This window comes from Streptomyces sp. CLV115 (genome assembly GCF_038448545.1).
Classification (GTDB): Bacteria; Actinomycetota; Actinomycetes; order Streptomycetales; family Streptomycetaceae; genus Streptomyces; species Streptomyces sanglieri.
The window spans coordinates 1-56,934 of record NZ_JBCEWQ010000004.1 but is presented as its reverse complement, the minus strand read 5'-3'; the positions used below and the strand labels follow the sequence as shown (position 1 = coordinate 56,934).

Annotated in this window: 49 protein-coding genes and 1 pseudogene (1 of these 50 only partly in view); 20 read left to right on the top strand and 30 right to left on the bottom strand. The window is 71.6% G+C overall.

Annotation, left to right across the window (positions count from 1 at the left end; genetic code table 11):
- Window positions 1-204, top strand: partial view of a Tex family protein gene (locus AADR41_RS02460; protein WP_342279704.1) — the 3' end only. 2,199 nt of this gene lie to the left of the window's left edge; 204 of the gene's 2,403 nt are visible here — the last part of the coding sequence; its start codon lies beyond the left edge, outside the window; the stop codon is at window positions 202-204.
- 694 nt (window positions 205-898) lie between these two features.
- Here the strand turns inward: AADR41_RS02460 and AADR41_RS02455 are convergent.
- The 3 genes from AADR41_RS02455 to AADR41_RS02445 all read right to left on the bottom strand — a co-directional run bounded on the left by AADR41_RS02455 (window position 899) and on the right by AADR41_RS02445 (window position 4,921).
- Window positions 899-2,536: an ABC-F family ATP-binding cassette domain-containing protein gene (locus AADR41_RS02455; protein WP_342279703.1), complete on the bottom strand. Its 1,638-nt coding sequence runs from the start codon at window positions 2,534-2,536 to the stop codon at window positions 899-901.
- Window positions 2,537-2,611: 75 nt separating this feature from the next.
- Window positions 2,612-4,381: a BCCT family transporter gene (locus AADR41_RS02450; protein WP_342279702.1), complete on the bottom strand. Its 1,770-nt coding sequence runs from the start codon at window positions 4,379-4,381 to the stop codon at window positions 2,612-2,614.
- Window positions 4,382-4,489: 108 nt separating this feature from the next.
- Window positions 4,490-4,921 (bottom strand): MarR family winged helix-turn-helix transcriptional regulator, encoded by a 432-nt coding sequence (locus AADR41_RS02445; RefSeq protein ID WP_342279701.1) that lies wholly within the window; start codon window positions 4,919-4,921, stop codon window positions 4,490-4,492.
- Between the two features lie 87 nt (window positions 4,922-5,008).
- On the opposite strand from AADR41_RS02445, the gene AADR41_RS02440 reads away from it, so the two are divergent.
- The gene (locus tag AADR41_RS02440; protein ID WP_342279700.1) at window positions 5,009-6,565 is read left to right on the top strand and encodes an MFS transporter; all 1,557 of its coding nucleotides are present in this window, start codon (window positions 5,009-5,011) and stop codon (window positions 6,563-6,565) included.
- 46 nt (window positions 6,566-6,611) lie between these two features.
- On the opposite strand, the gene AADR41_RS02435 is transcribed toward AADR41_RS02440, so the two are convergent.
- Window positions 6,612-8,606, bottom strand: coding sequence for a Xaa-Pro dipeptidyl-peptidase (locus AADR41_RS02435; RefSeq protein ID WP_342279699.1), 1,995 nt, complete (start codon window positions 8,604-8,606; stop codon window positions 6,612-6,614).
- A gap of 212 nt (window positions 8,607-8,818) precedes the next feature.
- On the opposite strand from AADR41_RS02435, the gene AADR41_RS02430 reads away from it, so the two are divergent.
- Both AADR41_RS02430 and AADR41_RS02425 read left to right on the top strand, forming a co-directional pair.
- Window positions 8,819-10,312 carry a M1 family metallopeptidase gene (locus AADR41_RS02430; protein WP_342279698.1) on the top strand — a complete coding sequence of 498 codons (1,494 nt, stop codon included), beginning with the start codon at window positions 8,819-8,821 and terminating at the stop codon, window positions 10,310-10,312.
- A 164-nt stretch (window positions 10,313-10,476) separates the two neighbouring features.
- Window positions 10,477-11,526, top strand: coding sequence for a LacI family DNA-binding transcriptional regulator (locus tag AADR41_RS02425; RefSeq protein WP_342279697.1), 1,050 nt, complete (start codon window positions 10,477-10,479; stop codon window positions 11,524-11,526).
- Here the strand turns inward: AADR41_RS02425 and AADR41_RS02420 are convergent.
- Window positions 11,489-12,385: an oxygenase MpaB family protein gene (locus AADR41_RS02420; RefSeq protein ID WP_342279696.1), complete on the bottom strand. Its 897-nt coding sequence runs from the start codon at window positions 12,383-12,385 to the stop codon at window positions 11,489-11,491. The two genes, AADR41_RS02425 and AADR41_RS02420, sit on opposite strands and share 38 nt — an antisense overlap.
- Before the next feature lie 293 nt (window positions 12,386-12,678).
- On the opposite strand from AADR41_RS02420, the gene AADR41_RS02415 reads away from it, so the two are divergent.
- The gene (locus AADR41_RS02415; RefSeq protein WP_342279695.1) at window positions 12,679-13,653 is read left to right on the top strand and encodes an oxygenase MpaB family protein; all 975 of its coding nucleotides are present in this window, start codon (window positions 12,679-12,681) and stop codon (window positions 13,651-13,653) included.
- On the opposite strand, the gene AADR41_RS02410 is transcribed toward AADR41_RS02415, so the two are convergent.
- From AADR41_RS02410 to AADR41_RS02395, 4 genes are all read right to left on the bottom strand, one after another.
- Window positions 13,571-14,203, bottom strand: coding sequence for a TetR/AcrR family transcriptional regulator (locus tag AADR41_RS02410; protein ID WP_342279694.1), 633 nt, complete (start codon window positions 14,201-14,203; stop codon window positions 13,571-13,573). The two genes, AADR41_RS02415 and AADR41_RS02410, sit on opposite strands and share 83 nt — an antisense overlap.
- A gap of 176 nt (window positions 14,204-14,379) precedes the next feature.
- Window positions 14,380-17,070 carry a M4 family metallopeptidase gene (locus AADR41_RS02405; RefSeq protein WP_342279693.1) on the bottom strand — a complete coding sequence of 897 codons (2,691 nt, stop codon included), beginning with the start codon at window positions 17,068-17,070 and terminating at the stop codon, window positions 14,380-14,382.
- 129 nt (window positions 17,071-17,199) lie between these two features.
- Window positions 17,200-18,297 carry a helix-turn-helix transcriptional regulator gene (locus tag AADR41_RS02400; protein ID WP_342279692.1) on the bottom strand — a complete coding sequence of 366 codons (1,098 nt, stop codon included), beginning with the start codon at window positions 18,295-18,297 and terminating at the stop codon, window positions 17,200-17,202.
- A 233-nt stretch (window positions 18,298-18,530) separates the two neighbouring features.
- Window positions 18,531-19,007, bottom strand: a complete 477-nt coding sequence (locus tag AADR41_RS02395) for a macro domain-containing protein (RefSeq protein WP_342279691.1) — start codon at window positions 19,005-19,007, stop codon at window positions 18,531-18,533.
- Window positions 19,008-19,135: 128 nt separating this feature from the next.
- On the opposite strand from AADR41_RS02395, the gene AADR41_RS02390 reads away from it, so the two are divergent.
- On the top strand, window positions 19,136-19,867 hold the full coding sequence (locus tag AADR41_RS02390) for a MerR family transcriptional regulator (RefSeq protein ID WP_342279690.1): 732 nt from the start codon (window positions 19,136-19,138) through the stop codon (window positions 19,865-19,867).
- Between the two features lie 34 nt (window positions 19,868-19,901).
- Here the strand turns inward: AADR41_RS02390 and AADR41_RS02385 are convergent, their stop codons facing one another.
- The 4 genes from AADR41_RS02385 to AADR41_RS02370 all read right to left on the bottom strand — a co-directional run bounded on the left by AADR41_RS02385 (window position 19,902) and on the right by AADR41_RS02370 (window position 25,740).
- Window positions 19,902-22,073: a 3-hydroxyacyl-CoA dehydrogenase NAD-binding domain-containing protein gene (locus AADR41_RS02385; RefSeq protein WP_342279689.1), complete on the bottom strand. Its 2,172-nt coding sequence runs from the start codon at window positions 22,071-22,073 to the stop codon at window positions 19,902-19,904.
- A gap of 39 nt (window positions 22,074-22,112) precedes the next feature.
- Window positions 22,113-23,327 carry an acetyl-CoA C-acetyltransferase gene (locus AADR41_RS02380; RefSeq protein WP_342279688.1) on the bottom strand — a complete coding sequence of 405 codons (1,215 nt, stop codon included), beginning with the start codon at window positions 23,325-23,327 and terminating at the stop codon, window positions 22,113-22,115.
- Between the two features lie 35 nt (window positions 23,328-23,362).
- Entirely contained in the window at window positions 23,363-24,505 is a 1,143-nt protein-coding gene (locus AADR41_RS02375) for an acyl-CoA dehydrogenase family protein (RefSeq protein ID WP_342279687.1), read from the bottom strand.
- Window positions 24,506-24,588: 83 nt separating this feature from the next.
- On the bottom strand, window positions 24,589-25,740 hold the full coding sequence (locus AADR41_RS02370) for a CaiB/BaiF CoA transferase family protein (protein WP_342279686.1): 1,152 nt from the start codon (window positions 25,738-25,740) through the stop codon (window positions 24,589-24,591).
- Between the two features lie 202 nt (window positions 25,741-25,942).
- Between AADR41_RS02370 and AADR41_RS02365 the strand changes: the two genes are divergently transcribed.
- Together AADR41_RS02365 and AADR41_RS02360 are read left to right on the top strand one after the other, a co-directional pair.
- Window positions 25,943-27,133: a saccharopine dehydrogenase family protein gene (locus AADR41_RS02365; RefSeq protein WP_342279685.1), complete on the top strand. Its 1,191-nt coding sequence runs from the start codon at window positions 25,943-25,945 to the stop codon at window positions 27,131-27,133.
- A 368-nt stretch (window positions 27,134-27,501) separates the two neighbouring features.
- Window positions 27,502-28,461, top strand: a complete 960-nt coding sequence (locus tag AADR41_RS02360; RefSeq protein WP_342279684.1) for a peptidoglycan-binding protein — start codon at window positions 27,502-27,504, stop codon at window positions 28,459-28,461.
- A 42-nt stretch (window positions 28,462-28,503) separates the two neighbouring features.
- Here the strand turns inward: AADR41_RS02360 and mmpA are convergent, their stop codons facing one another.
- A complete protein-coding gene (mmpA, locus tag AADR41_RS02355; RefSeq protein ID WP_342279683.1) occupies window positions 28,504-28,647 on the bottom strand; it encodes a morphogenic membrane protein MmpA in 144 nt (47 codons plus the stop codon).
- 66 nt (window positions 28,648-28,713) lie between these two features.
- Entirely contained in the window at window positions 28,714-29,391 is a 678-nt protein-coding gene (locus AADR41_RS02350; protein ID WP_342279682.1) for an endonuclease V, read from the bottom strand.
- Between the two features lie 80 nt (window positions 29,392-29,471).
- Here AADR41_RS02350 and AADR41_RS02345 point away from each other — a divergent pair, with 80 nt between their 5' ends.
- Window positions 29,472-29,771, top strand: coding sequence for a YciI family protein (locus tag AADR41_RS02345; RefSeq protein WP_342279681.1), 300 nt, complete (start codon window positions 29,472-29,474; stop codon window positions 29,769-29,771).
- 26 nt (window positions 29,772-29,797) lie between these two features.
- The gene (locus AADR41_RS02340; RefSeq protein ID WP_342279680.1) at window positions 29,798-30,598 is read left to right on the top strand and encodes a phosphotransferase family protein; all 801 of its coding nucleotides are present in this window, start codon (window positions 29,798-29,800) and stop codon (window positions 30,596-30,598) included.
- Between the two features lie 92 nt (window positions 30,599-30,690).
- On the opposite strand, the gene AADR41_RS02335 is transcribed toward AADR41_RS02340, so the two are convergent.
- Complete coding sequence (locus AADR41_RS02335) at window positions 30,691-31,803, bottom strand: WD40/YVTN/BNR-like repeat-containing protein (RefSeq protein ID WP_342279679.1); 1,113 nt, start codon at window positions 31,801-31,803, stop codon at window positions 30,691-30,693.
- A 178-nt stretch (window positions 31,804-31,981) separates the two neighbouring features.
- Here AADR41_RS02335 and AADR41_RS02330 point away from each other — a divergent pair, with 178 nt between their 5' ends.
- The 4 genes from AADR41_RS02330 (at window position 31,982) to AADR41_RS02315 (ending at window position 35,337) form a co-directional block, all read left to right on the top strand.
- Complete coding sequence (locus AADR41_RS02330) at window positions 31,982-32,398, top strand: SsgA family sporulation/cell division regulator (protein ID WP_266909825.1); 417 nt, start codon at window positions 31,982-31,984, stop codon at window positions 32,396-32,398.
- A gap of 606 nt (window positions 32,399-33,004) precedes the next feature.
- A complete protein-coding gene (locus tag AADR41_RS02325) occupies window positions 33,005-33,856 on the top strand; it encodes a Scr1 family TA system antitoxin-like transcriptional regulator (protein WP_342279678.1) in 852 nt (283 codons plus the stop codon).
- Between the two features lie 9 nt (window positions 33,857-33,865).
- Complete coding sequence (locus tag AADR41_RS02320; RefSeq protein ID WP_342279676.1) at window positions 33,866-34,057, top strand: hypothetical protein; 192 nt, start codon at window positions 33,866-33,868, stop codon at window positions 34,055-34,057.
- A 305-nt stretch (window positions 34,058-34,362) separates the two neighbouring features.
- Window positions 34,363-35,337, top strand: a complete 975-nt coding sequence (locus AADR41_RS02315; protein WP_342279675.1) for an acyl-ACP desaturase — start codon at window positions 34,363-34,365, stop codon at window positions 35,335-35,337.
- Window positions 35,338-35,393: 56 nt separating this feature from the next.
- Here the strand turns inward: AADR41_RS02315 and AADR41_RS02310 are convergent, their stop codons facing one another.
- The 3 genes from AADR41_RS02310 to AADR41_RS02300 all read right to left on the bottom strand — a co-directional run bounded on the left by AADR41_RS02310 (window position 35,394) and on the right by AADR41_RS02300 (window position 37,418).
- A complete protein-coding gene (locus AADR41_RS02310) occupies window positions 35,394-35,894 on the bottom strand; it encodes a tetratricopeptide repeat protein (protein ID WP_342279674.1) in 501 nt (166 codons plus the stop codon).
- Between the two features lie 371 nt (window positions 35,895-36,265).
- A complete protein-coding gene (locus AADR41_RS02305) occupies window positions 36,266-36,514 on the bottom strand; it encodes a WhiB family transcriptional regulator (RefSeq protein ID WP_124720677.1) in 249 nt (82 codons plus the stop codon).
- A gap of 106 nt (window positions 36,515-36,620) precedes the next feature.
- Window positions 36,621-37,418: a VOC family protein gene (locus AADR41_RS02300; protein ID WP_342279673.1), complete on the bottom strand. Its 798-nt coding sequence runs from the start codon at window positions 37,416-37,418 to the stop codon at window positions 36,621-36,623.
- Between the two features lie 308 nt (window positions 37,419-37,726).
- On the opposite strand from AADR41_RS02300, the gene AADR41_RS02295 reads away from it, so the two are divergent.
- Window positions 37,727-38,263: a hypothetical protein gene (locus AADR41_RS02295; protein WP_446750972.1), complete on the top strand. Its 537-nt coding sequence runs from the start codon at window positions 37,727-37,729 to the stop codon at window positions 38,261-38,263.
- Here the strand turns inward: AADR41_RS02295 and AADR41_RS02290 are convergent.
- The 7 genes from AADR41_RS02290 to AADR41_RS02260 form a co-directional block, all read right to left on the bottom strand.
- Complete coding sequence (locus tag AADR41_RS02290; RefSeq protein WP_342279672.1) at window positions 38,215-39,288, bottom strand: LLM class flavin-dependent oxidoreductase; 1,074 nt, start codon at window positions 39,286-39,288, stop codon at window positions 38,215-38,217. The genes AADR41_RS02295 and AADR41_RS02290 overlap by 49 nt on opposite strands.
- Before the next feature lie 4 nt (window positions 39,289-39,292).
- Complete coding sequence (locus AADR41_RS02285; protein ID WP_342279671.1) at window positions 39,293-40,198, bottom strand: ABC transporter substrate-binding protein; 906 nt, start codon at window positions 40,196-40,198, stop codon at window positions 39,293-39,295.
- Window positions 40,199-40,954 carry an ABC transporter ATP-binding protein gene (locus tag AADR41_RS02280; RefSeq protein ID WP_342279670.1) on the bottom strand — a complete coding sequence of 252 codons (756 nt, stop codon included), beginning with the start codon at window positions 40,952-40,954 and terminating at the stop codon, window positions 40,199-40,201. It lies immediately after the preceding gene.
- Window positions 40,951-41,781 carry an ABC transporter permease gene (locus AADR41_RS02275; protein WP_342279669.1) on the bottom strand — a complete coding sequence of 277 codons (831 nt, stop codon included), beginning with the start codon at window positions 41,779-41,781 and terminating at the stop codon, window positions 40,951-40,953. Before AADR41_RS02275 ends, AADR41_RS02280 begins: the two co-directional genes overlap by 4 nt.
- On the bottom strand, window positions 41,778-42,791 hold the full coding sequence (locus AADR41_RS02270; RefSeq protein WP_342279668.1) for an NrtA/SsuA/CpmA family ABC transporter substrate-binding protein: 1,014 nt from the start codon (window positions 42,789-42,791) through the stop codon (window positions 41,778-41,780). Before AADR41_RS02270 ends, AADR41_RS02275 begins: the two co-directional genes overlap by 4 nt.
- A 14-nt stretch (window positions 42,792-42,805) precedes the next feature.
- Complete coding sequence (locus AADR41_RS02265) at window positions 42,806-43,822, bottom strand: ABC transporter substrate-binding protein (RefSeq protein ID WP_342279667.1); 1,017 nt, start codon at window positions 43,820-43,822, stop codon at window positions 42,806-42,808.
- 164 nt (window positions 43,823-43,986) lie between these two features.
- The gene (locus tag AADR41_RS02260) at window positions 43,987-44,097 is read right to left on the bottom strand and encodes a putative leader peptide (RefSeq protein ID WP_342279666.1); all 111 of its coding nucleotides are present in this window, start codon (window positions 44,095-44,097) and stop codon (window positions 43,987-43,989) included.
- A gap of 195 nt (window positions 44,098-44,292) precedes the next feature.
- On the opposite strand from AADR41_RS02260, the gene AADR41_RS02255 reads away from it, so the two are divergent.
- The gene (locus tag AADR41_RS02255; protein WP_342279762.1) at window positions 44,293-45,075 is read left to right on the top strand and encodes an IclR family transcriptional regulator; all 783 of its coding nucleotides are present in this window, start codon (window positions 44,293-44,295) and stop codon (window positions 45,073-45,075) included.
- Window positions 45,076-45,171: 96 nt separating this feature from the next.
- Window positions 45,172-47,385, top strand: a complete 2,214-nt coding sequence (locus AADR41_RS02250) for a DEAD/DEAH box helicase (protein WP_342279665.1) — start codon at window positions 45,172-45,174, stop codon at window positions 47,383-47,385.
- A 56-nt stretch (window positions 47,386-47,441) separates the two neighbouring features.
- Here the strand turns inward: AADR41_RS02250 and AADR41_RS02245 are convergent, their stop codons facing one another.
- On the bottom strand, window positions 47,442-48,497 hold the full coding sequence (locus tag AADR41_RS02245; RefSeq protein WP_342279664.1) for a multicopper oxidase domain-containing protein: 1,056 nt from the start codon (window positions 48,495-48,497) through the stop codon (window positions 47,442-47,444).
- 194 nt (window positions 48,498-48,691) lie between these two features.
- Here AADR41_RS02245 and AADR41_RS02240 point away from each other — a divergent pair, with 194 nt between their 5' ends.
- Window positions 48,692-51,184: a ThuA domain-containing protein gene (locus AADR41_RS02240; protein ID WP_342279663.1), complete on the top strand. Its 2,493-nt coding sequence runs from the start codon at window positions 48,692-48,694 to the stop codon at window positions 51,182-51,184.
- Window positions 51,181-53,421, top strand: a complete 2,241-nt coding sequence (locus tag AADR41_RS02235; RefSeq protein WP_342279662.1) for an OmpL47-type beta-barrel domain-containing protein — start codon at window positions 51,181-51,183, stop codon at window positions 53,419-53,421. The genes AADR41_RS02240 and AADR41_RS02235 overlap by 4 nt, the downstream gene beginning before the upstream one ends.
- A gap of 12 nt (window positions 53,422-53,433) precedes the next feature.
- Here AADR41_RS02235 and AADR41_RS02230 read toward each other — a convergent pair whose 3' ends face one another.
- Both AADR41_RS02230 and ligD read right to left on the bottom strand, forming a co-directional pair.
- Entirely contained in the window at window positions 53,434-54,513 is a 1,080-nt protein-coding gene (locus AADR41_RS02230) for an ABC transporter permease (protein WP_342279661.1), read from the bottom strand.
- Window positions 54,510-55,541, bottom strand: coding sequence for a non-homologous end-joining DNA ligase (gene ligD, locus AADR41_RS02225; RefSeq protein WP_342279660.1), 1,032 nt, complete (start codon window positions 55,539-55,541; stop codon window positions 54,510-54,512). The genes AADR41_RS02230 and ligD overlap by 4 nt, the downstream gene beginning before the upstream one ends.
- A gap of 76 nt (window positions 55,542-55,617) precedes the next feature.
- On the opposite strand from ligD, the gene AADR41_RS02220 reads away from it, so the two are divergent.
- Window positions 55,618-56,685, top strand: a complete 1,068-nt coding sequence (locus AADR41_RS02220) for an ATP-dependent DNA ligase (protein ID WP_342279659.1) — start codon at window positions 55,618-55,620, stop codon at window positions 56,683-56,685.
- Here AADR41_RS02220 and AADR41_RS02215 read toward each other — a convergent pair.
- Window positions 56,668-56,934 (bottom strand): annotated as a pseudogene (locus AADR41_RS02215) (hypothetical protein); the annotation flags it as partial. The gene AADR41_RS02220 and the pseudogene AADR41_RS02215 overlap by 18 nt on opposite strands.

Sequence of the window (56,934 nt, the reverse complement as noted above, 5' to 3'; positions counted from 1 at the left end):
GGCCGGCGCCGTGAGCGCGACGGTCAGGGCGGCGGCCAGGGCGGCCGGCCGCCGAGGCAGCGCCAGGGCCAGGGGCAGGGCGGCCAGGACCGGCGGGGCGGCGGCTCCGCCCGTCAGGCGCCCGCGCCGGTGAACAGCGCGATGGCGGACGCATTGCGGCGGGCCGGGCTGACGGACCCGAACCAGGGCGGCAGGAAGCGGTAGCGGTACCGGGGCGGGGAGGGGCGAGCCCGTGACGGCCCCCTCCCCGCCCTTCGCCTTCCCTCCACGAGTCCGGTGCGTACGCCCCGGACCACGGACCGGCGCCCGCTTCTCGGCGCGCCGGCGCGGATTCGCCAGGTCGGTGCCGGAGATCCGGCCGTCGGTCATGACCGGGCGTCCCGCCACGACGGAGTGGGTGGCCTGCCGGGCGGTGCCGTTGAGCAGGAAGGTGCGGACGGGGTCGTCCTGGACGCCGTCGCGGCCGAGGTCCGCGTCGAACTCGACGCCCCGGCTGCCGTCGGGCAGGGTCACATGGACGCCGGAGCGGCAGGCGGGGCCCAGTTAGCCCCGCAGGCCGATCCGCCCGGACGTCCGTGCCACGTCGACGAGTTCGTCGTACGGCTCGGCCCAGGCGCTGTGGACCTCCGAGGCGATGGGCATGCGGGTGGTGATGCCGTGCAGTGCGAGCTGTCGGGGCCGTTCCGGCCGTGCGGTGGCCCTTGGCCGGACCGACACCAGCGCTTGGCATACCAAACTCCGCGACCTCTGGGCGGTTCGGGTGCGTTGCAGGAAATGCCATACCCCGCAAGGGTGCGGGATCGGGAGGTGCAACCCCTTTGGGATACCAGGAAGGAAGGTGATGGATGGTGCGCGTCGCCGGGTACCGGGCCGCCGGTGACGGCGGCCCGGTGGGGGATCAGAGCTCCGTGACCCGTCCCGCCGCCACCTCGACGCGCCGGGTGGTGCGTACCGCTTCCAGCATGCGCCGGTCGTGCGTGACCAGCAGCAGCGTTCCGGTGTACGAGTCGAGCGCCGACTCCAGCTGCTCGATCGCGGGCAGATCGAGGTGGTTCGTGGGCTCGTCGAGCACCAGGAGGTTGACGCCCCGGCCCTGGAGCAGGGCGAGCGCCGCCCGGGTGCGTTCGCCCGGGGAGAGCGTCGTGGCGGGGCGCATCACATGGTCGGCGCGCAGGCCGAACTTGGCGAGCAGGGTGCGCACTTCGGCCGGCTCGGTGTCGGGCACGGCGGCGCAGAACGCCTCCAGCAGCGACTCCGAGCCGTGGAAGAGCCTGCGTGCCTGGTCGACCTCGCCGACCACCACGCCCGAGCCGAGCGTCGCATGGCCGGAGTCCAGCGGCAGGCGGCCGAGCAGCGCGGCGAGCAGGGTGGACTTGCCCGCTCCGTTGGCGCCGGTGATGGCGACCCGGTCCGCCCAGTCGATCTGCAACGACGCCGGGCCGAAGGCGAAGTCCCCGCGTACGGCCTGCGCTTCGCGCAGGGTGGCCACGACCGAACCGGAGCGGGGCGCGGCGGCGATCTCCATCCGCAGTTCCCACTCCTTGCGCGGTTCCTCGACGACATCGAGCCGTTCGATCATGCGCTGGGTCTGCCGGGCCTTCGCGGCCTGCTTCTCGCTCGACTCGCTGCGGAACTTGCGGCCGAGCTTGTCGGAGTCGGTGGCCTTGCGGCGGGCGTTCTTGACGCCCTTGTCCATCCAGGAGCGCTGCATCTGGGCGCGCCCTTCGAGGGCGGAGCGCTTGTCGGCGTACTCCTCGAACTCCTCCCGGGCGTGCCTGCGGGCGCGCTCGCGCTCCTCCAGATAGGCCGCGTAGCCACCGCCGTAGAGATTGATCTGCTGCTGGGCGAGGTCCAGTTCGAGGACCTTGGTGACCGTGCGCATCAGGAATTCGCGGTCGTGGCTGATGACCACGGTGCCCGCGCGGAGCCCGGAGACGTAGCGTTCCAGCCGCTCCAGGCCGTCCAGGTCGAGGTCGTTGGTGGGCTCGTCGAGCAGGAAGACGTCGTAGCGGGAGAGCAGCAGGGAGGCCAGGCCCGCCCGGGCGGCCTGACCGCCGGAGAGCGCGGTCATCGGCAGGTCGAGACCGACGGTCAGCCCCAGCTCGGCGGCGACCTCGTCGGCCCGCTCGTCCAGGTCCGCGCCGCCGAGGGCCAGCCAGCGCTCCAGCGTCTCGGAGTACGCGTCGTCCGCACCCGGCGCCCCGTCGACGAGGCCCTGCGTGGCGGCGTCCATCGCGGCCTGGGCCTCGGCGACGCCGGTGCGGCGGGCCAGGAATTCCCGCACCGTCTCGCCGGTCCGCCGTTCCGGCTCCTGCGGGAGGTGGCCGACGGTGGCGGTGGGCGGGGAGAGCCGCAGCTCGCCCTCCTCCGGCCGGTCGAGCCCGGCGAGCAGCCGGAGCAGGGAAGATTTTCCGGCGCCGTTGACTCCGACGAGACCGATCACGTCACCGGGCGCGACGACGAGGTCGAGTCCGGCGAAGAGTGTGCGGTCGCCGTGTCCGGCGGCGAGGTTCTTGGCGACGAGAGTGGCAGTCATCAGGGTGTCGATCCTAATCGGCGCCGGGGGCCGAGCCGCCCGGCCGGTCGTGCTCCGGCCGGGCGGCGGGCTTCCTCAGCCGTCGCGCGGCGGGTCGGCCGGGCCGGCGGGGTCCCGCTGGGGTCCGTGACCCTGGTGGAGCCCGGTGGTGATCCGGCTGCCGCCCGGACCGATCCGGATCTCGAAGTCACCGGCGTACTTCGCGTGCCCTTCGATGACCGCGGATTCGACGGCTTCCACACCGAATTCGCGCCGGACGATCAGCGGGTCCTGGCGCAGGTCCCGCATCAGCGCCACGCACATGCCGATCATCACGACGGTGAACGGCGCGGCGACCAGGATCGTGAGGTTCTGGAGTCCGGCGAGCGCGTCGCCCTCGCCGTTGCCGATGAGCAGCATGATCGCGGCCACGGCTCCGGTGACCACGCCCCAGAAGACGACGACCCACTTGGCGGGTTCGAGGATGCCCTTCTGGGAGAGCGTGCCCATCACGATGGAGGCGGCGTCGGCGCCCGAGACGAAGAAGATGCCGACCAGGATCATCACCAGCAGGCTCGTCACGGTGGCGATCGGGAACTGCTGGAGCACGCCGAAGAGCTGTGCCTCCTGGGTGACGGCTTTGCCGAGCCTGCCCGCCTCCTGGAGGTTGATCGCCGTACCGCCGAAGATCGCGAACCACACCAGGCTGACGGTGCTGGGCACCAGGATGACGCCGCCGATGAACTGGCGGATCGTCCGGCCGCGGCTGATCCGGGCGATGAACATGCCGACGAACGGCGTCCAGGAGATCCACCACGCCCAGTAGAAGACGGTCCAGTTGCCGAGCCACTCGGCGACGTCGCCCTTGCCGGTCGCCTCGGTGCGTCCGGCGAGCTGGGCCAGATTGCCGAAGTAGGCGGCGATCGAGGTGGGCAGCAGGTCGAGCACGATGATGGTGGGGCCGGCGACGAAGACGAAGACGGCGAGGACCAGGGCGAGCACCATGTTGGTGTTGGAGAGCCACTGGATGCCCTTCTCCACCCCGGAGATCGCGGAGGCCACGAAGGCCACGGTCAGCACGGCGATGATCAGCACCAGCAGTCCGGTGCCGGTCTCCTCCTTCCAGTGCAGTTCGTGGAAGCCGCTGCCGATCTGGAGGGCGCCGAGTCCCAGGGAGGCGGCGGAGCCGAAGAGCGTCGCGAAGATGGCGAGGATGTCGATCAGCCGGCCGAGACCGCCGTGGGCGTGCCGGGCTCCGACGAGCGGCTCGAAGACGGCGCTGATCGTCTGCCTGCGGCGGCGCCGGAAGGTGCTGTACGCGATGGCCAGACCGACCACGGCGTAGATGGCCCAGGGGTGGAGCGTCCAGTGGAAGAGGGTGGTGGCCATCGCCGTCTGCATCGCCTCGGAGGCGTCGGCGGGGTGGGTGCCGGGCGGCGGGTCGGTGAAGTGCGCGAGCGGCTCGCTGACCCCGTAGAACATCAGGCCGATGCCCATGCCGGCGCTGAACATCATGGCGACCCAGGACACGGTCCGGAATTCGGGTTCCTCGCCCTCCTGGCCGAGGACGATCTTGCCGTAGCGGCTGACGGCGAGCCAGAGGGCGAAGACCACGAAGCCGGACGCGGCGAGCATGAAGGCCCAACCACCGTTGTGGATGAGCCCGTTGAGCATGGAACTGGAGATGCCCTCCAGCGAGTCGGTGGCGATGGCTCCCCAGACCACGAAGGCGAGGGTGAGCACGGCGGTGACGCCGAACACCACCCGGTCCGTCGTGGGGCGCCGGTTCCGGGCCGGGTCGCCGGGGAGGTCCGCCGTCACCGGCAGTTCACCCCGGCCGCCCGTTCTCTGTTCGTCCTGCGACACGGATGGCACCTTTCACGGAAGCAATGATTTCGCTCTCCGTAGGCAGTACCACACGCTGCGCTCACCCCCCGGGACCAACAAGCGGTACCGGTCGGCCCGCCGGAAGGCTCAGCGGCAGGCGCCGGACACGCCTTCGAGCCAGTCGCGGGCCGCTTCCCGCTGCTCCGGCGCGAACGCCGCCTCCAGTTCGGCCTCGCGACGGTCCACGGCGACGCGGGCCCGCGCCAGGAGCGTCCGCCCGGACTCGGTGACATGGATGCGGTGACTCCGCCGGTCGTCCGGGTTCGGGAGCCGTTCGATCAGCCCCTCCCGTTCGAGACCGCCGAGCATCTCGTTGGCGGCCTGCCGGGAACTCGCCACCTCCCGGGCCACGTCCGCGACCGACATCCCCGGCTGCGCCTCGGCCATCATCAGCGTGGCGTACTGGGAGGTCGACAGTCCGAACTCCTTGAGCTCGGCCCCGATCGCGGACCGCATGTTCAACCAGACCTTGCGGACCAGGAAGGTAAGGGACCCGACCGCGTCCCGGTGGGAATCCAACGCACAGCCTCCTCGGAGATTGACAGGTTCTTGACGATTACGCACAATCCAATCGTCAGGTTCTTGTCGATTCTATCGAAGGTCCCCATGACGACACCTACGACGCTGCCCGGATCCAGGCAGCGGCTGACCCTCGCCGTACTCCTGTTGTCCTCCCTGCTGATCTGGCTGGACAACACCATCCTCACCACGACCTTCGAGACCCTCGCCGACCCGGTCCGGGGACTGGGTGCCGACCCCGCCCAACTGCAATGGGCCACCGGTTCGTACACCCTGGTCTTCGCCACCCTGATGTTCACCGCGGGCGCGCTGGGCGACCGATTCGGCCACCGGAACGTGCTCGCCACGGGAATGGCGGTCTTCGCGGGTGCCTCGGTATGGGCGGCGTACGCCGGTGACGCCGCCCAACTGATCGGCGCCCGGGCCATGATGGGTGTGGGCAGTTCGCTGATCATGCCCGCCGCCATGGCCGTCCTCATGTGGACCTTCAGCGGCGCCGCGCGGGAAACGGCGATCGGGTTCTCCTCGGCATCCGCGGGGGTCGGGATCGCGGCGGGCCCGCTGCTTGCCGGAGTCCTCCTCGACCACTTCTGGTGGGGTTCGGTCTTTCTCGTCAACATCCCGGTCGCGGTGGTGGCGCTGGCCGGGATCGTGACGCTGGTGCCGAACTTCCGCAGCCCCGCTCCGCGACCACTGGACCCCGCCGGGCTGCTGCTGTCGGTCTGCGGACTCGCGTCCCTGGCCTACGGGCTGATCCGTGCGGGGCAGGAGGCCTCCTGGGGCCCTGCGGATGTCTGGGGACCGATCACCGCCGGCCTGATCCTGCTGACCGCCTTCGTGCTCGTCGAACTGCGGGCCCGGCAGCCCGGCTTCGATCCCCGGCTGCTGGCCCGGCGCGTGTTCGGCGGCGGCAACGCGGCGCTCGGGATGCTGCTCTTCGCCATGACGGCGGCCGGTTTCTACGGCGCCTTCTACCTGCAGGGCGCACGCGGGTTCTCACCGCTGGAGGCCGGCCTGGCGTTCTCCCCGGCGGTGCTCGGCACGATCGCGGGGGCGCCGCTCGGTGTCCGTCTGGTCCGCCGCCGGTCGCTGCGCCCGGTCACCGTCACGGCGCTCACCACGGCCGGTCTGGCCATGGGCACCTCCGCGCTCTTCGGGCTGCACACGCCGCTCGTCCTCAACGGGATCGTGTATCTGGTCCAGGGCCTTTCGATCGGCATGGTGATCGGCCCGGTGACGGCGGCGCTGATGAGCACCCTGCCGCTGGAACGGGCCGGCGCCGGATCGGCCGTCACCAACACCGTGCGGCAGACCGGCAGCCTGCTCGGGATCGCGGTGGGCGGCACGGTCATGTCGATCGTGTACCGACGCACCGTCGAGGCCTCGCTGCACGGTGAGTCCGGCCCGGTGCGGGACCGGGCGCGGATCTCCGCCGAGCAGGCCCGGCATGCCGCCGCGGCGGCCCACCGGCCCGCGCTGGCCCGCGCCGCCGACGACGCGTTCGTCCACGCCATGCACATCACCGCTGTGTGCACGATGGTGATCGCGCTCATCGGGGCGGCCCTGCTGTTCGCGGCCCTGCGACCGGCGCGCGAGCCGACCGGACCGGCGCCGGGGGACGCCCTGGAGCCGGCCGCCCGCTGACCGCGAAGGCCCCTCCCCGGAGGGGCCTTCGCGGCCGGACGGGGCGTTACGCGCCACCGCCGCCCGGGACGCGGGCGGCGGGGCGCGGCGGTGTGACGCCCCGCACGCCGGCGGTCCTGGGGCTGTCCGGCACGGCCGCGGAGCCCGTGGTGGCGCGGACGAAGGCTCCGGTGCCGCCGGCGAACGGCAGCTTCGCGAAGGTGCGGGCCAGGTCGAGGGTGAGGGTGGGGGTGGAGTCCGGCGGGTCGATGAGGTCGCGGTCGGTACCGGCGACGATCAGGGCGAGGCGGTGGCCCGCGGGGACGACATGATCGGTGGCGGCCAGGTCGACGGTGAGGGTGACGGCCCTGCCGGGCACGAGGGGGCGGCCCTTGTGCGCGTCGGCGTAGGTGCCCAGGTCGGCCCAGCCGCGGCTGACCACGGTCCGGTCGACGGTGGTGGTGTCGGCCCTGGTCTCCTTGTAGCAGGAGCTGTCCCCCGTGGTGCTCGCGCCCCAACAACTGCGCTCGGTGAGGGTGGTGATGCCCTCGCCGGACGCGCCGTAGTCACGGATGGTGTCGGGGCCGATGTCGACCAGGACCGCCGAGAGATGGGCGGTCGTCGTGGTCGGGGTGGCGGTGACGGTGACCCGGGAGGAGCCGGAGAGCCGCAGGTCGGTGGTGAGCGGTGCGGTGCGGAAGCCGGCCTTGGCGCCGGTGGTCCGGTCCAGGTCCGCAGCCCAGTCCGTCTCGCTCTGCGCCGGATCGTCGGTGAACGTCTCGGTGGCGCCGGGGCGGGCGGGCCTCAGGGCCAGAGTGCCGACGCCCGGCGCGTTCCCGGTGCCGGGGCGCACGGTGGTGGTGCGGGTGCTGCGGGGCGGCCAGACCCGGTCGGTGGACCACTGGCCGGGGTGGCGTTCGATGTCGGCCATCGGCTCACGGTCGATGCCGTTGTCGTAGCCGAGCAGGTAGTGGTCGAACCAGCGGTGCAGTGTGCCGACCCATTCGGCGCGCCGGTAGTCGAACGGGTCGACGTGCCCGGTCTGGGAGAGCCAGATCTTGCGCTCCACGCCCCGGTCCGCGAGCGCGTCCCACCACTGGCCGAGGTGCTTGGTCCGGACGTTGAGGTCCTGCATGCCGTGTACGGCGAAGACACTGGCGCGAACCTTGCGGGCGTCCTTCACGTAGTCGCGCCCGGCCCAGAGCCCCGTCCAGTCACCGGTGCGCGGGGCGCCGTCGACGAGCCGTTGCTGGACCGCGGCGCAGCGGTCCTGCGCCTCGGGGCTCTCCACGTAGCCGGAGAGCCATTCGGGACCGCTGCCGTAGAGGGGCGCGCCCTGCGCGAAGTAGTAGTCGTACCAGGACGAGATGGCGCCGATCGGCACGATGGTCCGCAGCCCCTCGACGCCGGTCGCCGCGACGCCGTTGGCGACGGTGCCGTCGTAGCTCTTGCCGATCATCCCGGTGCGGCCGTCGGACCAGCCGGCCGAGGCGCGGGCGGAGCCGGTGCGGGTGGTGTAGCCGCGGGCGCGGCCGTTGAGCCAGTCGATGACGGCCTTGGCGGACTGGACGTCGGAGCGGCCCCCGACGTCCACACAGCCGTCGGACCGGTTGGTTCCGGCCAGATCGACGGCGACGAAGGCGTAACCGCGCGGCACGAAGTAGTTGTCGTAGTGGAGCGGGAACTGCACCGGCCGGCCGTCGGCGCCGTAGGTCTTGAGCTGACTCTCGTTGCCGCGCCCGCAGCAGGAGTAGTACGGGCTGGCGTCCATGATCACGGGGATCCTCCGGCCCTGCCGGGCGGGTTCGCTCGGCCGGACGATGTCGGCGGCGACGCGGTCGCTCCGCCCGTCCCCGTCGCCGTCCAGGCCGGTGTCGACCCAGACCGATTCGCGGACGGCGTCCCCGTACGAGTAGACCGGCCTGCTCTCCGGTGGCCGGGCCTTCCCCGGGCTCGCGCCCTGGGCGCCGGCCGGGGAGAGCAGGACGGCCGTCAGGGCGGCGACGGCCGCCACCACCAGCGATCGGTAACTCGAACGGGGGCCTCGCGCACGAATCGGCATGGGCGGAAGGTACCCCGGGGCAACTCCCCGCGACAGAGGGCGATCAGCGAGATGAATTGCATGATCATGGCGCAAATCCGACGGGCCGGCGTGGCGGCCGAATGGCGATCGTGTGACAGCTGTGGCCATGGACACGACTGTTGCGGCAGCCGCTGAATAGTGTCGGCGTGACGGTTCGAAAGATGATTCGCCCCGACGACTTGGAGCATTCCGTGCACCGCAGATTCATCGTCCCGAGCGCAATCGCGGCCTCGCTGCTGCTGGCGATCCCGGCCTCGGCCGCCGAGGGCACCGTGGGCGCCCCGGGCATCGGCGACCCCTACTACCCGGCCAGTGGCAACGGCGGCTACGACGTGTCCCACTACGACCTGCGGCTGAAGTACCGGCCCTCGACCGATCTGCTGGAGGGCACGGCGACCATCCTCGCCACGACCACCCAGGAACTCACCCGATTCAACCTGGACTTCGGCCTGGACGTCTCCGAGGTGCGGGTCGACGGCAAGAAGGCCGGCCATGTGAAGAACGGCGAGCAGGAGCTGGAGATCACCCCGGCGGCCCCGCTGGCGAAGGGCAGATCCGTCACGGTGGTCGTGCGGTACGCCGGGAAGCCCTCCGAGGTGAAGATCAACGGCTGGACGTCCTGGGTCCGCACCCCGGACGGCGCGGTGGCCGCCCAGGAGCCGGAGTCGGCCGCCTGGTGGTACCCGAGCAACGACCACCCGCTGGACAAGGCGACGTACGACATCTCGGTCTCCGTCCCCGACGGCACCCAGGCGATCAGCAACGGCACGCTCCAGTCGCAGAGTTCGAAGCTCGGCTGGACCCGCTTCAACTGGCGCTCCGCCCAGCCGCAGGCGACCTATCTGACGACGCTGGCCGTCGGGAAGTTCGACATCACCACGGACACCACGTCGGACGGGCTGCCGGTCGTCAACGCCTACAGCAAGGACCTGGGTGCCAACGCCGGTGCGGCCCGCGCCAGCATCGAGCGGACCGCCGAGGTCGCCGAGTGGCTGACCGGCGTCTTCGGGCCGTACCCCTTCGACGCACTCGGCGGCTACTCCCCCAATGTGACCAGCGGCTTCGCCCTGGAGACCCAGACCAGGCCGTTCTACAGCCCCAAGCAGTTCGCGAGCGGCTCCAACGTCTCGGTCGTCGTCCATGAACTGGCACACCAGTGGTACGGCGACAGCGTGTCCCTCAAGGGCTGGAAGGACATCTGGATCAACGAGGGCTTCGCCCGCTACAGCCAGTGGCTGTGGTCGGAGAAGGAGGGCGAGGGAACCGCGCAGGAACTGGCGGACTACACCTACGCCCTGCACCCGGCCGGCGACCCCTTCTGGGAGGTGAAGCCGGGCGACCCGGGCCCCGACAACCAGTTCGACGCGGCCGTCTACGACCGGGGCGCGATGGCGCTCCAGGCGCTGCGCGACGAGCTGGGCGACGAGACGTTCTTCGCACTGCTCAAGGGCTGGCCGGCCGAGCACGCGTACGGCAACGCGAGCGTGAGCGACTTCGTGACGTACGCGGAGCGGGTCTCGGGCAAGCCGCTCGCCGCTCTCTTCGACGCCTGGCTGTTCCGCGCGGAGCGGCCCGGAGCCCCGGCGGCGGCCGGCCCGCACGCGCTGCACGCCGCCGGGCAGCCGGCCCGTCCCGCCTCCTGGAAGAAGATCGCGGCAACGAACTCGGTGCACGACCACCGCTGACCGGAACGCGGACCGGGTCCGGACACCGTCGTCCCTCCTCCTCCACATGGGACGACGGTGCCCCCGGCGGTGGGCCGGCGTCGCCGGTTAGGCTGATGGCGTCGGTGCTGTCCGGCCGGCCCCGGCCGTTTCCGGCCCGATTCCGCGTGTACGAGGAGCGTCCCTTGCCCGGTCCGTCCCACGGCCCCGCCGCCGATGCCCGCCCCACCCTGGAGGCGGTGGCGGCCCGCTCCAGGGTCTCCCGGGCGACGGTATCCCGGGTGGTGAACGGCGGGGCCGGGGTGCGCAAACCGCTGGCGGACCGGGTGCGCAAGGCGGTCGAGGAGCTCGGCTACGTACCGAACCACGCGGCCCGGACCCTGGTCACCCGGCGCAACGGCGCGGTCGCCGTGATCATCGACGAGCCGGAGTTCCGGATCTTCTCGGACCCGTTCTTCTCCCAGCAGATCCGTGGCATCAGCCGCGAACTCACCCTGCACGACTCCCAGTTGGTCCTGCTCCTGGTGGAGGGCAGCGGGGACTTCGACCGGGTCGCCCGCTATCTGGCCGGTGGCCATGTGGACGGTGTGCTGGCCTTCTCGCTGCACACCGACGACGAACTCCCCGCGATCATCCGCAGGTTCCGGGTGCCCACCGTGTACGGCGGCCGTCCGGGTCTGCCGGGCGCCGCGTCCGAACTGGCCGTCCCGTACGTCGACTGCGACAACCGCGGCGGCGCGGCCGCGGCCGTACGCCATCTCGTCGCCCTGGGGCGGCGGCGGATCGCGCACATCGCCGGACCGCCCGACCAGACCTCGGCCCTGGACCGGGTGGACGGCTACCGCGACGTGCTGCCCGACCACGATCCGGCGCTGCTCGTGCAGGGCGACTTCACCGTCGAGGGCGGCGCGCGGGCGATGGCGGAACTCCTCGATCGCCACCCTGGTCCGGACGCGGTCTTCGCCGCCAACGACCTGATGGCCTCGGGCGCCCTGCGGGTGCTGCGCGAGCGCGGCCGCGGCGTGCCGGACGAGGTGGCCCTGGTCGGCTTCGACGACATGGTGTCGATAGCCGAGGCCACCGATCCGCCGCTGACGACGGTCCGTCAGGATGTGGAGGGCATGGGTCGGTTGATGGTGCGGATGCTGATGAGCCGGCTCGACGGCGAGGCCGGGGGCGGCGAGCAGGATTCGGTGATCACACCGACCGAGCTGGTGCGCCGGGCCTCCGCGTGATCCCCCGCCGGGCCGCCCGCGCCCTGCGCGCGTACGGGAGATAGCGCAGCCGCTCGGGGAGCACCGGCACCACGCGCCGCACCACCCAGCTGAAGCGCCGCAGTCTGCGCTCCTGCCGGTCCGTCCACTCCAGCCCGATGGCCTCGCGTGCGTCCGGCGGCATCAGCCCGATGGTGACGAAGCGCCGGAACCGGGCCAGCGGAGGGAAGAGCACCGGCCACAGCGCCTTCAGCAGCAGCCTGAGCAGGAGGGGCCCGCGGTCCGGCGGCGGGACGGGGCGGTCGACGGCGACCAGGTCCTCGACGACCGCGGTCGCCTCGATCTCGTCGGCGAGCACCTTCCGGTAGTACGGCCAGAACTCCTCGATCGTCTGGGGCATGTCCCGGTCGCGGATGCCGAGGATCCTGCCGACCTGGAGCCACTCCCGGTACAGGGCGCGCTCCTGTGCCGGGGTGAGCGGCCGGACGAGATAGCGGGCGGCGTGCTGGTAGACCGGGAAGCCCGTGGCGTGCACCCATGCGTAGTTGGCGGGCGACAGTGCGTGGTAGCGGCGCCCCCGGGTGTCGGTGCCCTGGATGGTGCGGTGCAGGGCGCGCAGCCTGCGCCCCTCCTCGGCCGCCGCCCCGCCCCCGTAGACCCAGAGCTGGAGCGAGCGCAGGGACCTCTCGCCGCGCCCCCAGGGGTCCGTGCGGAAGACGGAGTGTTCGTCGACCCCGGCGCCGACCGCCGGGTGTGCCACCTGGAGGGTGAGCGCTGCGGGCAGCATCAGCAGGGCCCGGATGTCGCCGGAGAGGCTCCAGAGCACACCGCCGGGCGGGGGCGGTGCGGGGTCGAAGCCCCTGGCGGGTTCGCTGCTCATCTGTGCTCCCGGCGTTCGGCGGGCGCGCGGCTCGGCGCCCGGCCCCTGCGTGATCCAGTATGCGAGGGCTTCGGCAGTCGTGCGCACCGGCCCCCCGCGGCACACCGCCGCATACCCGGCCGTCGGCAGTGTTGACGGCACTCGTGAAACAAGTCGATAGTATTTGTAACTTTGACTCCCGGGCCGGACGATCCGTCACATCCCTTGTCAATCAGCAGAGTTGACCCTTCGAGCAGCGACAACCCGGGAAGGCGGACCCGCAGGGAGTCGGCACACGGACAGGAGGGCGCACCATGGGCCGCTACAGCCGCCTGCACGAGATACGCCGGATGGATCCGGCGCACGACTACGCCGAGATCCTTCGGCTGATCTCCCAGTACGAGTTCCCCTGGGACTACCGGCAGGGGGTGAGCGTCGCTTTCCTCCGGGACTACGGCGTTCCCCGGATCTCCGTGCTCCTCGACCGGACCCAGGAGTTCGAACGGGCCGGGCAGAAGCGGTTCGACGACACGGTGCTGATCGGGTACGAGATGGCCGCCGACGGCTTCGACTCGGAGCGCGGGCGGGCGGCCGCGCGCCACCTCAACCGGATCCACGGCAAGTACCGGATCCCGAACGACGACTTCCGCTACGTCCTCGCGACCACGGTCGTGGGGCCGAAGCGCTGGATCGACCGGTTCGGCTGGCGGCCGCTGTGCGCCCAGGAGGTCCAGGCGCTGGTGGAGGCCGGCCGGAAGACGGCGGCGATGATGGGGATCGAGGGGGTGCCCGACACGTACGAGGGGTTCGAGCGGCTCCTCGACTCCTACGAGGAGCGGATGTTCGCGTACGACCCGGCGAACCGGCGAGTCGCGAACGCCACGTTCCGTGTGATCGCGAGCTGGTATCCGCGTCCGCTGCGGCCCTTGGTGGCGAAGTTCGCGCTCGGGCTGCTGGACGAGCCGCTGCTGGCGGCGCTGGGCTTCCGGCCGCAGCCGCGGTGGGTGCGGACCTCGGCGTCGGCGGCCCTGCGGCTGCGCGCGCGTTGTGTGCGCCGGCTGCCGGCCCGGCCGCGCAGGTTTCCCGCTCGCCCGCAGCCCCGTTCGTACCCCTTCGGCTGGCGGCTCGACGACCTCGGACCGCACTGGGCCCGCAGCCGGCCCGTGGAACCCCTGCCCGACGAGACGGACGGCCACGCCGGTGGCGCTACCCGGCAGCGAGCAGCGGCACCAGATAGCGGCGGGCGAACTCCCGCACCTGGGTGTCGTCGTCCAGCTCGAAACAACTGACGGGGTTGAGGAGGAAGGAGACGGTGATCCGCACCATCAGTTCGGCGACCGGGGTCGGATCGCTCGCCGGCCGGCCCTCCGCGCGCCGGGCGTCGCGCAGCCGGTCGGCCAGGTACTCGCGGATGGCGAGGAAGGCCGGTTCGCTCTCCAGGGTCAGGAACGGCAGCATCGTCTCGGGCTCCAGCCTCAGCAGGCCGCCGATCAGCGGATGCTCGCGGATGTGCCGGAGAACCGCGGCGAAGCCTTCGACGAGCCGGTCCTCCGTCGTCGGCAGCGCGGCCACCGCGTCGTCCACCTCCACGACGAAGCGGCGGTACTCGCGCAGCAGGCAGGCGGAGACGAGGCTGTCCTTGTTGCCGATCCGCCGGTACACGGTCACCCGCGAGACCCTGGCGCGCTTGGCGACGTCGTCGACGGTGGAGCGGCGCAGCCCGAAGGTCATGAACTGCTCGCGCGCGGCGTCCAGGATCTGCTCGCTCAGCGCGTCGGAGGGCGGCGTCGTGCGGAGCGCCAGGGCCAGCCGTGTCTCGTCGGTGCTCCGTGCCGTCATGGCCCCTCTCCCGTTCCGCCGCGTCCACCCCCACCATAGGAGTCGATACGGAGTGACTCACCCCGTATCCCTGTATCAGCTGCGCGGGCACTCGGCGCGGCCGGGGGGGGCCCCCCGGGCCCGGCGGGCGCCCCCCCGGGGGTCCGGGGGGGGCCCCGACCCGGGTGCGACGGGTACTACTCGCAGGTCCCGGCGAACGTCTCGCGGGTCACCACGTCGGTGGCCGCCGCGGTCGTGTCCAGCCAGGCGACGCGCTGGCCGTCACCGAGCGAAGGGGCCAGCTGGGAGCCGGAGGAGCAGGAGACGCGGGTGTAGTTGTCGAGGCCCGCGAGGACATCGGCGGTCTTCGCGACCTTCACCTTGGTCGGTCCGCTCCAGGAGCCGAGAGCGCCCCAGAGGTCGTACGTGGAGTAGGCGAAGTACTCGTCGTTGACCGAGAACTGGGCGACGTACGTGGACGAGGGGTAGCGCAGCTTCGCGGCCCGGGTCAGGTCGTCGAGCGGTGCCGACATGAAGTTCGTGCTCGGGATCAGGAAGCCGCCGGTCTCACGCCAGAACACCCGGTCCGAGGTGATCTGGATGTCCGAGACGTAGTTGAAGAGGAAGCCGGCGATGCGCTTGATCTGTGTGGTGCCCTTCGCGATGTCGTGGACGTGGACGTAGGTGCCGTCGCCGCCGGCCCAGGCGATCCGGCCGTTCTTCATGGCGAGGCGGGCGGCCTTGGTGCCGGCCTCCGGGGTCAGGTTGACCGTGGTGCCGTCGGCCTTGCGGAGCATGACGTCCTGCTCGCCGTCGGCGGTGGTGCTGATGTAGGCGAGCGTGCCGTTGTCGGTCACCGGCTCGGTCTCGTCCGCGTCGGGGCGGTCGACGAGCTTCTTGATCGCGCCCTGGCCCTTCTCACCGGTCCGGTAGATGCCGATGCCGTCGGCGGTGATCCGGGTGAAGGCGATGCGGTCGTCGTCCAGGGAGGGGTCGAGCAGATAGGCGTCCTTCTGGGCCAGTTCGTGCTTCGGCTTCTTGCCGAAGCGGCCCACGGTGATACCGAAGGCGCCGCTGCCCTGGTCCCAGGCGATGGCGTCGCCGTGGCTGATGGCGTAGACGTCGCCGTTGATCTGGGCGGCCTGCTCGTCGACGCCGCCGTAGACCTCGTAGGCGGGCAGGATGTCGGCGCCGATGGTGGTGCCGTCGTGCGTGCCGCCCTTCTTCTCCCAGCCGGTCTGGATTCCGTGGTCGTCGAACGCCTTGGCGACGACGGCGAGATCGGCCTTCGAGACGTTCAGGGACTTGGCCGCGAGGGTGACCGCGTTGCGCATGTCGGTGAAGCCGGACAGCGGGGTGAGGTAGTTCTGCGCGGACCGGTAGATGATCCGGTCGGCGAGCTTGCTGTCGAGGTTCTTGCGCATGTCCCACAGCGCGCCGCCGACGATGGTGGAGTTGTAGTGCACCCCGCCGTTGTCGATGTCGAGCGTGATGGGCTCGTAGTCCTTCTGCGCGTCGCGTCCGTCGTTCAGGTCGCGCAGGGCGCACTCCTCCAGCGGCTTGGTGCCGTTGCAGAGGTACTCCCCGATGAGGCCGGACGTCGGGTCGCTCATCGCGACGCCCTTGTCGGCGGTCTCCATGGCGTTGCCGAAGTAGTCGGATATCGCCTCGTTGAGGGCGCCCGACTGGTTGAGGTAGACCAGCCCGGCGGAGTGCTCGGTGACCCCGTGCGTCATCTCGTGGCCGACGACGTCCAGGCCGACGGAGAGCGGTACGCCGTCCATGTGGCCGTAGACCATCTTGGAGCCGTCCCAGAAGGCGTTGGCGTAGTCCTTGCCGTTCGCGGCGACGTTGACGACGGAGTGGATCGTGCCGCCCTTGCCGTCGACACCGTCGCGTCCGATCTGGTTCTTGTAGTACTCGTACACCTTCGCCGCGTTCAGGTGTGCGTCGACCGCGCCCGACGAGGTGTTGGCGCCGTCGAAGCGGTCGCTCGCCGATGTGCCGAGCCGGATGTCGTCGGTGACCGGGCCGCCGGCGACGTCCGTGTACTGCTTGCGGTTCGCGTCGTACGTACGGATCTGGCCGCCGGTCCGCGGGTACATGTCGCGCGTCGAGTCGACGAGCGTGTACGAGCCGTCCGCCTCCTTGTTGAGGTCCAGTTCCGCCTCGCTGCCGTCGACGCGTACGCCCGTCCCCTGCGCGGGCGACGCGTCCGCCGCGTCGATGTTGTTGTACGAGAGCGCGATGCCGCCCACCCGCGCGTCGACGTACACCTCCTGGCGCACCGGGCTGCCGTTCGCCCTGCCGCCGGTGACCGTGAAGTGCCAGGCCAGCCTGCCGCCCCGGGTGTCGGGCAGCACGGACAGGCCATGTGCCTCGGTCTTCGCGCCCCGCACGCCGGACAGGCCGCGGTCGAGCGTGAACATCCGCTGCTTCGCGGCGGCTTCGGTCACCTTCGGCGTGGTGGAGACGGTGAGGTCGGTGTAGAGCGTGCCGGTCGCGGACGTGATCTGCTGACCGCCGTCGGCGGCCCGGGTCTGCACCGCGTACTGCGCGCCGAACACCGGGACGCCGTCGTGCTTCTGCTGGAAGCGCACCGAGGACTGCTCGCCGTCCTTGGTGGTCCTCACCGTCTTCAGGTCGGAGACCGGAACCCTGTACGTGTCCTCATGTGCCTTGATGTGGGCCCGGGCGGCCTGGGCCGGGGTGCCCTCGCGTGCGGTCCTGTCCAGGCCCTGCGTCATCGCCGGGGCGACACCCACCGGGTCCGTCGCCGGCGCCGTGGCGGTGTCGTCCGCCCAGGCCGGCGCAGCCAGCAGTGACGCGCCGGTCGCGGCGGCGACCACTCCGGTCGCCAGCATCCGCAGCACGTTCGTTCGTCTCACGGGACCTCCCCATCGCACACCTGCGCCTGAACCACGGGGGCTCGGGCGTTGACGTGCTGATCGTTCGCCATGGGGGTTACGTGAACAAGGGATGGAGCTGGCGCGAAAGTGCCGTGGCGTAATTACGCCTCAGGAGTTGTCCGTGACAGGCGAGTTGTCCGAGGTGTCGGCCAGCCATCCGGCGCGTGCGGCGTACCAGCCGAGCTGGAAGCGGGTCGCCGCGCCCACTTCGTCCATCAGCGCGTGCAGCCGCCGCTGGACGGTGCGGTGCCCCATGCCCAGCTGACGCGCTATCGCCGCGTCGGTCAGGCCGACGTGGAGGAGCGCCACGATCTGCCGGTCGATCGCCGCGACGGGAGCCTCCCGTTCCTCCTCCGTGCCGGAGGCGCTCAGGCGCCAGCCCTTGTCGAAGTGCTCCTCGAAGAGCGATACCAGAGCGGTGAGCAGACCTGTCCGGTGCACGACGAGCGCCACCGGTTCGGCCTCGCGCTCGGGGTGCAGCGGCAGCAGGGCGACGCGGCGGTCCACGATGGCAAGCTTGATCGGCAGCCGGTCCGTGACGGAGATGTGCTGCCCCTGGGCGACGCAGGAGGCCAGTACGGCCGCGGTCGCCGGATGCTCCAGCCATTCACGTTCGACGACGCTGCGCACGTCCACGCCGCGGCGCACCATCTCGGCGTCGACCTCTTCGTGGTTGTCCTCGAAACTCAGCACCGCGGGCACGTGCCTGGCCGGCACCAGCGTGCACACCTCGGTCCTGGCCTGACGCTGCATGCTCAGCAGGCGACGCCGGATCGCCGCGGGACCGGACAGCACCTCCACCGGTGCCCCCGACGCGTGCGACTGTGCGGCGCGGTGGCGTTCGGTGAGGTCTCCCACCAGCGACTCGACCCGGTGCAGCGCGGCCCGGCGGGCTTCGAGGAGCGGCCCGAGCGCGAGGACGGGCGAGGCGGCCCGGTACCGGACGGTGCCGTCGGTGTCCGGCCGCGAGGCGCTGGCGAGCCCGCGATCGACGAGCGAGCCGAGCGCACGCGCCACCGCCGGGCCGGCCAACGGGCTCATGAGAGCGCCGGGCTCGCTGTCGGGGCGGTCCACCAGCAGGCGGTAGACCGCGTCCTCGTCCGTTCCGAGGCCGAGCAGGGTCAGCAGCGACATGTCCACCGGCTCGCGCGGTGCGGCTGCTTCGGGGCGCCCGGACTCCCCGCGCCCCGTCCCGGCACCCGTCACCGACCCCACCCCTTCCCGCCGCCCCTCGACCGGGGTCAGATTATCCGGCGGAACACGGCCGGACAGCTCCTAAGGGCTGTCCCGCAATTCCTGGCGGGCGTGCGACGACAGCTACGGCACCTCGCCGCGTTGTCGGAACGTCCATATACATCCAGTATGTGGACGTCCCTCCGCCTTGCGATGCACCGCATCTGACGCCGCACGCTGTTCCACCAGGAATTGCGGGACAGCCCTTAGTCGAAGTCGTACACCGTCACCGGTATGCCCCGGCCGGTGAGCCGCTGCTCTATCAGGGGCTCGATCCGGGACCACTTCCCGCCCGCGAGCCCGCAGCCGATCCGCGGCATGTGGACCGAGGCCCCCAGCTCGCGGGCCCGGACGGCCACCGCCTCCAGGGCCGTGTCGATCGCCTCGTAGCGCACCGGAGCCCCGTTGCTGCCCGTGCGCATCCCCCGCTGGCCCACCATGTTCGCCACCCAGATGTGCGGACTCACCTGCACGAACTGCACCGCGCCGAGGGCGAAGTCATTGCCCGCGCGCTCCCGGTGCCAGCGGCGGTAGGCCGCCTCGGGCTCGGGCCAGCGGCGCGAGACGGCCAGGACGAACCCCTTGCCCCAGCCGCCGAGGTCGTTGCAGACATGGACGATCAGCTTGGCACCCTTGCCATGGGGCGCGGTCGCGTCCCCCCGTACATACGCGATCTCGGACATGACATCAGGCTACGTCCCGCCACTGACACCGGGCACTTTCACATCAATGGTGAGACAGCAATACTGTTGCACCGGGGCGGGCCACGCGTACAGCCGCTCGCCCTCAGGGTCGGACACGAGGAGCAGACATGGCGACCGGCACCGAGGAGCCGACGCTCACCGTCGACGAGCTGGCGGCGCGCGCCGGTGTCACGGTACGCACCGTGCGTTTCTACAGCACCCGGGGTCTGCTGCCGCCCCCGGTGATCGGACCGCGACGGGTCGGGCACTACGGCCACGAGCACCTGTCCAGGCTGGCGCTCATCGAGGAGCTCCAGCACCAGGGCATGACGCTGGCCGCGATCGAACGCTATCTGGAGCAGCTGCCGCCGGACCTGAGCGCGCACGACCTGGCGATCCACCGCGCGCTGGTGGCCTCCTGGGCACCCGACTCGGCGGAGGACGCGACGCGGGCGGAGCTGGAGCGGCGGGCCGGCCGGGCGCTGACCGACCAGGACATCGCGCGGCTGGCCGCGATGGGTGTGCTGGAGCGCGCGGAGCCGGTCGACGGGAGCTACCGGGTGGATCCGGGGCTGCTGCGGCTCGGCGTGGAGCTGCTCGGTGTGCCGATCGCCCACGAGACGATCCTGGCCGCCCGTACGGTGCTGCTGGAGCACTCCCGGTCCGCCGCGCAGGACCTGACCCGGCTGTTCCGGGACGAGGTCTGGGGTCCGTACCGCGAGCGGGAGGCGGATCCCGAGCACGTGGCGGCGATGAAGTCGCTGTCCGCCCACATGCAGCCGATGGTGCTCCAGGCGCTGGTGACCGCGTTCCAGCGGTCGTTGAAGCAGGAGCTGCGGGCCGCGTTCACGGCGGAGTGAACGCGGCCCGCGGGGTGGCCGCCGGCCGTGCGGCTCAGTCGTGGAAGGTCTCGCCCTTCTCGGCCTTCTCCACGAGCAGCGCGGGCGGCAGGAAGCGGTCGCCGTACCGCTCGGCGAGCTCCCGGGCGCGGGCGACGAAGCCGGGCAGACCGCCCTCGTAGCCGTTGATGTACTGGAGCACGCCGCCGGTCCACGGCGGGAATCCGATGCCCATGATGGAGCCGATGTTGGCGTCGGCGACGGTGATCAGGACGTTCTCCTCCAGGCAGCGGACACTGTCCAGCGCCTCGGAGAACAGCATCCGCTCCTTCATGTCGATGAAGGGGATGTCGGTGTCGGGCTTCGTGAAGTGCTCCCGCAGGCCCGGCCAGAGGCGGGTGCGCCTGCCGCTCTCGTCGTACTCGTAGAAGCCGGCGCCACCGCTGCGTCCCGGCCGGCCGAACTCGTCGACCATCCGGTCGATGACCGCGTCCGACGGGTGTCCGGGCCAGCTGCCGCCCGCCTCCTCGACGGCCCGCCTGGTCTCGTTGCGGATCTTGCGGGGCAGGGTCAGCGTCAGCTCGTCCATCAGCGAGAGCACCTTGGCCGGGTACCCGGACTGTGCGGCGGCCTGCTCGACGGAGGCCGGCTCGACGCCCTCGCCGACCATGGCGACGCCCTCGTTGATGAACTGGCCGATCACGCGCGAGGTGAAGAAGCCGCGCGAGTCGTTGACCACGATCGGGGTCTTCTTGATCCGGCGGACCAGGTCGAAGGCGCGGGCCAGGGCCTCGTCGCCGGTCTGTCCGCCCTTGATGATCTCGACCAGCGGCATCTTGTCGACGGGCGAGAAGAAGTGCAGGCCGATGAAGTCGGCCGGCCGCGAGACGCCTTCGGCGAGGACGGTGATGGGCAGCGTCGAGGTGTTGGAGCAGAGCAGCGCGTCCGGCTCGATGATGTCCTGGATCTCCTGGAACACCTTGTGCTTGAGCGCGGTGTCCTCGAAGACGGCCTCGATGACGGCGTCGCAGCCGGCCAGGTCGGCCGGGTCGCCGGTCGGGGTGATCCGGGCCAGCAGCTCGTCGCGCTTGGCCTCGGTGGTGCGGCCGCGAGAGAGCGCCTTGTCGAGCAGCTTCTCGCTGTACGCCTTGCCCTTGGCGGCGGCCTCGGTGGAGACGTCCTTGAGGACGACCTCGATGCCGGCACGGGCGCAGGAGTACGCGATGCCGGCGCCCATCATCCCGGCGCCGAGCACGGCGACCTTGGTGACCTGGCGCTCCTCGATGCCCTTGGGGCGGCTGGCACCGGAGTTGACGGCCTGGAGGTCGAAGAAGAACGCCTGGATCATGTTCTTCGCGACCTGGCCGGTGACCAGCTCGGTGAAGTACCGGGCCTCGATGGTCAGCGCGGTCTCGAAGTCCACCTGGGAGCCCTCGACCGCGGCGGCCAGGATGTTGCGGGGCGCGGGCATCGGGGCGCCCGCGAGCTGCTTCTTCAGGTTGGACGGGAAGGCCGGCAGGTTGGCGGCGAACTTCGGGTTGGACGGGGTGCCGCCGGGGATCCGGTAGCCCTTGACGTCCCAGGGCTGCTGGGACTCGGGGTGGGCGTCGATGAAGGCGCGGGCCTTTTCGAGCATCTCCTCGCGGGTGGCGGCGACCTCGTGGACCAGGCCGTTCTCCAGGGCGCGCGACGGGGTGTACTGGGTGCCCTGGAGGAGGACCTTCAGCAGTGCGTCGGCGATGCCCATCAGGCGTACGGTTCGGGTGACTCCACCACCGGCGGGCAGCAGGCCGAGGGTGACCTCGGGCAGACCGATCCGGGAGCCGGGGGCGTCGAGCGCGACGCGGTGGTGGGCGGCGAGCGCGATCTCGTAACCGCCGCCGAGCGCGGCGCCGTTGATGGCGGCGACGACGGGGACGCCGAGGGTCTCGATGCGGCGCAGCGAGTTCTTGATGGCGGTGCCGGTGTCGAAGGCGAGCTGGGCGTTCGAAGGACCGATCCTGATCATGTCCTTGAGGTCGCCGCCCGCGAAGAAGGTCTTCTTGGCGGAGGTGTAGATGATGCCGCGGATGGCGTCCTTCTCGGCCTCGGCGCGGTCGGCGACGGCCGCGATGGAGTCCTTGAACGCCTGGTTCATCGTGTTGGCGGACTGGTTCGGGTCGTCGAGTACGAGGGTGACGACGCCGGTCTCGTCCTGTTCCCAGCGGATGGTCGTGCTCTCGGTCATGTGTCTGTCTTCTCCGTAAGCAGGGGTGGCCGGGGACGGTCAGAGACGCTCGATCACGGTGGCGATGCCCATGCCGCCGCCGACGCAGAGGGTGGCGAGGCCGTACCGCTGGTCGCGGCGCTCCAGTTCGTCGATGAGGGTGCCGAGGATCATCGCGCCGGTGGCGCCGAGCGGGTGGCCCAGCGCGATGGCGCCGCCGTTGACGTTGATCTTGTCGAGCGAGAGCCCCATGTCCCTGGCGAAGCGGAGGACGACCCCGGCGAACGCCTCGTTGATCTCGACGAGGTCGATGTCGTCGATGGTCAGCCCGGCCTTGGCGAGGGCCTTGCGGGTGGCGGGCGCGGGGCCGGTGAGCATGATCGTGGGCTCGGAGCCGGAGACGGCGGCGGAGACGATCCGGGCGCGCGGCGTGAGTCCGTAGCGCTCGCCCACCTCCTTGTTGCCGATCGCGACGAGTGCGGCGCCGTCGACGATGCCGGAGGAGTTGCCCGCGTGGTGGACGTGGTCGATCTTCTCGACCCAGTGGTACTTCTGGAGCGCCACCGCGTCGAAGCCGCCCATCTCGCCGATCGCGGCGAAGGACGGCTTGAGCGCGGCGAGCGAGTCGGCGGTGGTGCCGGGCCGCATGTGCTCGTCGTGGTCGAGCACGACGAGGCCGTTGCGGTCCTTGACGGGGACGACGGAGCGGGCGAACCGGCCGTCCTTCCACGCCTCGGCGGCGCGTTCCTGGGAGAGCGCGGCGAATTCGTCGACGTCGCGGCGGCTGAAGCCCTCGATGGTGGCGATGAGGTCGGCGCCGACGCCCTGCGGGGCGAAGCCGGTCTCGAAGTTGGTCATCGGGTCCATCGCCCAGGCGCCGCCGTCGGAGCCCATCGGCACCCGGGACATCGACTCGACGCCACCGGCGAGTACGAGGTCCTCCCAGCCCGAGCGGACCTTGGCGGCGGCCAGGTTGACGGCCTCCAGACCGGAGGCGCAGAAGCGGTTCTCCTGTACGCCCGCGACGGTGTCCGGGAGGCCGGCCGCGATGGCGGCGATCCGGGCGATGTCGGAGCCCTGGTCGCCCAGCGGGCTGACCACGCCGAGGACGATGTCGTCGACGGCCGCCGGGTCGAGGCCGGGGAAGCGGCTGCGGATCTCGTGGATGAGGCCGACGACGAGGTCGATCGGCTTGGTGCCGTGCAGGGCGCCATTGGCCTTGCCGCGGCCGCGCGGGGTGCGGATCGCGTCGTAGACAAACGCTTCGGTACTCAAGACAGCAGCCTTTCGAGGGTGGTTGTGCGACAGGATCAGGCGAGCAGCGAGCGGCCGATGATCTCCTTCATGATCTCGGTCGTGCCGCCGTAGATGGTCTGGATGCGGCCGTCGGTGAATGCCCTGGCGACCGGGTATTCCGCCATGTAGCCGTATCCGCCGTGGAGTTGGAGACAGCGGTCGGCGGCGCGCTTCTGCAGTTCGGTGGCCCACCACTTGGCCATCGACGCGTGCACGGCGTCGAGCGTGCCGTCGGAGTGGTCGACGATGCAGCGGTCGATGAAGGTGCGGGTGACGGCGCACTCGGTGGCCATCTCGGCGATCTCGAACCGGATGTGCTGAAGCTTGGAGAGCGGCCTTCCGAAGGCCTCGCGTTCCTTGACGTACTTCGTGGTGATCTCCAGGAGATGCTCCGCGGCGGCGATCCCGGCGACCGCTATGCCCATCCGTTCCTGTGCCAGATTGGTCATGAGATGGATGAAGGCGCCGTCCCGTTCGCCCAGCAGGTTCTCCTTGGGCACGCGGACGTCGTCGAAGAACAGCTCTGCGGTGTCCTGGGACTTCTGGCCGATCTTGTCGAGGTTGCGGCCCCGCTCGAAGCCCTCCGCGCCGCGTTCGACGACGATCAGTGAGAGCCCCTTCGCGCCGCCCTCCGGGGTGGTCCTGGCGACCACGACCACCAGGTCGGCGAGGATGCCGTTGGAGATGAAGGTCTTGGAGCCGTTGAGCAGCCAGTGGTCGCCCTTGTCCTCGGCGGTGGTGCGGATGCCCTGGAGGTCGGAGCCCGCGCCGGGCTCGGTCATGGCGATGGCGGTGATGGTCTCGCCGCTGCAGAATCCGGGCAGCCAGCGCCGCTTCTGCTCGTCGGTGGCGAGGCCGGTGAGATAGGGGCCGATGATGTCGTTGTGCAGCCCGAGCGCGAGGCCCGGGGCGCCGGCCCGGGTGAACTCCTCGGCGAGGACGGCGCTGTAGCGGAAGTCGGTGTTGCCGCCGCCCCCGTACTCCTCGGGCACGGCGAGGCCCAGCAGCCCCTGCCGGCCGGCCGCGAGCCATGCCTCGCGCGAGACGATGCCGTCCTTCTCCCACTGCTCGTAGTGCGGGAGGACCTCCTTCGTGAGGAAGGTGCGCACGGTCTCGCGGAACGCCTCGTGCTCTTCGGTGAAGATCTGCCGCTGCACTGCGTGCCTCCTGGAACCAGTTCTTGACGGTGGGGGCCGGCCGGTCCGGTGCGGGACGGCCGGGGATCGCTTCGGGCCGTTCGTCAGCCGGCGTCCTGCTCCGGGGGCCGCGCGATGCCCGGTACGCCCCAGTCGGCGGCCACCTCCGCGGTGTCGGCGCCGGGCCGGGCGGGTGCGCAGCGTACGGAGACGGGGGTCGCGGAGAAGCGCGGGGCGGGCGCCGGCTGGGTGAGCCCGTCGTGCTCGACGAAGGTGGAGCGGGCGGCGAGGTGCGGGTGGTGCGGCGCCTCGCGGAGGGAGAGGACGGGGGCGACGCAGGCGTCCGAGCCCTCGAACACCTCGGTCCACTCGGCACGCGTACGGGTTCTGAACCGGCCGGCGACGACGGTGCGCAGTTCCTCCCAGCGGCCGATGTCGCCCCGGTCCGGCGCGTCGTCCCCGATCCCGAGGAGCCTGCCGAACTCCTCGTAGAAGCGCTGTTCCAGCGGCCCGACCGCCATGTACTGGCCGTCGGCGGTCTCGTACGTGCCGTAGAAGGGGCAGCCGCCGTCCAGGAGGTTGGAGCCGCGCCGGTCCTGCCAGCCGCCGGCCGCCAGCATTCCGTGGATCATCATGGCGAGATGGGAGGCACCGTCGACGATGGCCGCGTCCACGACCTGGCCCCGGCCGCCGGGGGTGCGGGCGTGCTGAAGGGCGGCGAGCACACCGACGACGAGATAGAGCGAGCCGCCCGCGTAGTCGCCGACGAGATTGGCCGGGACGGTCGGCGGCTCGCCGGGCTTGCCGATCATGGAGAGGGTGCCGGTGAGCGCGATGTAGGCGACGTCGTGGCCGGCCCGCTCGGCGAGCGGTCCGTCCTGGCCCCAGCCGGTCATCCGCCCGTAGACGAGCCGCGGGTTGCGGGCCAGCGCCGCGTCGGGGCCGACGCCGAGGCGTTCGGCGACGCCCGGCCGGTAGCCCTCGATCAGGATGTCGGCGCGCTCGACGAGATCGAGCACCCGGGCGGCCCCGTCCTCGGCCTTGAGGTCGACGAGCACGGAGCGTTTGTTGCGGTTGGTGAGGTCGTACGCGGGGTCGATGCCCAGCCCCGCACCGCCGGGCCGGTCGACCCTGACGACGTCGGCGCCGAGGTCGGCCAGGAGCATCGCGGCGAACGGGCCGGGTCCGATGCCTGCCAGTTCGACCACCCGCACCCCTGACAGCGGGCCGTGCGAGCCGTGCTCCGTCGTTGCCATCGAGCCCCCAGCGGTGTGACACAACTGATGTAACAGCGATGATGCTAAGAATGCGCCGCGCTCCGCACAACCCCTTGGGGCGAGCAAGCGCTTAGTTCTTTCCCCCGGATCCTCTCTCACGGGGGCCGCCCGGCCGCACACCGCCACGATCCCTCCGCTAACCTCTGCCTGCCACATCGGCGCCGGCCCCGCGGAGGCACTCATGAACAGGCAGAACGGGGCAGAACGCCCCTTTGACATAATCCTCTTCGGCGCCACCGGCTTCGTGGGCGCCCTCACCGCCGAATACCTCGCCGCGCACGCACCCTCCGGCTGCCGCTGGGCCGTGGCCGGACGCGACCGGGCCAAGCTGGAGCGCCTGCGCGAACGGCTCACCGCGATCGACCCGCGCTGCGCGGAGCTCCCGCTGCTGCACGCCGACGCCGGGGACGAGCACGCGCTGCGCGAACTCGCCGAGTCCGCCCATGTGGTGGCCACGACGGTGGGCCCCTACGTCTGGTACGGCGAGAAGCTGGTCGCGGCCTGCGCCGAGGCGGGGACGGACTACGCGGACCTCACCGGCGAGGCGGAGTTCGTGGACCGGATGTATCTGGAGCACGACGCGCGGGCCCGCGAGACCGGGGCCAGGATCGTGCACGCCTGCGGCTTCGACTCCGTACCGCACGACCTCGGGGTGTACTTCACCGTTCAGCAGCTGCCGCGGGACGTGCCCCTGACCGTCGACGGCTTCGTACGCAGCAACGCCGTCTTCTCCGGCGGCACGTTCGCCTCGGCGCTCACCGCGATGGGCCGGGGTACCCGGATGCTGAGCGCCGCCCGGGAGCGCCGGCTGCACGAACCGCGGCTGGTCGCCCGCCGCGCCCGCGCCCTGCTCGGCACCCCGCACTTCAGTGCGGAGACCGGCACCTGGGCGCTCCCGCTGCCGACGCTGGACCCGCAGGTCGTCGAACGCTCGGCGCGCGTACTGGCCCGCTACGGCCCCGACTTCCGCTACCGCCACTTCGCCTCGGTGCGCCGCCTGCCCGTGGCACTCGGCGGCACGGCCGCGGTCGGTGCCCTGCTGGGCGCCGCGCAGGTCCCGGCGGCCCGGTCCTGGCTGATGGAGAGGTACGAGCCGGGCAAGGGGCCGGACGCGGAGCGCCGCCGGCGCAGCTGGTTCACCGTGCGCTTCGTCGGCGAGGGCGGCGGGCACCGGGTCCTCACCGAGGTCTCGGGCGGCGACCCCGGCTACGACGAGACGGCGAAGATGCTCGCCGAGTCCGCGCTCTGTCTGGCCCTGGACGAGCTCCCGCCGACATCGGGGCAGGTCACCACGGCCGCCGCGATGGGGGACGCGCTGCTGGGGCGGCTGCGTTCGGCCGGGCTGCGCTTCCGGGTCGCGTCGGCCCGCTGAGCGACGGCCGCCCGGGGCGGGTGGGCGGCGCGTGCCCGTGGTGACCCGCGCCGGCCGTGGTGACCCGCGCCGGCCGGGGGGACGCGCACTCGTACGGGTGATGTCCATCGCGCGCCCGGATCTCTCCGCGCCACGGGCGGCGGGCCCGCGACCACCCGTTCCGCCACGTATGCGCAGGCAGGAGCACCTCCGGGAAGGGGTGGGTGCGAAGCGGCCCTCCGGGGCCGGCGGGCCGGCCGCCCCTCGGCCGTCCGGTACGGAACGGGGCTTTCACTACGATCTGCGTCCCGCGGGTCGGCGCACCTGGGCACGTTCCCGATGCACGGCGTTGACCTGCGGCTACGCACACGGAGAGTCGGGGAAGAACCATGACGGACAACACTGTGGCGGGCCGTGACGAGCAGCCGGGGCGAGTGCTCGCCGAGTTGCTGAGGCACTGGTGGGAGTCGTCGGCCCGCGACGGCCGCGAGAAGCCCACTCAGCAGTCCCTCGCCAAACGGCTCGGTGTCGACCAGACCACCCTTTCGCGCTATCTGAATCCCGCCCACGCCTCCAACGCACCACGCAGGATCGTCGAGCAGCTGCACTCGGCGCTGCGGGCTCCGGCAGACGACCTGGTCCGGGCGTGCCTCCTGGCCGACGCGGCGGCAGGGGCGGCCCCGTCCCGCAGGCGCCCGGCGGCCACGGCCGCGCCTGGAACGGCGTCCGTGCCCGCCGGACCGGCCGACCCGCGCGGGACGGCGACCCGTCGGCGGGACCGCTCCCCCGTCGCGTATCCGACCCTGGCCGTCGCCTCGCTCCTGCTGCTCGTGCTCGGCGGCTTCGTGTGGTGGCTGGCGCCGACCGCCGGACAGAGCGACGCCAAGGCCACGGCGCACGTGTCGGACCGCCCGTCGGAGGGCACGGACTGGCCGTTGGCCCGCATGGGCAATGTGCTCTGGAAGGCGCGTACGGTGCAGCTGCTGCTGCGGGCCAACGGCTTCGACGTGAAGGTCGACGCCGACTACGGTCCGGCCACGGCGCGGGCCGTGAAGCAGTTCCAGTCCGCACACGGTCTGACCCCGGACGGCAAGGTCGGGAAGGACACCTGGCCCCTGCTGATCATCACGGTCGACTCGCGCGCCACCGAGCCCGACGCCGTCACGGCGGTGCAGTACCTGCTGCACCACGCCGGTGTGCCGACCGACAGCACCGGTACGTACACCCCCTCGACCATGCGGTCGCTCAAGGAGTTCCAGGAGTCCCGGAATCTGCCGGCGACGGGTACCGCGGACGAGGACACCTGGCGCGCGCTGCTCAACGCCCAGGGACCGGATCAGCACACCTAGGGCCACGGGCGGGCGGACCGGGCGCGGCTGTGCGCCATGGGCTCAGAGCGCCCAGGAGACCAGCGTGCAGATCATCGAGACGGCCCAGGCCACTCCCGCGATCATTCCGAGTGTCATCCCTATCGCGACCCGGCGCTGAGCGAGGTAGACGGTGCCGGGTCGCGTGGTCGTTCGATGTTCGTTCATGCGTACAAGCTTGCCGGTGATGATCGGCAAACGGTATCCGTACGCGTACTCACGCGCCCCGCACCGTCAGGCGGCCGCCTCCCGCAGCGCCTTCCGGCAGAGCGAGTCGGCCCTGCGGGTGGTCTCCGGCTGACGGAAGTCACGGGCCAGCAGCAGGGTGTGGGCACAGGCGTTGTCCAGGCCGGTCCGGTGTCCGACCGACACGAATACGGGCTTCACGCCGTCCTGGGTACGCAGCGCCCGGCCCACCTCCTCCTCGCCGTCGAGCAGCGGGGACCAGTCGCCGCGACGGGGGCCCGGCTGCTCGTACGAGAAGGTGAACGGGTTCTTGGCGACGCCGATCACCGGGAGGCCGGTGAGCACGCCGAGGTGGCTGGCGAGTCCGAAGCGGCGCGGGTGCGCCCGGCCGTATCCGTCGCAGATCACCAGTCCGGGGTCGACCGGCAGGGATTCGAGCGCGGCCAGCACCGTCGGGATCTCCCGGAAGGCGAGGAGGCCGGGGACGTACGGGAAGGTGACCCGGCCGACGGCGGTGGTCTCGGCGACCACTTCGAACGTCGCCCCGTCCAGGACGACCGCCGCCGCGACGACGACATCGCGCTCGTCGTCGTAGGCGACGTCCACCCCCGTGACCCGGCCGGTTCCGGGCGGCGGGCCGGGTTCGTCGAGCACCACCCGGGAGCCCAGGGTGTCCTGGACGGCCCGGGCTTCGGCCTCACCGGCGGGCATCGGAAGGTTCGTCATGGTGCGGCCGAGTCTAAGCGCTGTCCGCCGGACGGGCCCGGGGGGCCGCCGCGGCCCGGCGTCCCCGTAGCCTGGCGGTCATGTTTGTACTCGAACTGACCTACACCGCCCCGGTCGAGCGCGTCGACGAACTGCTCCAGGACCACGTCGTCTGGCTGGACGCGCAGTACGCGGCTGGGTTGTTCATCGCGTCGGGCCGCAAGAACCCGCGCGACGGCGGGGTGATCCTGGCCGTCGGGGACGACCGCGCGGCGATCGAGAGGATCGTCTCGCAGGATCCGTTCTCGGTGCAGGGCGTGTGCGCGTACCGCATCACCGAGTTCATCGCGACGAAGACCTCCGACGAACTCGCTCCCTACCGGCAGCAGTTGCCCGGATAGCGGGCCCGAGAACGGAACGGGCCGCCGTGCCGTGGAGTACGCACGCCGTCGACCTCCGGTCCGACCGTGTGATCAAGACGTTCCGGCCCGGCAGTCACGCGGAGTGCGGGCGGGAGTGGCGCGCGCTCGGACTTCTCGCCGCGTACGCACCGGGCCTGGCCCCGGTCCCGCACAGTGTGGACCTCTCGGCGGAGGAACCGGTGGTGGTGATGGAGCGCGTGCCGGGTGCGCCGCTGCGTGGTCGGCCGCTCGACGACCGAAGGCTGCGGGCCCTGGCCGCGGCCGTCGACGAGCTGTACGCGGCGGTCCCGGCCGATGTCCTGACCGGGATCCCCGTGCGGCCCGGCCGGCAGCAGCGGCTCGCCGCCCAGATCCGTGCCTGGGTGCCGCAGGTCCGCCCGCGGGCCGGCGGCGAGGTGGTCGAGGCCATGGACCGCGGTCTCGCCTGGCTCTCCCGTTCGGGCATGGACCGGGCCGACGCGCCGCACGTCCCGGTGGTGTTCGGTCCGGGGGACGGCAACCTCGCCAACTATCTGTGGGACGGCTCTCGTGTGCGGGTCGTCGACTTCGAGGACTCCGGTCTCAGCGACCGGCCCTTCGAACTGGCGGAGATCACGGAACACGTGGGCGGCTGGACCGGCCCGCCGCTCGACGCGGAGGCGTTCCTCGATCTGTTCGACCTGACCCCCGCCGAACGTGCGCGGCTGCCGGAATGCCGCAGACTGCTTGCGCTCGTCTGGTTGTTCCTCCTGTCCTTCGACGACCCCCGCAACACGCCGGGAACGGCCGAACGGCAAGCAGCCCGGCTGTCCGGGCTGCTCGCCTGAGGCCGGCCGGAGCCACGGGCAGGCCGCCCCGCTGTCCGCCCGACGGCGCGGGGAGGCGGCGGGGAAGCCCCGCGGACCCGTGGTGGTCCCGGCTACCGGGCCGGACGCCGTCCCGCGTGTGCCACACGGCCCTTCTCCCCCGCGGCCCAGCAGCCGCCGTCCGGGGTGCAGTCGACGGTGTCGTACGAGCCGGTGTCGACCGTGCGCCAGGTACGGCCGCCGTCCGTCGTGAGGTCGGTGCCGGTCGGGCCGACCGCCAGCGCGCCGGACCTGCTGTGCGGCAGCCAGGCGACGCCCGAGCGGTAGGCGGTGGGCGGGGCGGCGGCCTGTTGCCAGCTGCGGCCCGCGTCGCCCGTCACGGCCGCGGCGTTCGGCGACGGCTCTCCGGCGCGGTAGTCGCCGCCGACCGCGATGCCGTGGTGGCGGTCGCGGAAGGCGAGCCCGAAGACGCCGCGGGCCGGGTCGCCGGCCGGGACGGTCGATTCGGTCGCGGTCCAGGTGAGCCCGCGGTCGGCGGAGTGCAGCACCCGTCCGGTGGCGGCGCCTCCGGTGGCGAGCCAGACGTCCCGGGGGCCCGACGAGACCAGGCACTGGCCGCTTGCGGCGAATCCCGCCTCACCGGGCCGGGCCGGCGGCATGCCCGCGTCGGGCAGCACCCGCCAGTTCCGCCCGCCGTCCGACGTGGACAGGATGCGGTACTTGCCGTCCACGGGATCGCTCATCGCCAGTCCGTGCCGGCTGTCGAAGAAGGTGAGGCAGTCGTAGAAGGCACGTGCGTCGGTGTTGCGGAACGACTCCGTCCAGCTCGCTCCCCCGTCGTCCGTGCGGAACACCCGGGAGGCCTCGCCCTCCCCGATGGCCAGGGCCACCGCGCGCCGGCCGTCGAACGCCTCGATGTCGCGGAACTCCAGCGCCTCCCCGGCCGCGCCCGGCGGCGACACGTCGCGCCAGTGCCTGCCCCCGTCCACGGTGCGCAGCACCGTGCCCCCGGTGCCCGCGACCCAGGCGGTGCGGCGGCTGACGGCGGAGAGGCCGCGGAAGCGGGCGTCGGTCCCGGTGTCGGTGAGCGTCCAGGCCGGCCGTTCGCCGGGCCGGTGGTGTTCCCACGGTGCCGCCGCGGCTGCCGGTGTGGCCAGTGCCGCGGTCAGCGCCGCCGCACAGAGCCCCCAGGACATCAGTCGTCTCGTCTTCCCCTTGACCATCATGGCGCTGGAAGCTAGCCCACGAGCCGTGCCCAGTCCAGGGCACGTTGCCGGGGAGCGGCCGGGCGGCGGGTCCTGGCGGTGATACAGCTCACGCCACCTTCCGGTGCACGGATGAGGGACTTCCCTCGTCTGTATCAGTGCCGGGAACCGTTCATCTGGCCGAGAAAGGGAGCAGGTCTTGTCCACAGTCATCGAGCAGTCCGTGCAGGCCCGCATGGTCGCGTCCGCACCGCGGATGGAGACCCTTCCCGCCACGCTTCACTACGACCCGAAGGATCCGTTCGCCGTACGCATGGCGTTTCCCGCTCCGGCGACCCTGGAAGGCACCGAGGTCGCCTGGGAGTTCTCCCGCGAGCTGCTGGCGGCGGGGATGGACGGGGCGGCCGGTGTCGGGGACGTACGAGTCAGGCCGTACGGCTACGAGCGCACGGTCCTGGAGTTCCATGCCGTCGAGGGAATCGCGATGGTGCACGTCCGCACCGCGGAGCTGCGCCGTTTTCTGGAGCGGGCGCAGGAAATGGTGCCCGTCGGCGACGAACACCGGTTCCTGGATCTCGACCGCGGCCTGACCGATCTGCTCGGCGGGCCCTGCTGAGGCCCAGGCCTTGCAGCCGCCGGACGGGGTCAGCGCGGGTGCCAGCCCCCAGTCCCCGCCCTGTGCGCCGACCGCGGCGGCCAGCAGCCACATGCTGTCGCTGCGGCGCTCCCGGCACTGCTCGGACCTGACGGCCGAGCCGTGGGAGGGGTGCTGGTCGTAGAGGGTGATGCGGAGTGCGTCGAACTGCCAGTGCACCCGCAGCAGCATCTCCCGGTCCGGGGTGAACCGGTAGGCGGTGGCGACCAGTTCCGAGGCGGCGAGTACGGCCGTCTCCCGGAGGTCGGCCAGGCCGTGCCGGGAGAGAAGATCACTCACGGCGCCGCGTGCGAGGCCGGCGCAGAAGGCGCCGCCGGGCAGTGCGAACGAATAACTCAGGTTGTCCGCCACCGGTGGGTGGGGTCCGGCCGACGCGACGGCCGGAACACAACGCAGTGCGCCCTTCATCAAGATGCTCACATTTCGGTAATTGTGGTGACGATCACACATAGGCGCGATCGCCGCGTGTGAGACTGGCGCTACCGACCGTAGCGCACCCCGGAGCACAGTGCTACTACTTGTGCGGTTCCGGTCATTTCGCTCCCCACTCCCGGAAGGAACCGCACCTTGCCACCCAGAAGCACCCCGACCGCCCGACAGCAGCGACTCGGGTACGAACTACGCAAACTGCGCGAGCAGTCGGGCATGCCGGTGCAGCAGGCCGCCGCACTGCTCGGCGTCGACCGCACCCGCATCCCGAACATCGAATCGGGGCGGTTCGGCATCAGCGCCGAACGGGTGCGCACCCTCGCCTTCAACTACGGCTGCCCGGACACCGGCCTGGTCGAGCTGCTCGCCGAGATGACCCAGGAGCGCGCCAGGGGCTGGTGGGAGGAGCACCGCGGACTGCTGCTGCCGGCGCTGCTCGACATCGCTGAACTGGAGCACCACGCAGTGGAGTTGACGACCTCCACGACCACGCACATCCCCGGCCTCCTGCAGACCGAGGAGCATGCGCGGGCGGTCTTCGACACGGCCGATCCGCGGCTGCCCGGACCCGATCTGACGGCCAGGCTGTCGCTGCGGCTGCGCCGCCAGGAGGTACTGGAGCGGGACCGTCCGCCGATGTACGAGTCGGTGGTCCACGAGGCGGCGCTGCGCATGCAGTTCGGCGGCCCGAAGGTGGCGCGGGCCCAACTGGAGCACATCCTGCGGCAGTCCGAGCGGGACCGGATCACGGTCCGGGTGATCCCGTTCACGGCCGGCGGTTTCCCGGGCGCCGGACAGTCGTTCACGTACGTGGGCGCCCCGGTGCCGCAGCTCGACACCGTGCAGCTCGATTCCTCGCATGGTTCGATGCTGCTGGACTCCGACATGCAACTGCGCCGCTATCGCGGCCTGTTGGAGCGCCTGCGCACACTCGCGCTGCCCGTCGAGGAGTCGCGCGACTTCATCCGATCCATAGTCCAGGACCTCTGAGGAGCGACCATGACCGATATCTACTGGGACGAGGCCTTCTGCAGCGAGGGCGCCAACTGCTTCCGCTTCGGACTCGACGACCAGGGCAGGGCGTACATCGGCTCCACCACGGACACCACCACCCATGTCAGCGACTCCGTGGAGGCGCTGCGGGCACTGATCTCCGCGGTGAAGTCCGGCGCGGCGGACCACCTGCTCTGACCGCACGGCCCGACCGCGCCCGCGCCCCCCGCAATGGTTCGCTCCGAGTACGCCGACACCTCTGAGCGCCCCGAGGCCGGGGGCCGGCCGGTCCCGGTCAACCGGAATCCGCCGCAACGGATCCCCCCGCGGCATGCCGCACCGACTCCCGTTCACCGCCCCGCACACCCCTCGGACCTGCGCACATAACGTTACGTAACCGGGCATCGTGAGAGCGGGCTTGGCGGTGGCCTTACCGCCGCTTTAACCTACGGTCTCGTAACCTACGTATCCGTAGGTAATTCTCCCGTCCCCAGGAGTCCCCCGTGACGATCACCGCTCCCCACCTCGGCAGCCCGAAGGCGTGGACCGACGCCCAGCTGCTGTACGCCCTGGAAGAGGTGGTGGAGAAGGAGCTCAACCGCCATCTCAAGGTCGCCAAGGACTGGATGCCCCACGAGTACGTGCCGTTCTCCGACGGACGGAACTTCCCCGGCGTGTTCGAGGACGGTGAGGCCTGGCGGGCCGACCAGTCCAAGGTCACCGACATCGGCAAGATCGCCCTGGTGGTGAACCTGCTGACCGAGGACAACCTCCCGAGCTACCACCACGAGATCGCCTCCCTCTTCGGCCGTGACGGCGCCTGGGGCACCTGGGTGCACCGCTGGACCGCCGAGGAGGGCCGGCACGGCATCGTGATGCGGGACTACCTGCTCACCTCTCGGGCCGTCGACCCGGACAAGCTGGAGCAGTTCCGGATGGCCCACATGGCGGAGGGCTTCGAGTCGGACAACCGGCACTCGATGCTGCACTCCGTGGCCTACGTCGCGTTCCAGGAGCTGGCCACCCGCGTCTCGCACCGCAACACCGGCCACCAGTCGGGCGACCCGGTCTGCGACCGCATGCTCGCGCGGATCGCGACCGACGAGAACCTGCACATGGTCTTCTACCGCAACCTTCTCGGTGCGGCCTTCGAGCTCGCCCCGGACCTGACGATGCAGGCCGTGCGCGATGTCGTCGTCAACTTCCGGATGCCCGGGCACGGCATGCCGGGCTTCGAGCGGGCCGCCGCGCAGATGGCGATCGGCGAGATCTACAACATGCGCATCCACCACGACGACGTGATCCAGCCCGTGCTGCGCTACCTGAAGGTCCTCTCCATCGACGGCCTGGGCCCCGAGGGCCTGAAGGCGCAGGAGGAGCTGGGCCTGTACATGGGCGGTCTGGACAGCGAGGCGGCGAAGTTCGACGAGAAGCTGGCCGCCCGCAAGGCACGGATGGCCGCGCGCGCCGGCGCTTGACTCCCCGGGTCCGGCAGCCCCCGTCCGCCGTTCGGGCGGACGGGGGCTGCCGGGTCTCACACCGTTTCGTTCAGATCCCGCGCGTAGTGCTCGATGGCCGCCCGGTACTGGCGCACATACGGGTCCGTACTGCCGGCCGCGAGCAGTTCCAGCAGCAGCCGCACGGCCTCGTGGTGCTCACCGGTGTTGAACAGCGCCATGGCGAGAAACGTCCGCAGCGCCCCGTCGTCGGGGAACCGCTCGACACCGCCGCGCAACACCTCCACGGCCTTCTCGTACTGCCCGAGCACCCGGTACGTGCTCCCGAGGCCCAGGAGCGCGCCCCGGCGGTCCTCCTCCGAGAGCCCGGTCCCGCCGAGGCCGCGTTCGTAGAACGGCACCGCCTCGGCCTCAAGACCGAGCACATCGTGGGCCCATGCGGTCTGATAGGCGATCTCCGCGTCTGCCGGGAACTCGGCGCAGAGGGCCAGCAGTCGCTGCCTGGCCTCCTCCCGGTGGCCCTCGGTGCGCAGTCGTACGGCCGCCGCGAGCGAACTGTCCCGGTCGTCATCATTCATACGGGCATCGTCCCAGGCCGGCGAGGCGCCCCGGTCGCGGCCCCCGCCCCTCGCGTCGGCGGAAATGGTCCGGCAGGACGCGCGGCAGCCGGCCGCGCGGTGTCGGGAAGGCGGCCGGGACGCGGATCCCCGGTCCGCGGTCGCGCCCGCCCGGCTCCAGGAGCGCGGCCCGCACCGTCGGGCCCCGGGGAGTCCCACGGCCCGGACACAGCCGGCCGATCACGCTCCGACGACGATGCGGTCGCATCCGCTCGACCCGGATCCCCGTGGTTCACGCGAACGCCGCGACGGGATGTGCGGAGTTCCGGATCGTCGCACGGGCAGGCGCGTCCGGCCCCGGGATCGCCGCCCTCCCGTCGGAACGGTTGACCTCAGTCGCGTCCGGTTCTGCGCAGCCGGTCCCGCTCCTTCTCGGACAGCCCGCCCCAGACGCCGAAGCGCTCGTCGTTGGCGAGGGCGTACTCCAGGCAGGCCTCGCGCCCCTCGCAGGCGTTGCAGAGCTGCTTGGCCTCGCGGGTGGAGCTGCCGGGGGCGGGAAAGAAGAACTCGGGCCCCGCCTGGGCGCACAGCGCAGTCTCCTGCCAGGCGAGTGCGGGGTCGGCCGCGGTGTTGATCAGCATGCGGTCCACAGTGCCCGGTCGCGATAAACGACCGATCAACGCTTCATCAATGCGGCGCGCCGACGAGTTCCGGTCAGCGTTGCGACGGCGTGCGCCTGGGTTCCGGTCAGCTCTGCGGCGGCGCGCTCTTGATCAGAGCGAATTGCGCACCGTCCGGATCTGCGGCCCCCGCGAACTGTCCCACACCTTCCATCGTCACGGGTTCCAGGGTCAGCCGACCGCCCAGCCGCTCCACGTCCGCGGCCGCCTCGTCGCAGTCGTCCACCTCGAAATAGGGCAGCCAGTGCGACCCGGCCGCTGCCCTCGTCGGCACCGTGTTCAGCGGAACGAAACCGCCGAAGCCCGCCTCCTCGCCCCCGCCGTGGGGCCGGATCACCGTGTAGGAGCCGCCGCCTCCGGGGTACGGCTTCCGGACGCTCTCCCATCCGAAGACCGCGCTGTAGAACGCGGCGGCCGCAGGCACGTCCGGGGTGTACAGCTCGGCCCAGCAGAGGCTTCCGGGGACGCCCACGACGCCCAGGCCCGGATTCTTTCCGGGCTGCCAGATGCCGAAGAAGGCCCCTGCCCGGTCCTTGAATCCGGCCATCCTGCCGAAGTCCAGGACATCCATCGGCGCGAACGGTACGGTGCCGCCGGCCTGCTCGACCGCGTGCGCCGTGGCATCGGCGTCCGACGACCGGAAATACACCGACCAGGACGGCTCGCCCTGCTCCTCGGTGACCGTCATCGCGCCGCCGACCGTCCTCCCGTCCAGCGTGAACATTCCGTAGCCGCCGGTCTCCGGACCCCCGGCCGCGTACTCCCAGCCGAACAGGCCGGTGTAGAAGTCGACGGCCCCGTCGAGATCGGGTGTGCCCAGATCGGTCCAGTTGGGCGCTCCGTCGACAAAGCGGGTGGTGAGCATGGCCGGCTCCTTCGAGGTGCCCGTGCCGTGGGGCACGGCGGTCCTTCCCGACGTTCCGAGTCTCGCACCGGGCACCGGCCGCCGCAGCCCGCGCCCGGTGCGGCGGGCGCGCGGGCGCACCTCGCTCCGCCACCTGGCCGGGACCGGCCGATCCGTACGAGGGGGCCGGTGTCCGACATCGAGCAGCAGTCGGTGAATCGACTCATCGACACTGTTCGAAGGTGTCTGCTCTCGTGCTCCTCCGGTGGCCACCAGGGGCTTCAGTCCGGGGCTGTGGCGCGCCGAAGGCCGTGCGGGAGCACCCGGGTGTGACGCTGGAGGTGATTCCCACCGACGAGCGCATCGTGACCGCCGGACTGCACGTCGGGGGAGCCATCGCGGCGCGGCGCCCGGCAGAGCGGCCGGACGGCATCCACAGCGCCGATCTCGTCGCACGGACCGCCGCGGTGCCGGGCGAGGACCCGGCGCCCTGCCGTGCGCTGTTCGGCGGGGTCCGGGACGCGTTCCGGGCCGCGTACGTCTCGGCGGGCGGCCGGGTCAAGGGCGACACCCGGACCTCGGGCACCGCCCCGGGCACCTTCCGGCTGGAGGTCTCGCTGCCCGTCGACACCACCGCCGAGGTGTGGATGGCGGCGTCCGCCGCGTCGGAGGTGGCCCACGGCCCGGCGCGGTTCCTGCGTCTGGAGGACGGCTGCGCGGTCTTCGCCGCCGGCTGCGGCACGCATCGCTTCTCGCGCCGAGCGACAGCGGTCCACGGGCGGGGCGGGGCACTCTCCGGTGCTCCCGCCCCGGCCGGTCAGCGGGTGACGCCCAGCGCCGGAAGCACCGTCTCCGCCACCCGGTAGGCCTCCTCCAGCAGCGGGTTGCCGGAGAGGATGAAGGTGTCGACACCCAGCTCCTCGAACTCCTTGAGGCGCTCGACGACCTGGGCCGTCGAGCCGACGACCGCGGTGCCCGGCCCGGGCCGGAACAGGCTCATCCCCGGCCACATGTTGGGGTACGTCTCCAGCTCCCGGGCGTGTGCCGGAACCTTGCCGCCGTGCTGGCGGAACTGGCGTTGCCAGCCCACGCCGTCCTCTCCCGCCCGGTCGCCGAGCTGCCGGGCGTACGTCGCCCCGCTCGTCACGTCGAGCAGCCGGTCGGCCGCCGCCCAGGCCTCGTCCTCGGTGTCCCGGACGATGAGGTGGAGGCGGAGCCCGGTCCTGAGCGTGCGGCCGTGGGCGGCGGCCCGCGCCCTGACCCGCTCCAGCTTCTCCTTGAGCAGGTGCGGGGGTTCGCCCCAGGTCAGGTAGACGTCGACGTGCTCGGCCGCCATCTCGATGCCGGGGGCGGACGAGCCGCCGAACCAGAGCGGGATGTGCGATTCCTGGACCGGCCGCAGCTCCCCGAAGGACGCGCCCGCGTTCTTCAGGTCGTAGAAGCGGCCCTTGTGGTCGAAGACCTCACCCGCGGTGAGCCGCTTCACGATCGACCAGTACTCGGCGCTCAGCTCGTACCGCTCGTCGTGCTCCACGTGGAGTCCGTACTCCTGGAGCGACCTGGTGGAGCCGTTGACGACGTTGAAGCGGAGCCGGCCGCCGAAGAGGTTGTCGAAGCTGAGGGCCATCTTGGCGAGCAGGGTGGGCGAGATCAGCCCGGGGTGGACGGCCAGCAGCGGCTTGAACGCGGTGCTGGTGGAGGCGGCCAGCGCGCTGCCGAGCGGCCAGACGTCGTACAGGTCGGTGGCGAGCAGCGCACCGCTGTAGCCGAGGCGTTCGACCGTGCCGGCGAGCTGGGCGAGGTAGCCGAGGTCGACCGGCCGCCGCCCCTCGGGTTCCCAGGGGTAGGCGCCTTCGCGCGGGATGACGTACCAGAGGACTTCGGTCGCCATGTCGTCATACCGCCCTGTCCGCGCCAGAGCCGGCGCCCCGACCGGCGCCGGCGAGGGCGTGGGCCACGGTGACCGGGCGGTCGATGAAGCCGGTGCGGTGGAAGATGTCGGCCGCTTCCTGCTGCTCCGCGACGAAGGTGTCGGTGACCGGCTCGATCCGCCACGGCAGGGCGCGCAGCGCGGTCTCCCAGTCGTCTGCGCTCCCGCCGAGGTCGGCGGCGGCGATCTCGGCCGCCCGACGGGGGTGGGCCGCCGCCCAGTCGTCGGCCCGCCGGAGGGCGCGGGTGAGCGCCTCGACGACCTCGGGGCGGTTCTCGGCCAGGTCGCGGCGGGCGAAGAAGACGGAGCGGTCGGTGATGACGTCGCCGGTGGGGATCAGGGTGCGCAGCCCGCCGGTGCGGCGGGCTGCGGCCAGTTGGGCACCCTGGGCCACCCAGGCGGCGACGGCGCCGGTGCGCAGCAGTTCCTCGCTGTCGTCAAAGCTGCGGACGGCGGTGATGTCGTCGGCGTAGGAGAGCCCGGTGTCGTCGAGCGCCTTGGCGACGAGGTGGGTCTGCCAGGAGCCGATCGCGAGGTGGACGGTGGTGCCCCTGAGGTCGGCGACCGTCCGTACGGGGCTGTCCTCGGGGACCAGGAGCGCGCCGTGTCCGGGGCGCGGGGCGGAGACGGCGGTGTAGACGATGTCGTGGCCGGCGGCCTGGGCGGTGACCGGCGGGGTGGAGCCGGTGCCGCCGAAGTCGATGACGCCGCGGCTGAGCAGTTCGCCGGTGCGGACGCCGTTGGTGTACGGGTGGAAGACGACGCTCTCGCCGAGCGGGGCCAGCTCCTCCTGGGCGAGGCCGAGCCGGGTGAGGTGGTACAGGTGGTAGAGGGACGGGTTACTGCTGTGCACACCGATGGTGACGGTCATTCAGATCACTCCTGCTTCGGTACGTTCGGGGGCGGTCGAGGGCTGCGGGGCCGTCGCGACCCCGAGGTCGTCGAGGAGGCGTCGGCGCAGGGCTCCGAAGGCGGGGTCGCCGGGGTCGCGCGGCCGGTCGACGGTGACCGGTTCGTCGGTGACGAGGCGGCCGTCGCGCAGTACGGCGACCCGGTCGGCGAGCCGTACGGCTTCGTCCACGTCGTGGGTGACGAGGAGGACGGCGGGCCGGTGCTTGCGGCACAGCTCGCCCACCAGGTCCTGCATCTTCAGCCGGGTCAGGGCGTCGAGTGCGGCGAACGGCTCGTCGAGCAGCAGCAGTTCGGGCTCTCGGACCAGGGCGCGGGCGAGGGCGACGCGCTGTGCCTCGCCACCGGAGAGGGTGGCGGGCCAGGCGTCGGCGTGACGTTCGAGACCGACCTCGGCCAGGGCCCGCAGCCCGTCCGCGGAGCGGCCGCGTGGCAGGGCCACCGTCACATTGGCCAGGACCTTCTTCGACGGTACGAGGCGGGGTTCCTGGAAGACGACGGTGCGGGCCTCGGGAACGAGGACCTCTCCGCCGTCGGCTGCGTCGAGTGCGCCCAGGATGCGCAGCAGGGTCGTCTTGCCGCTGCCGCTCGCGCCGAGCAGGGCGACGAACTCGCCCCGTGCGATGTCGAGCCGGAGGCCGTCGAGCACGGCGCGGTCGCCGAACAAGCGCCGCAGTTCCCTCACGCGTACGGCGGGTCGGGGGGCGGGGTCTGTCATCGGGTGGCTCCCTGTGTGGTGCGCCAGGGCATCAGTACGCGTTCCAGCAGCCGTACGACCATGTCGGCGGTGAGTCCGAGCAGCCCGTAGACGAGGATGCAGACGGCGAGGATGTCGGTGCGGGCGTAGCTCTGGGCCTGGGACATCAGATAGCCGATGCCCGCGGTGGCGTTGATCTCCTCCGCGGCGATCAGGGCGATGACGCTGAGGGTCATGGAGAGCCGCAGCCCGGCGAGCAGCGACGGCAGGGCCCCGGGCAGGACAACTTCGCGGACGAGGGCGAAGCGGCCCATGCCGAAGCTGCGCATCGCCTCGATGAGTCCGGGGTCGGTGTTGCGCACCCCGCTCGATGTCGACACGTACATCGGGAAGGTGGTGGCGACGGCGATGAGAAGGATCTTCGCGGTCTCGTTGATCCCGAACCAGACCATGAACAGGGGCACCAGGGAGAGGAACGGGACGGTGCGCAGGGTCTGGATGGAGGAGTCGAGGAGTTCGTCGCCGAGGCGGGTGAATCCGGTGGTGACGCCGAGGACGAGCCCGGCGGTCAGCCCGACGAGGAGGCCGAGTCCGGAGCGGGTGAGGGAGGTGCCGAGTGCGTCGGGCAGCTGCCCGTTGCCCCACAGCTCCCCCACGGCGCGCAGCACTTCGCCGGGCGATGCGAGTACGTCGGGGGTGAGGACTCCGGTGGCGGACGCCGCCCACCACAGCAGGAGCAGGGTGAGCGGGCCGAGTGTCCGGACGGTGGCGGAGCGGGTCCGGCCGCGGGCCCTGCGCCGTTGCGGGCGGGGCCGGACGAGGCCCTGGTCCGGGGCGGTCCCGCTCATTTCAGCTTCTCGACGTCGAGGAGGTGGGCGGCGACGTCGACCTTGCCCGGGGTGACTTTCTGCTCGGCGTAGAAGCCAGCAACGTCCTCGAAGCGTTCGATGTCCTCCTGCCCGATGGCATCGACCGTGCCGCCCTTGCGGGTGAACTCGATCTGGACCTCCTTCGCCTTTCCGGTGACGGCGGTCGGACCGGCATCGGTGAAGACGTTCAGGTACGCGGCCGGGTCCTGCCTCTCCTTGGCGCCGGCGTCGTGGAGGTACCGGTAGAGCGCCTTGACGACCCCGGGGTGCTGTTCGGCGAAGCCGGTGCGCACGGCGTTGAGGCTGTAGTTGTCGGAGCCGATCGCGGCGCCGTCGGCGACGAAGTGGGCCTTGCCGCTGCCGATCTCGGCCACGGCGTACGTCGCCCAGACCGCCCAGGCGTCGACCTTGCCCGCGTTGAACACGGCGGCCGTCTGGTCGGGCCGCAGATAGACCCGCTCGACCTTTCCGGCGGGGATTCCGGCCTTGGCGAGTGCCTTCAGGAGCAGGTATTCGCCGGTGCCGCCCTGGTTGACGGCGACCTTCCTGCCGACCAGGTCGGCGACCGATCCGATGCCGGAGCCGTTCTTCACGAGGATGCCCTCGCCGGCCGCGTCCGGGTCGACGGCAGTGAAGAACTTGAAGCCGGGGCGCTGGGCGAGCGAGGTGATGCCGGAGGTGATGGAGCCGGTGGCGATGTCGAGCCGGTCGGCGTTCATCGCCTGGGCGGCCGGGGCGAAGGGTCCGGCGCTGCCGGTCCAGCGCACCTTGGCGCCGGCCTTCGCGAGCGCCCTGTCGAGGCTGCCGTCCTTCTTGCCCAGGGCGAGCACTCCGGAGTTTCCGGGGTCGGGGATGCGGATCTCGACGGTGCCCTTGGCGCCGGAGCCGCCGCCGGCCTCGGACGGACCGCAGGCGGTGAGGGCGAGGAGCGCGGTGGCCGTGAGGAGCGCGGGGGCGGCTGCCGTGCGCAGTGGCCGGGGAAGGTTCATGGTGTCGGGGGTCCTCACAACTCGGGGGCGAAGGCGCGGCGGGCGGCGGCCAGTGCGGTGGCGCGGCGCAGTGGCTCGGGGTCGGCCCAGGCCGCGATGTCGACGGGGCCGGGCAGGAAGCCGTGGGCGCGCAGCCCGGCCTCCTGCTCGGCGAGCAGGTTCAGGCGGTCCGGGGAGAGATCGGGGTGGAGGCTGAGATGGGTGCCCGGCCGGTAGGCCCCGGCGACGCCCTCGGCGCCGGCGCCGGTCTCGGCGCCCAGGATCCGGGCGACCTCGGCGGGCTGTTCGGCTGCCCAGTCGGCAGCCCTGAGCAGGACGGCGAGGAAGCGGTCGACAAGACCGGGGTGGTCGTCGAGGAGCTGCTGGTGGACGGTGATGGGGCGCGGGGTGCCGTTGTTGACGCGGAACCGGCGGTCGGCGAGCTCGTCGAGTTCGACGGCGACCTCCGCCCCGGCCCGCCGGGCGGCCTCGACGGCCAGGGCGCCCTTCACGTACACGGCGTCCACGTCACCGCGCCGCAGCGCCGCCAGTTCGGCACCCCACTGGTCCCGGTGTCCGGCTCCGGGCACGTCCACGAACGTGGCGTCGTCCGTCCCGAGTCCGGCGGCGGCGAGTGCGCCGTCGAAGCCGCGCAGGGCCATGGCCCGCCAGAAGTCGATGGCGATGTCGTGCACGGGTGCGGCGAGCCGCAGTCCGCGCAGTGCCCCGGCGCCCCGGATCCCGGAGCCGGGACGGACCAGTACGGTCTGCCGCTCCTCGATCCAGGTGAGACCGATCAGCCGGGTCCGCTCCCCGCGTGAACGGGCCCACAGCGCGGGCACGTTGCCGCCTTCGCGGAACAGGCCCGGCAGGGCGTGGGTGTAGTGGGCGGCCCGGTCGGCGCCGGGTGCGGCGTCCTGGAGGGACCGCACCTCGATGCCGTCGGGGGCGAACTCTTCGGTGAGCCAACGGCGGTCGGCGGCGATGCCGGTGGCGGTGGGTACGGGACAGCGGGTGAACCAGAGGGTCCGGGGCAGGACGGCATGCGTCATGGAGTCTTCCCGAGGGGTCGGCGAAGCAGGGGGCGCGCGGCGGGACGGTGTGGCGGGCTGCGCGGCAGGTACGTCGGGGGTGTGGGACCGCGTACGGAGAAGCGCCCCGGACCGGGTCGGAACGCGGCGGGGTGAGGCCCCGAGGGGGCTGCGAGGGGGAGCGGTCAGCGACAGGCGGCGCTGGAGACCCGCGCCAGGTCGATGTGACGGCGCAGCGTCAGGGCGAGCGGGACCGGGGCGGCGTGGACGGGGGGCGCTGTTCGGCGGCCTGCCATGGCACTGCTCCCTTCCGCTCGTCGGTGGTGACGTGGTGCAGACTGCCACGGACCCGGACCGGCCCACAACTCGCTTCCCATGATGTGGGATTGAATATGAACAGAGTGTTTCTCGACCGGGAATCCGCATCGCTCAACTCCCGTAATGTGGCAACCACCAGCCCCGAACCCCTCACGAGCGGAGAGTGGACCGACATGACCGAGGCCGCGGCAGCGCCTGCTCCCGGTGGCGCCCAGGCCGTCCGGCGTGCCCTGGACGTGCTGCACTGCTTCCACGACAACGGCCCCGATCTCAGCGCCTCCGACCTCGCCCGCCGCCTCGGGCTCTCCGTCTCCACGGCGCACCGGCTGGCCCGCGCCCTGCTCGGCGCGGGCTTCCTGGAGCAGGACGCCCGCACCTCCCGCTACCGGCTGGGCCCCGCCGTCACCGAACTGGGCAGGCTCTCGTACCACCAGCGGGGCCTGCATCTGGCCGCCCCCGAGCTGACCGATCTCGCCGAACGCACCGGCGCCACGGCCGACCTGGCGCTGCGCAGCGGCCCTCACGCGGTGATCGTGGCGGGCGGTTCGGTGACGCCGAAGGTGGGGCTGCGCAGGCCACTGCACTCCACCGCGCTGGGCAAGGTCCTGCTGGCCTGGGCCCGGCCGGGCGAGGGCGGGCCCGCCTCGCTGCCCCCGCTGCCCGCGTTCACCGACCGGACGATCGTCGAACCGGCAGCCCTGGAGGCCGAGTTGGCGAAGGTGCGGTCCGACGCCTACGCGCTCAACGACGGCGAGTCGGCGCACGGGGTGCGGACCCTGGCGGTCCCGGTCCTGGACGGCGCCGGTCACGCCCGCTTCGCCCTGGCGGTCCGGGCCACCCCGTCCGTGATCACGGACGCGCGCACCGACTGGTTCCTGTCGCAGGCCCGCTCCTGCGCGCGGGCCCTGGAGGTCCTGCTGCTCTCCCCCGCCGAGCGCCGTCCGCCGAGGCCCTGAGCAGCCCGGTCTGTCGGTGCCGCGTGGCACGATAGGACCCGTCCGGGCAGGTGCCGGGCAGGACGGCAGCCGGGCTGCGCGGACAGAGGGACGTACATGACACAGGCCGGAGCGACGGAGGACGCGGCGCCCACGGGAAGAGCCGCCCGCGAGCTGCTGACCCGGGCCGACGGGCTGCTGGAGACGGCGCGCGCCGTGCTGGCCGATCACACCCGGGCCGTCGATGCCGTGCACACGGCGCTGAATCCGCTGCTCGACTCCCTCGTCCGCCGGGAGCTCGCCACGATCCCGGCCTCCAGGCTCAAGGACGTCACCGAGGGCAGGCTGCGGATCGGCGCGGTCGAGCAGGCCGGGTTCACCACCGTCGGCCAGGTCCACGGGACCAGTCGCTACGAGCTGCGCCAGATCCCCGGGGTCGGTGCGCAGACCGCCGACCAGGTGCTGGCCGCGGCCGGGCAGATCGCCCACGCGGTGCGGGACACGGTCACGGTCCGGATGGACGTGGACGCCCCGGACGACGCCACGACCGCGCTGGTCGTCGCACTGCACCGGCTGGTCGAGGCCGGTCCCGACGTGCGGCGGGCGGTGGCCGCGGCGGGCCGGCTCGTCGGGCGCCTCGAACCCCTGCTGGCCGCCGCGGGACCGGCGCGGGGGCGGCTGCGCATGGTGTTCACCGGGCGCCGGGCCCGCTCCGGGGTGCTGGAGGCGGTCGCCGGGGTTCGGGCCGCCGTCGCCGAGGCCGACGAGCGCGGGCTGCCCCTGCTGTTCGGGCAGGTCTCGGTCGATCTGCTGCGGGGCGCGGAGTCGGACGTCGCGGCCTGGGTGGACTTCGAGCTGCGCTCGGCCGAGTACTACAGCCTGATCGCCGAGATGTCCGGCACCGGACCGGACCGGGACGCGGCCGAGGGGTTCCTGCCCTCCGGGATGGCGGACCGGGTGCGCGGTCTGCGGCTGGACGACGCCCATCTGCGGGTCTCGCTGCGCGGCTACCAGTCGTTCGGCGCCCGGTTCGCGCTCGCGCAGAAGCGGGTGATCCTCGGTGACGAGATGGGGCTCGGCAAGACCGTGCAGGCCATCGCCGCGCTCGCGCACCTCTCGGCGCGGGGCGAGACACACTTCCTGGTGGTCTGCCCGGCGAGCGTGCTGATCAACTGGGCGCGCGAGATCCGTGCCCGTTCCACTCTGCGCACCCTTGCGGTGCACGGCCCCGAGCGGCAGTCCGCATTCGACGAATGGCGTCACGGCGGCGGGGTCGCCCTCACCACGTTCGACGCCCTGCACACCCTGCCGGCCGCCGCGGACTGCGGCACCCGGCCCGGCATGCTGGTGGTCGACGAGGCCCATTACGTCAAGAACCCCGCCACCCGCCGGTCCCGGGCCGTGTCCGGCTGGGCCCAGCACACCGAACGGGTGCTGTTCCTGACCGGCACCCCCATGGAGAACCGCGTCGAGGAGTTCCGCAGCCTGGTCCGTCACCTCCAGCCGGAGCTGGCCCCCTCGATACACACCACCCACGGGGCCGCCGGTTCGCTCGCCTTCCGCAGGGCTGTCGCACCGGCCTATCTGCGGCGCAACCAGGTGGACGTGCTGACCGAACTCCCGGCGCTGGTGCAGGTCGACGAGTGGGAGGAGTTCAGCCCGGAGGATCTCGACGCCTACCGCGAGGCGGTGAGCGCCGGGCATTTCATGCGGATGCGGCGGGCCGCGTACGCCCGCCCCGCGACGTCCGCGAAGCTGAACCGGCTGCGCGAGCTGGTGACCGAGGCCGCGGCCAACGGCCTGAAGGTCGTGGTGTTCTCCTACTTCCGTGAAGTGCTCCAGACCGTCGGACAGGCCCTGGACTCACCGGTGTTCGGCCCGCTGTCGGGGAGCCTCGCGGCCGCCCGCCGCCAGCGGCTGATCGACGATTTCACCGCCGTGGACGGCCATGCCGTGCTGCTCAGCCAGATCCAGGCGGGCGGAGTCGGACTCAACATGCAGTCCGCCTCGGTGGTGATCATCTGCGAGCCGCAGATCAAGCCGACGACGGAGCACCAGGCGGTGGCCCGCGCCCATCGGATGGGGCAGATACGGACCGTCCGGGTGCACCGGCTCCTCGCGGCGAGCAGCGTCGACGAACGGATGCTGGACATTCTGGCCCGCAAGGAGCGGCTGTTCGACCTGTACGCGCGCCGCAGCGACGTCGCCGAGACGACGCCGGACGCGGTGGACGTGTCGGACGGAGCACTGGCCCGCCGCATCGTCGAGGAGGAACAGCTGCGGCTGGCGACCGGGGCAGACGCCGCGGCTTCGGAGGTGCCGGAGGGCTGACGCCGCCGGGACGTGTGCCTGCCCCGGCAGCGTCCCGGCACCGCGGAACCGCCGCGTCAGGAGCGGTGTGCCGCCGGATCGTGTGCCGCGGCGCCCTTGGCCGATTCCTTCGGCGACTCCTTCGCCGCGCCCTCGGATGCCGTGCCGTGGGCCGCCATGTGGTGCGGTTCGTACCCCGGCACGGTGCCGTCCGGCTTGGCGACCAGCAGCAGGCCGGCCATGCCCATGTCGGAGTGGCTCTGCACATGGCAGTGGTACATCCAGGCACCCGCGCCCACGTGTTCGCCCGCGACGACCTGGAAGCCGAAGGAGTCCGCCGGGCCGACGATCTTCGTGTCGACGACCCGGCTCGGATCGTCGGGGCCGGTGAGGAGCCCGGTCCGGTTGTCCGCCCAGCGATGACCGTGGATGTGGAACGTGTGGTAGTACTCGCCGTGCGTGATCATGACGACTTCGAGCCGGTCCCCCACCGTGGCCTCGAAGTTCGGGCTGTCGTGGGCCGGTCTGTTGTTGATCGTCATGTCGTTGAAGACGATCGTGATCGTCTTGTCCGGCAGGATGTCGCCCTTGCGCCGGACGATCAGCGGACCGTAGAGGCCCTTGCGGATGCCGCCGGTGCCGTGATCCGTGCCGACGACGTGGTCGTGGTAGTGCCAGTAGCCCGCGCTGCCCGGCTGCCAGGTGCCGTCCTTGCGCCGGCCGGGGGCATGGGTGCGCCAGGTGTAGGTCCGGGTGGCGCCGGGTTCGACGATGCTCTTGTTCATCCGGGTGCCGTCGCTCGCGATGTCGTAGTCGACGCCGTGCGCGTGGAGGCTGGCCGCCGCATCCGTCGTGTTCTCGAACTCGATGTGCAGGGTGTCGCCCTCGTTGATCTCGATGAGCGGGCCCGGGACCGACGCCTTGCCCTTCTCCAGGCCATACCCGAGCTGACCATCCGCCAGCTTCTCGGCGTACAGCTTGAGATGACGGACCACACCGCCCGCCGGGGCGGTCTCCACCGCGGGTTCCGCCGAGCTGGCGTCGATCGCGCCGAGGGACAACGATGTCAGGCCGGTCGTGGCTGCCACACCGCCGCCGACCAGCAGCCGCCGGTTGAAGCTCCTTCTGTCCATGCCGAACTCCCCATCGATCCAAGGAATTTGGAGCGCCGAGCCGCCCCGGACGGGCCACACCGTAGCCGGAGGAACCGAGTTTATCCACAGTCAGGACAAAGTTCGTGCAATTGCCGCCATAGCTATTGGCGGACCACGAAAAGAGGTCTAGCTTCATGCGCTGTTGCAGTGACCAAAGAGGGGTGGGTGACCACATGCAGCGCGCACCACATCACAGGTCCAGATCGCGACGCGGACTCGCGGCGGGCCTCGCGGCCGGCGCACTGACCGCTTCCCTGCTCGGCGCCAACGCGGCCGAGGCCAGGCCTTATCCGGAGCCGCCCGGCTCCCTGGCGACAACGTTGTCCCTGCCGTCGCCACCGGGCGGCGCCGACGTCAAGGTACTGGTGTTCCACGCCTCGGCCACCGAGGAGTCCCCGACGGTCGACGCCGGGATCGCGGCGATCGAGAAGATCGGCCTCACCGGCCCGGAATCCGGCCGGTTCAAGACCGTCGCCACCGACGACCCGGCGGTCTTCACCAACGGCAAGAGGCTCGGCAGGTTCAACGCCGTGGTCTTCCTGACCGGCGGCGGCGACGTCCTGGACCCAGAGCAGGAGGCCGGCCTGGAGGCGTACATGGAGGCCGGCGGCGGCTTCCTCGGCATCCACGACGCCGCGCGCACCGAACCGTACTCGGACTGGTTCACCGGCCTGGTCGGCGCCCGCCCGGCCGCCGACAGCCCGGCCGCCGTACAGCGTGCGACGGTGGAGATCGGTGACCGGCAGCATCCGGCGACCAAGAACCTCCCGCTGGAGTGGAAACGTCCCGACAAGTGGCTGAACTGGACGAAGAACCCGTCCGGCGACGTGCACACCGTGGCCCGGGTCCGCGAGATCACCTACAAGCCCGGCGCGAGTGCCAACGGCTGGGACCACCCGGTCTCCTGGTGCCGCGACTACGACGGCGGCCGGTCCTTCTACACCGCGATGGGCGGTACGGCCGACAGCTTCGCCGAGACCGACTTCCGCGACCATCTGCGCGGCGCGCTGGACTGGACGACCCGGATCTCGCAGGCCGACTGCAAGGCGACGATCGACTCCAACTACAGGGCCGAGCGCGTCACCAAGCCCAATCAGCCGGGGCAGAACGACCAGATCGGTGAGCCGCACGGTCTGGTCACCGCCCCCGACGGACGGGTGCTGTACATCGGGCGCGGCGGCGCCGACAGCAGCAGGCCGGTCGTCACCGACTGGAACGACCCGGACATCGGCAAGGGCATGGGCCAGATCCATGTCTACGACCCGAAGACCGGAAAGGTCACCCTGGCCGGTGAGCTGACGATCTTCGGCAACAAGGGCGGCGGCGACGAGCTGGTCAAGGTCGAGGAGGGGCTGCTCGGCATCGAGCTGGACCCGGACTTCGAGAAGAACGGCTGGGTGTATCTGCACTACACCCCGCACTCGAAGCTGGACCGCGACAAGCAGACGGCGGTGCGTCAGGTCTCCCGCTTCACCATGGACCCGACCACGAACAAGCTGGACCTGTCCTCGGAGAAGGTGCTGCTGAGCTGGCCCGTCCAGGTCCACAGCTGCTGCCACGCGGGCGGCGGGATGGCCTGGGACTCCAAGGGCAATCTGTACATCGCGACCGGTGACAACAACTCCTCCGGCTTCAGCGACGGATACTCCGGGAACAACCCGCAGCCGAACTACAAGGGCCTCTCGTTCGCCGATGCCCGCCGCACCGCGGGCAACACGAACAACCTCAACGGGAAGATCCTGCGGATCCACCCCGAGGACGACGGCACCTACACGCTCCCCGAGGGCAACCTCTTCACCGGCAAGGAGCCCGACGAGGGCGGCGGCAGGACCCGCGGCGAGATCTATGTGATGGGCGTGCGCAACCCGGCCCGGATCTCCGTCGACAAGTCGACGGACACGCTGTACGCGGGCTGGGTCGGCCCCGACGCGGGCGCGCCCTCCACCACCTGGGGCCCGGCCAAGTACGACACGTTCGCCGCGATCACGAAGGCGGGCAACCACGGCTGGCCCTACTGCATGGGCAACAAGCAGCCCTACCGGGACCGCAATCTGCCCGACCCCGCCAAGCCGCTCGGCTGGTACGACTGCGACCGTCCCAGGAACGAGTCGCCGAACAACGACGGCCTGGTGAACCTGCCGCCGGTCACCGCCAACACCATCTGGTACTCGCCGCAGGGCGGCGGTGTGGACTACCCGCGCGACGCCAACGGCATCCCGAGCTACAAGGTCGAGGACCAGAAGCAGCTGCTGCCGTGGCTCAAGGGCGGCGGCCAGGCAACGATGAACGGCCCGGTCTACCGGTACGACGCCGCGAGCACCAGCGCCGACAAGTGGCCCTCCTACTGGGACGGCAAGTGGTTCGTCGGTGACTTCTACGACGACACCCAGCCCCGGCACGCCGTGCTCACCGACCCGAAGACGGTCGGCAGGGGCGGCCTGCCGACCCACGCCGAGTCGCTGCGGAAGATCATTCCGGTCGGGGCGGACGGCATCCGCAACCTGATGGACTGGAAGTTCGCCCCGGACGGTTCGCTGTACGTCCTGGACTACGGGCGCGGCTTCTTCACCTCCGACTCCAAGTCCGCGCTGTGGCGCGTGACGTACAAGGGCGGCGGTCCGACCCCGGCCGCCGGGGATCTGGCCAGGAAGGCGGCAGTGCAGTGAGACATCGTCCGGTCCTCTCCCGAAGGCGGTACCACCCCGCCAGGCTGTGGCTCGCGCTGCTGGGTTCGTTCCTGATGGTGCTGGGGCTGACCTCGACGGCGGCGTACGGCCGTGCGGCGGCTCCCGGGGAAGCGGATGCGGCGGCCGAGCAGGTCCTCACCTGGACCGCGGGCGACCCCATCGACCACTATCTGTCCGCCCCGAAGACCGCGGTGGCCGGCAAGGCGACCATCGTCTTCGAGAACAGCGCGGCGACCGGCAACACCACCGGGATGCCGCACACCCTCACGTTCAGCGTCTCGGACCCGGAGTTCAACAACGACGTCACACTGAACATCCTGGCCAACCCGGGCGACGACCAGGGCGGCAGACACACCGCCGAGGTCACGCTCACCCCCGGCCGGTACTTCTACCACTGCACCATGCCGGGGCACGAGGCGATGCAGGGCATTCTCACCGTGACCGACGGCGGTGGCGGCGAGGACACCACGGCGCCCGGCACGTCGGCGAAGGTGGACGGTGACAAGAACGCCGACGGCGCGTACATCGGCCAGGCGACGGTCACCGTCTCGGCCACCGACGACGGCTCCGGCGTCGACACCGTCGAGTACGCGGTCGGGGCGGACGGCGCCTGGCAGCCGTACACCGCGCCGGTCGTGGTCGACCAGGTCGGACCGCACACGATCCGCTACCGGGCCACCGACAAGGCCGGCAACGCGGCGGCGGAGAAATCGGTCGACTTCACGGTCGCCGCACCGCCGACGGACGACAAGACCCCGCCGGAGACCTCGGCGACCGTGTCCGGCGAGAAGGACGACCAGGGGCAGTACCTGGGCATGGCGACGGTCACCGTGACCGCCTCCGACACCGGGTCCGGCGTCAACACCATCGAGTACGCGGTCGGCGCGGACGGCGCCTGGCAGCCGTACACCGCACCCGTGATGGTGCACGAGACCGGTACGCACACGGTCCGCTACCGGGCCACCGACAAGGCCGGCAACGCGGCGGCGGAGAAGTCGGTCGAGTTCACCGTGGTCGCACCGCCGACGCAGGACAAGACCCCGCCGGAGACCTCGGCGAAGGTCGAGGGCACCAAGAACTCCGACAACGCCTACATCACCAGCGCCAGGGTGACCCTCACCGCGACCGACGCGGAATCGGGCGTGGACAGGACCGAGTACTCGCTCGACGGCGGCCCGTACCTCGCGTACACCACCACCGTCATCGTCGACCGGGTCGGCTACCACACCGTCGCCCACCGGGCGACGGACAAGGCCGGCAACACCTCCGTGGCGAAGCAGGTGTCGTTCACCGTCGCGGAGAGCGGGGGCGTGCCGGCGCCGAACTGCCCGGAGTTCGACGAGCGGCTCACCGTCATCGTCGGCACGGTGGACACCGGTGTCCCCAACCGCATCACCGGCAACCGCTGCACCATCAATGAACTGATCGAGGACGAGAAGGACTGGTCCTCGCACGCGCTGTTCCTCAAGCACGTGGACGGTGTCCTGGACAAGCTGCTCACCGCGGGTGTGATCGACGCCCGTGAGCACAAGAAGATCTACCGGGCGGCCAAGCAGTCCGGCATCGGCGAGCCGGGCCAGGACGAGGGCTACAGGAAGCTCTTCGACGGTACGGCCGAGTCGCTGGCCAAGTGGCAGCAGGTCGGCGGCGGGAAGTTCGGGCTCAACGCGGACGGCTCGATCACCAGCTCCACGACCGTGGACGGCATGGGGATGCTCTGGTTCCCGGGCCGGCAGTACGGCGACTTCTCGCTCAAGCTCCAGTGGCGCGACGACGCACCCGGTGCGGGCAACGCCAACGGAGGTGTGTTCGTCCGCTTCCCGAACGTCCACGACAATCCGGAGGAGTCCCGCCCGGAGTGGGTCGCCATCAAGTACGGCCACGAGGTGCAGATCCTCGACAGGCCGGACGGCGACATGTACAAGACCGGCTCGCTCTACGGCTTCGACCGGATCGGTCTGGCCGGCGCCGGGGTCACCCCCAAGGGCACCTGGAACGACTACGAGATCCGGGTGGTGGACCAGCACTACTCGATCTACCGCAACGGTGTCCTGCTGAACGAGTTCGACAACGACCGCGGTCAGGTCTTCGAGCCGCCGCGGGGCGACGACCCGGGCACCGACGGCAGGCGGTACTCGTCCGGCTACATCGGACTCCAGGTCCACAGCACCTCGGACGTCATCTCGTACCGCGACATCCGTATCAAGGAGCTGTAGCCCGGGAGCGGTTCAGGTGGCCGTGGCCGCGTGCTGAGGCATGTGGTCACGGCCTCCGGGGTGCCGGTGGCGCCACACCCAGAACACCGTGCAGGAGACCACCGCCCAGACCCCGAGCACCAGATACGGGAAGATCCGCTGGTGGCCCTGGTAGTAGACCGCGGCGTGCTGGGCGTTGACGGACGCACCCGGCGGCAGCCAGCGTCCGATGTGCCCGAGCGCGGACGGCAGGAGCGGCCAGGAGACCGCCCCGCCCGACGACGGGTTGCCCAGGAGCACCATGACGCCCCAGGTCGGCAGCATCGCCCAGCGCCCCATCAGGGTGTTGAACATGGTGAAGACCATGCCCGTGGTGAACATCGTGAACGCCAGGATCATCCAGGACTCGAAGAACGGCAGGTCCACCGCGCCCAGCCACCAGTCCACCACCGCGGCGATGACGAAACCGCCCAGCAGTGAGTAGCCGATGGTGAAGGCGATCCGTTCCAGCGGGATCAGCTCGCGGGCGTGCACGCTCAGCTGGATCGCACCGACGAAGCCGACGATCACGGCGGCGAGCGAGATGTAGAACAGGGCGAGACCGCGCGGGTCGCCGCGTTGCAGCGGCTTGATGTCCCGCACGACGACCGGCTCCTTGAGCTCGGCCCCCACCTTCACCGCGGACTCCGCGAGCAGCTGGGCCACGGCGGCGCCGGAGGCGCCCGCGACGTCCAGCGACACACCGCGGTCGGTGGCCCGCATGATCGCGAAGACTTCCTGTTCGTCCAGTGCTTCACGCGCCTGTGCCCGGGTCGCGAACACATGGATGACGAGCGAGGCGTCGAGCGCCTTGTCCATACCGGCGACGAACGCCTTCGCGCCCTGGGGCGCCGGCCTGCTGACCACGGCGACCGGGATCCGGTGCGGGGTCGGGTTGGCCATCGCGTAGGTGTAGGAACCGGCGAAGAGCCCGGCGGCCGCGGCGAGGATGAATACCAGGACGGTCGCGGGGCAGTACGGCGACTTCTTGTACGCGGCCCACTTCTCGGCGCGGGTCAGCGGTCTGCCGTGTGCCCCGTGCGGGGCGGTGGGCTCCGGGTCGGGTGCGCTCATCCCCCGGTGTCCTCGTCGTGCCGGGCCCGGCTCGGCTGGACCCGTTTCGGCTCGCCCGGCATCTTCGGGTACTCCGGCGGGTACGGCATGTCGCCGAGCCCGCGTTCCCGCTCGTCCCGGTCCGCCAGCTCCAGCAGCGCGTCGAGCCGGAAGGCGTGGTCGTCCATGTCCGCGTGCACATCGCCCACGTCGGCGTAGCGCTTGGGCATGGTCCTGATGTCGAAGTCGTCCGGTTCGGCGTCGTCGATCTCCTCCCAGCGCAGCGGGGCCGAGACCGGGGCGTGCGGTCGCGGGCGTACGGAGTAGGCGGAGGCGATCGTGCGGTCGCGGGCGGTCTGGTTGAAGTCGACGAAGATCCGCTCGCCGCGCTCCTCCTTCCACCAGGCCGTGGTCACCCGGTCCGGCATGCGGCGTTCCAGTTCCCGTCCGGCGGCGATGGTGGCCCGTCTGACCTCGGTGAACGTCCACTCCGGGACGATCGGGACGAAGACGTGGATGCCCCGGCCGCCGGAGGTCTTGGGCCAGCCGCGCAGCCCGTGGCCGTCGAGCACGGACCGCAGTTCGTGGGCGGCGCGCACCACGTCGGCGTAGTCGGTGCCGGGCTGCGGGTCGAGGTCGATGCGCAGTTCGTCGGGGTGGTCGGTGTCGGCGCTGCGGACCGGCCAGGGGTGGAAGGTGAGGGTGCCGAGGTTGGCGGCCCAGATGACGGCGGCGAGCTCGGAGGGGCAGATCTCGTCGGCGGGCCGGCCGCTCGGGAAGGCGATCTCGGCCGTGGGGATCCAGTCGGGGAGGTTCTTCGGGGCCCGCTTCTGGTAGAAGAACTCGCCCTCGACACCGTCCACGAAGCGCTGGAGGGTGGTGGGCCTGTCGCGCAGGGCACGGGTGATGCCGGGCCCCACGGCCAGGAAGTACTCGGCCACGTCCCTCTTGGTGTAGCCCTTCTCCGGGAAGTAGACCTTGTCCGGACTGGACAGCCGTACGGCCCGTCCGCCCGCTTCGAGCTCCACTGCTTTCACCGCTGCACCCATGACGGTCACGGTAGGCCGGGCTCACATATGCCGCATATCGGGAGACTTGCGCCCGTTGGTGGGTGAGAATCGGGCCATGGATCTGCCGGTGATGCCTCCTGTGAAGCCGATGCTCGCCAAGTCCGTGTCCAGGATCCCGCCCGGCATGCAGTACGAGGCCAAATGGGACGGCTTCCGGGCGATCGTGCACCGGGACGGCGAGGAGGTGGTGATCGGCAGCCGCACCGGAAAGCCGCTCACCCGCTACTTCCCCGAGCTGGTCACCGCCGTCCGGGACAGTCTGCCGCCGCGCTGTGTGATCGACGGCGAGATCGTGATCGTGCACGACGGGCGGCTGGACTTCGACCGGCTCAGCGAGCGCATCCACCCCGCCGATTCGCGGGTGCGGCTGCTCTCCGAGCGGACCCCGGCCAGCCTGATCGCCTTCGACGTCCTGGCGGTGGGGGACGATTCGCTGCTCTCCACGCGGCAGTCCGACCGCCGCGCCGTGCTGGAGGCGGCGCTGTCCGGTGCGTCGCCCCCCGTCCACCTCGCTCCGGCGACCACGGACCCGGACCTCGCCCAGGAGTGGTTCGAGCGCTACGAGGGCGCGGGTCTCGACGGTGTGGTGGCCAAGCCGCTCGATCTGCCGTACCGCCCGGACACCCGGGTGATGTACAAGATCAAGCACGAGCGGACCGCGGACTGCGTGGTGGCGGGCTACCGCTTCCACAGGAGCGGCCCGGTCGTGGGCTCGCTCCTGCTGGGCCTGTACGACTCCGATGGCGTGCTCCAGCACGTCGGAGTCTGCGCGGCCTTCTCGATGAAGCGTCGCGAGGAACTGGTCGCGGAGCTGGAGCCGCTGCGCGTCGGTTTCGCCGGCCACCCGTGGGCGTCCTGGGCGGACACCGAGGCGCACGAGCGGGCCCGGCTGCCCGGGACGCAGAGCCGCTGGTCCGGGAAGAAGGACCAGTCCTGGGTGGCGCTGCGCCCGGAGCGGGTGTGCGAGGTGGCCTACGACCACATGGAGGGCGACCGCTTCCGGCACACCGCCCAGTTCCGCCGCTGGCGGCCGGACCGCACCCCGTCCGGCTGCACCTACGCGCAGCTGGAGGAGGTGGTGCGGTACGACCTGACCCAGGTGCTGTCAGCCGGCGGACGCTGAGCCCGACGGTGTGGCGCACGGGTCCTCGGTGGTGCTCGGGTCGGGGTCCGGGGACTCGGTGGCTCCGGCCGTCCCGGCCGGGTCCGGCGACGGTGATCCGGTGGGGCAGCCGGGGCCCGGTTCGGTCGTGCCGGGATCGGGACTGGTGCCGGGGTCCGGGGTGGCCGGTCCGCTGTCGGTCGGATCGGGTGAGCCGGTGCCCGGGTCGGTGGGGTCCGGGGAGAGGGTGGGGTCCGGGGAGCCGGTCGG

Coding starts and splice junctions, on each gene's coding strand:
- AADR41_RS02455 (WP_342279703.1), bottom strand. CDS start 2,536: ATGACTGCCACTCTCGTCGCCAAGAACCTCGCCGCCGGACACGGCGAC.
- AADR41_RS02440 (WP_342279700.1), top strand. CDS start 5,009: ATGACGACACCTACGACGCTGCCCGGATCCAGGCAGCGGCTGACCCTC.
- AADR41_RS02435 (WP_342279699.1), bottom strand. CDS start 8,606: ATGCCGATTCGTGCGCGAGGCCCCCGTTCGAGTTACCGATCGCTGGTG.
- AADR41_RS02420 (WP_342279696.1), bottom strand. CDS start 12,385: ATGAGCAGCGAACCCGCCAGGGGCTTCGACCCCGCACCGCCCCCGCCC.
- AADR41_RS02415 (WP_342279695.1), top strand. CDS start 12,679: ATGGGCCGCTACAGCCGCCTGCACGAGATACGCCGGATGGATCCGGCG.
- AADR41_RS02410 (WP_342279694.1), bottom strand. CDS start 14,203: ATGACGGCACGGAGCACCGACGAGACACGGCTGGCCCTGGCGCTCCGC.
- AADR41_RS02395 (WP_342279691.1), bottom strand. CDS start 19,007: ATGTCCGAGATCGCGTATGTACGGGGGGACGCGACCGCGCCCCATGGC.
- AADR41_RS02390 (WP_342279690.1), top strand. CDS start 19,136: ATGGCGACCGGCACCGAGGAGCCGACGCTCACCGTCGACGAGCTGGCG.
- AADR41_RS02385 (WP_342279689.1), bottom strand. CDS start 22,073: ATGACCGAGAGCACGACCATCCGCTGGGAACAGGACGAGACCGGCGTC.
- AADR41_RS02370 (WP_342279686.1), bottom strand. CDS start 25,740: ATGGCAACGACGGAGCACGGCTCGCACGGCCCGCTGTCAGGGGTGCGG.
- AADR41_RS02365 (WP_342279685.1), top strand. CDS start 25,943: ATGAACAGGCAGAACGGGGCAGAACGCCCCTTTGACATAATCCTCTTC.
- AADR41_RS02360 (WP_342279684.1), top strand. CDS start 27,502: ATGACGGACAACACTGTGGCGGGCCGTGACGAGCAGCCGGGGCGAGTG.
- mmpA (WP_342279683.1), bottom strand. CDS start 28,647: ATGAACGAACATCGAACGACCACGCGACCCGGCACCGTCTACCTCGCT.
- AADR41_RS02350 (WP_342279682.1), bottom strand. CDS start 29,391: ATGACGAACCTTCCGATGCCCGCCGGTGAGGCCGAAGCCCGGGCCGTC.
- AADR41_RS02345 (WP_342279681.1), top strand. CDS start 29,472: ATGTTTGTACTCGAACTGACCTACACCGCCCCGGTCGAGCGCGTCGAC.
- AADR41_RS02335 (WP_342279679.1), bottom strand. CDS start 31,803: ATGATGGTCAAGGGGAAGACGAGACGACTGATGTCCTGGGGGCTCTGT.
- AADR41_RS02320 (WP_342279676.1), top strand. CDS start 33,866: ATGACCGATATCTACTGGGACGAGGCCTTCTGCAGCGAGGGCGCCAAC.
- AADR41_RS02310 (WP_342279674.1), bottom strand. CDS start 35,894: ATGAATGATGACGACCGGGACAGTTCGCTCGCGGCGGCCGTACGACTG.
- AADR41_RS02305 (WP_124720677.1), bottom strand. CDS start 36,514: ATGCTGATCAACACCGCGGCCGACCCCGCACTCGCCTGGCAGGAGACT.
- AADR41_RS02300 (WP_342279673.1), bottom strand. CDS start 37,418: ATGCTCACCACCCGCTTTGTCGACGGAGCGCCCAACTGGACCGATCTG.
- AADR41_RS02290 (WP_342279672.1), bottom strand. CDS start 39,288: ATGGCGACCGAAGTCCTCTGGTACGTCATCCCGCGCGAAGGCGCCTAC.
- AADR41_RS02285 (WP_342279671.1), bottom strand. CDS start 40,198: ATGACCGTCACCATCGGTGTGCACAGCAGTAACCCGTCCCTCTACCAC.
- AADR41_RS02280 (WP_342279670.1), bottom strand. CDS start 40,954: ATGACAGACCCCGCCCCCCGACCCGCCGTACGCGTGAGGGAACTGCGG.
- AADR41_RS02275 (WP_342279669.1), bottom strand. CDS start 41,781: ATGAGCGGGACCGCCCCGGACCAGGGCCTCGTCCGGCCCCGCCCGCAA.
- AADR41_RS02270 (WP_342279668.1), bottom strand. CDS start 42,791: ATGAACCTTCCCCGGCCACTGCGCACGGCAGCCGCCCCCGCGCTCCTC.
- AADR41_RS02265 (WP_342279667.1), bottom strand. CDS start 43,822: ATGACGCATGCCGTCCTGCCCCGGACCCTCTGGTTCACCCGCTGTCCC.
- AADR41_RS02260 (WP_342279666.1), bottom strand. CDS start 44,097: ATGGCAGGCCGCCGAACAGCGCCCCCCGTCCACGCCGCCCCGGTCCCG.
- AADR41_RS02255 (WP_342279762.1), top strand. CDS start 44,293: ATGACCGAGGCCGCGGCAGCGCCTGCTCCCGGTGGCGCCCAGGCCGTC.
- AADR41_RS02250 (WP_342279665.1), top strand. CDS start 45,172: ATGACACAGGCCGGAGCGACGGAGGACGCGGCGCCCACGGGAAGAGCC.
- AADR41_RS02245 (WP_342279664.1), bottom strand. CDS start 48,497: ATGGACAGAAGGAGCTTCAACCGGCGGCTGCTGGTCGGCGGCGGTGTG.
- AADR41_RS02240 (WP_342279663.1), top strand. CDS start 48,692: ATGCAGCGCGCACCACATCACAGGTCCAGATCGCGACGCGGACTCGCG.
- AADR41_RS02230 (WP_342279661.1), bottom strand. CDS start 54,513: ATGAGCGCACCCGACCCGGAGCCCACCGCCCCGCACGGGGCACACGGC.
- ligD (WP_342279660.1), bottom strand. CDS start 55,541: ATGGGTGCAGCGGTGAAAGCAGTGGAGCTCGAAGCGGGCGGACGGGCC.
- AADR41_RS02220 (WP_342279659.1), top strand. CDS start 55,618: ATGGATCTGCCGGTGATGCCTCCTGTGAAGCCGATGCTCGCCAAGTCC.